General features: G+C 71.1%; 49 protein-coding genes (2 of these 49 only partly in view). 20 read left to right on the forward strand and 29 right to left on the reverse strand.

The genetic code is table 11. From position 1 onward, the window contains the following. A protein-coding gene (locus tag ACIPSJ_RS11795; RefSeq protein ID WP_401345288.1) for a winged helix-turn-helix transcriptional regulator crosses the window boundary here: on the forward strand, nt 1-316 show its 3' portion. The gene continues 119 nt to the left of window position 1, outside the view; only the last 316 of its 435 coding nucleotides appear in the window; its start codon lies off the left edge, out of view; it ends in the stop codon at nt 314-316. A gap of 30 nt (nt 317-346) precedes the next feature. On the opposite strand, the gene ACIPSJ_RS11800 is transcribed toward ACIPSJ_RS11795, so the two are convergent. From ACIPSJ_RS11800 to ACIPSJ_RS11810, 3 genes are all read right to left on the reverse strand, one after another. Then, nucleotides 347-709, reverse strand: a complete 363-nt coding sequence (locus ACIPSJ_RS11800; RefSeq protein ID WP_401345290.1) for a hypothetical protein — start codon at nt 707-709, stop codon at nt 347-349. A gap of 76 nt (nt 710-785) precedes the next feature. Continuing rightward, the gene (locus ACIPSJ_RS11805; RefSeq protein WP_401345292.1) at nt 786-1,379 is read right to left on the reverse strand and encodes a hypothetical protein; all 594 of its coding nucleotides are present in this window, start codon (nt 1,377-1,379) and stop codon (nt 786-788) included. Between the two features lie 105 nt (nt 1,380-1,484). Continuing rightward, entirely contained in the window at nt 1,485-2,078 is a 594-nt protein-coding gene (locus ACIPSJ_RS11810) for a DUF4291 domain-containing protein (RefSeq protein WP_401345294.1), read from the reverse strand. 180 nt (nt 2,079-2,258) lie between these two features. On the opposite strand from ACIPSJ_RS11810, the gene ACIPSJ_RS11815 reads away from it, so the two are divergent. Further along, nucleotides 2,259-2,939 carry a hypothetical protein gene (locus ACIPSJ_RS11815; protein WP_401345296.1) on the forward strand — a complete coding sequence of 227 codons (681 nt, stop codon included), beginning with the start codon at nt 2,259-2,261 and terminating at the stop codon, nt 2,937-2,939. A 374-nt stretch (nt 2,940-3,313) separates the two neighbouring features. On the opposite strand, the gene msrA is transcribed toward ACIPSJ_RS11815, so the two are convergent. The 3 genes from msrA to ACIPSJ_RS11830 form a co-directional block, all read right to left on the reverse strand. Continuing rightward, on the reverse strand, nt 3,314-4,030 hold the full coding sequence (gene msrA / locus ACIPSJ_RS11820) for a peptide-methionine (S)-S-oxide reductase MsrA (protein WP_359222211.1): 717 nt from the start codon (nt 4,028-4,030) through the stop codon (nt 3,314-3,316). Nucleotides 4,031-4,140: 110 nt separating this feature from the next. Further along, nucleotides 4,141-5,775, reverse strand: coding sequence for a M48 family metalloprotease (locus ACIPSJ_RS11825; protein ID WP_401345298.1), 1,635 nt, complete (start codon nt 5,773-5,775; stop codon nt 4,141-4,143). A gap of 122 nt (nt 5,776-5,897) precedes the next feature. Then, nucleotides 5,898-7,016, reverse strand: a complete 1,119-nt coding sequence (locus tag ACIPSJ_RS11830; RefSeq protein WP_359222207.1) for a hypothetical protein — start codon at nt 7,014-7,016, stop codon at nt 5,898-5,900. 143 nt (nt 7,017-7,159) lie between these two features. Here ACIPSJ_RS11830 and ACIPSJ_RS11835 point away from each other — a divergent pair, with 143 nt between their 5' ends. Then, entirely contained in the window at nt 7,160-8,317 is a 1,158-nt protein-coding gene (locus tag ACIPSJ_RS11835; RefSeq protein WP_359222206.1) for a cystathionine gamma-synthase, read from the forward strand. A gap of 42 nt (nt 8,318-8,359) precedes the next feature. Here ACIPSJ_RS11835 and ACIPSJ_RS11840 read toward each other — a convergent pair whose 3' ends face one another. From ACIPSJ_RS11840 to ACIPSJ_RS11850, 3 genes are all read right to left on the reverse strand, one after another. Continuing rightward, nucleotides 8,360-8,608: a hypothetical protein gene (locus ACIPSJ_RS11840; RefSeq protein ID WP_355716826.1), complete on the reverse strand. Its 249-nt coding sequence runs from the start codon at nt 8,606-8,608 to the stop codon at nt 8,360-8,362. Further along, nucleotides 8,605-9,111 (reverse strand): sigma factor-like helix-turn-helix DNA-binding protein, encoded by a 507-nt coding sequence (locus tag ACIPSJ_RS11845; protein WP_359222204.1) that lies wholly within the window; start codon nt 9,109-9,111, stop codon nt 8,605-8,607. Before ACIPSJ_RS11845 ends, ACIPSJ_RS11840 begins: the two co-directional genes overlap by 4 nt. A 422-nt stretch (nt 9,112-9,533) precedes the next feature. Next, nucleotides 9,534-10,034, reverse strand: a complete 501-nt coding sequence (locus tag ACIPSJ_RS11850) for a MarR family transcriptional regulator (protein WP_359222202.1) — start codon at nt 10,032-10,034, stop codon at nt 9,534-9,536. 161 nt (nt 10,035-10,195) lie between these two features. Here ACIPSJ_RS11850 and ilvA point away from each other — a divergent pair, with 161 nt between their 5' ends. From ilvA to ACIPSJ_RS11865, 3 genes are all read left to right on the forward strand, one after another. Beyond that, a complete protein-coding gene (gene ilvA, locus ACIPSJ_RS11855) occupies nt 10,196-11,425 on the forward strand; it encodes a threonine ammonia-lyase (RefSeq protein ID WP_365687133.1) in 1,230 nt (409 codons plus the stop codon). Nucleotides 11,426-11,613: 188 nt separating this feature from the next. Then, nucleotides 11,614-12,630, forward strand: a complete 1,017-nt coding sequence (locus tag ACIPSJ_RS11860) for an ATP-binding cassette domain-containing protein (protein ID WP_359222198.1) — start codon at nt 11,614-11,616, stop codon at nt 12,628-12,630. A 17-nt stretch (nt 12,631-12,647) separates the two neighbouring features. After that, entirely contained in the window at nt 12,648-13,427 is a 780-nt protein-coding gene (locus tag ACIPSJ_RS11865; protein WP_355716950.1) for an ABC transporter permease, read from the forward strand. A gap of 24 nt (nt 13,428-13,451) precedes the next feature. Here ACIPSJ_RS11865 and ACIPSJ_RS11870 read toward each other — a convergent pair whose 3' ends face one another. From ACIPSJ_RS11870 to ACIPSJ_RS11895, 6 genes are all read right to left on the reverse strand, one after another. Next, a complete protein-coding gene (locus ACIPSJ_RS11870; protein ID WP_359222196.1) occupies nt 13,452-14,657 on the reverse strand; it encodes a cytochrome P450 in 1,206 nt (401 codons plus the stop codon). 142 nt (nt 14,658-14,799) lie between these two features. Then, nucleotides 14,800-15,774 carry an antibiotic biosynthesis monooxygenase gene (locus ACIPSJ_RS11875; protein ID WP_359222195.1) on the reverse strand — a complete coding sequence of 325 codons (975 nt, stop codon included), beginning with the start codon at nt 15,772-15,774 and terminating at the stop codon, nt 14,800-14,802. 6 nt (nt 15,775-15,780) lie between these two features. Then, nucleotides 15,781-18,498 carry a molybdopterin-dependent oxidoreductase gene (locus tag ACIPSJ_RS11880; RefSeq protein ID WP_401345302.1) on the reverse strand — a complete coding sequence of 906 codons (2,718 nt, stop codon included), beginning with the start codon at nt 18,496-18,498 and terminating at the stop codon, nt 15,781-15,783. Beyond that, entirely contained in the window at nt 18,495-19,322 is an 828-nt protein-coding gene (locus ACIPSJ_RS11885; RefSeq protein WP_401345304.1) for an FAD binding domain-containing protein, read from the reverse strand. The genes ACIPSJ_RS11880 and ACIPSJ_RS11885 overlap by 4 nt, the downstream gene beginning before the upstream one ends. Before the next feature lie 140 nt (nt 19,323-19,462). After that, a complete protein-coding gene (gene greA / locus ACIPSJ_RS11890) occupies nt 19,463-19,963 on the reverse strand; it encodes a transcription elongation factor GreA (protein ID WP_365687113.1) in 501 nt (166 codons plus the stop codon). 168 nt (nt 19,964-20,131) lie between these two features. After that, nucleotides 20,132-20,530, reverse strand: coding sequence for a DUF4307 domain-containing protein (locus tag ACIPSJ_RS11895; protein ID WP_359222188.1), 399 nt, complete (start codon nt 20,528-20,530; stop codon nt 20,132-20,134). A 138-nt stretch (nt 20,531-20,668) separates the two neighbouring features. Between ACIPSJ_RS11895 and mca the strand changes: the two genes are divergently transcribed. Beyond that, entirely contained in the window at nt 20,669-21,550 is an 882-nt protein-coding gene (gene mca, locus ACIPSJ_RS11900) for a mycothiol conjugate amidase Mca (protein ID WP_359222186.1), read from the forward strand. Nucleotide 21,551: 1 nt separating this feature from the next. Continuing rightward, nucleotides 21,552-21,779: a hypothetical protein gene (locus ACIPSJ_RS11905; RefSeq protein ID WP_359222184.1), complete on the forward strand. Its 228-nt coding sequence runs from the start codon at nt 21,552-21,554 to the stop codon at nt 21,777-21,779. A gap of 6 nt (nt 21,780-21,785) precedes the next feature. Here ACIPSJ_RS11905 and ACIPSJ_RS11910 read toward each other — a convergent pair whose 3' ends face one another. Both ACIPSJ_RS11910 and ACIPSJ_RS11915 read right to left on the reverse strand, forming a co-directional pair. After that, nucleotides 21,786-24,986 carry a tetratricopeptide repeat protein gene (locus tag ACIPSJ_RS11910; protein WP_359222182.1) on the reverse strand — a complete coding sequence of 1,067 codons (3,201 nt, stop codon included), beginning with the start codon at nt 24,984-24,986 and terminating at the stop codon, nt 21,786-21,788. A gap of 77 nt (nt 24,987-25,063) precedes the next feature. Further along, the gene (locus tag ACIPSJ_RS11915; RefSeq protein WP_355716864.1) at nt 25,064-25,459 is read right to left on the reverse strand and encodes a hypothetical protein; all 396 of its coding nucleotides are present in this window, start codon (nt 25,457-25,459) and stop codon (nt 25,064-25,066) included. A gap of 170 nt (nt 25,460-25,629) precedes the next feature. On the opposite strand from ACIPSJ_RS11915, the gene ACIPSJ_RS11920 reads away from it, so the two are divergent. From ACIPSJ_RS11920 to ACIPSJ_RS11945, 6 genes are all read left to right on the forward strand, one after another. Further along, nucleotides 25,630-26,220: an ArsR/SmtB family transcription factor gene (locus ACIPSJ_RS11920; protein WP_401345307.1), complete on the forward strand. Its 591-nt coding sequence runs from the start codon at nt 25,630-25,632 to the stop codon at nt 26,218-26,220. Continuing rightward, nucleotides 26,201-28,234: a thioredoxin domain-containing protein gene (locus ACIPSJ_RS11925; protein WP_401345309.1), complete on the forward strand. Its 2,034-nt coding sequence runs from the start codon at nt 26,201-26,203 to the stop codon at nt 28,232-28,234. Before ACIPSJ_RS11920 ends, ACIPSJ_RS11925 begins: the two co-directional genes overlap by 20 nt. A gap of 213 nt (nt 28,235-28,447) precedes the next feature. Further along, the gene (locus ACIPSJ_RS11930) at nt 28,448-29,716 is read left to right on the forward strand and encodes a glycosyltransferase (RefSeq protein ID WP_359222176.1); all 1,269 of its coding nucleotides are present in this window, start codon (nt 28,448-28,450) and stop codon (nt 29,714-29,716) included. Continuing rightward, a complete protein-coding gene (locus ACIPSJ_RS11935) occupies nt 29,713-31,353 on the forward strand; it encodes an ArnT family glycosyltransferase (RefSeq protein WP_401345311.1) in 1,641 nt (546 codons plus the stop codon). Before ACIPSJ_RS11930 ends, ACIPSJ_RS11935 begins: the two co-directional genes overlap by 4 nt. After that, nucleotides 31,350-32,522, forward strand: coding sequence for a glycosyltransferase (locus tag ACIPSJ_RS11940; protein ID WP_401345313.1), 1,173 nt, complete (start codon nt 31,350-31,352; stop codon nt 32,520-32,522). Before ACIPSJ_RS11935 ends, ACIPSJ_RS11940 begins: the two co-directional genes overlap by 4 nt. After that, a complete protein-coding gene (locus ACIPSJ_RS11945) occupies nt 32,519-34,909 on the forward strand; it encodes a galactose oxidase-like domain-containing protein (RefSeq protein ID WP_401345315.1) in 2,391 nt (796 codons plus the stop codon). The genes ACIPSJ_RS11940 and ACIPSJ_RS11945 overlap by 4 nt, the downstream gene beginning before the upstream one ends. 56 nt (nt 34,910-34,965) lie before the next feature. Here the strand turns inward: ACIPSJ_RS11945 and ACIPSJ_RS11950 are convergent, their stop codons facing one another. The 4 genes from ACIPSJ_RS11950 to ACIPSJ_RS11965 form a co-directional block, all read right to left on the reverse strand. Continuing rightward, complete coding sequence (locus ACIPSJ_RS11950; protein ID WP_401345317.1) at nt 34,966-35,682, reverse strand: Mut7-C RNAse domain-containing protein; 717 nt, start codon at nt 35,680-35,682, stop codon at nt 34,966-34,968. 33 nt (nt 35,683-35,715) lie between these two features. Then, nucleotides 35,716-36,357, reverse strand: a complete 642-nt coding sequence (locus ACIPSJ_RS11955; RefSeq protein ID WP_359222169.1) for a TetR family transcriptional regulator — start codon at nt 36,355-36,357, stop codon at nt 35,716-35,718. Continuing rightward, nucleotides 36,354-37,922, reverse strand: a complete 1,569-nt coding sequence (locus ACIPSJ_RS11960) for an MFS transporter (protein WP_401345319.1) — start codon at nt 37,920-37,922, stop codon at nt 36,354-36,356. The genes ACIPSJ_RS11955 and ACIPSJ_RS11960 overlap by 4 nt, the downstream gene beginning before the upstream one ends. A 113-nt stretch (nt 37,923-38,035) precedes the next feature. Beyond that, nucleotides 38,036-38,722, reverse strand: coding sequence for a hemolysin III family protein (locus tag ACIPSJ_RS11965; protein ID WP_355716890.1), 687 nt, complete (start codon nt 38,720-38,722; stop codon nt 38,036-38,038). Between the two features lie 322 nt (nt 38,723-39,044). On the opposite strand from ACIPSJ_RS11965, the gene ACIPSJ_RS11970 reads away from it, so the two are divergent. After that, nucleotides 39,045-40,871 (forward strand): phosphoenolpyruvate carboxykinase (GTP), encoded by a 1,827-nt coding sequence (locus ACIPSJ_RS11970; RefSeq protein ID WP_359222166.1) that lies wholly within the window; start codon nt 39,045-39,047, stop codon nt 40,869-40,871. Between the two features lie 348 nt (nt 40,872-41,219). Continuing rightward, entirely contained in the window at nt 41,220-43,184 is a 1,965-nt protein-coding gene (locus ACIPSJ_RS11975; RefSeq protein WP_401345321.1) for a calcium-binding protein, read from the forward strand. 157 nt (nt 43,185-43,341) lie between these two features. Here ACIPSJ_RS11975 and ACIPSJ_RS11980 read toward each other — a convergent pair whose 3' ends face one another. From ACIPSJ_RS11980 to ACIPSJ_RS12005, 6 genes are all read right to left on the reverse strand, one after another. Then, entirely contained in the window at nt 43,342-43,953 is a 612-nt protein-coding gene (locus ACIPSJ_RS11980) for a hypothetical protein (RefSeq protein ID WP_401345323.1), read from the reverse strand. Beyond that, nucleotides 43,940-45,481, reverse strand: coding sequence for a substrate-binding domain-containing protein (locus ACIPSJ_RS11985; protein ID WP_401345325.1), 1,542 nt, complete (start codon nt 45,479-45,481; stop codon nt 43,940-43,942). Before ACIPSJ_RS11985 ends, ACIPSJ_RS11980 begins: the two co-directional genes overlap by 14 nt. Then, entirely contained in the window at nt 45,478-46,677 is a 1,200-nt protein-coding gene (locus tag ACIPSJ_RS11990; protein WP_359222279.1) for a toxic anion resistance protein, read from the reverse strand. The genes ACIPSJ_RS11985 and ACIPSJ_RS11990 overlap by 4 nt, the downstream gene beginning before the upstream one ends. Before the next feature lie 30 nt (nt 46,678-46,707). After that, nucleotides 46,708-47,784, reverse strand: a complete 1,077-nt coding sequence (locus ACIPSJ_RS11995; protein ID WP_359222162.1) for a hypothetical protein — start codon at nt 47,782-47,784, stop codon at nt 46,708-46,710. A 188-nt stretch (nt 47,785-47,972) separates the two neighbouring features. Then, on the reverse strand, nt 47,973-48,383 hold the full coding sequence (locus ACIPSJ_RS12000; RefSeq protein WP_359222161.1) for a hypothetical protein: 411 nt from the start codon (nt 48,381-48,383) through the stop codon (nt 47,973-47,975). Nucleotides 48,384-48,476: 93 nt separating this feature from the next. Then, complete coding sequence (locus ACIPSJ_RS12005; protein ID WP_355716906.1) at nt 48,477-49,688, reverse strand: pyridoxal phosphate-dependent aminotransferase; 1,212 nt, start codon at nt 49,686-49,688, stop codon at nt 48,477-48,479. 181 nt (nt 49,689-49,869) lie between these two features. On the opposite strand from ACIPSJ_RS12005, the gene ACIPSJ_RS12010 reads away from it, so the two are divergent. Continuing rightward, nucleotides 49,870-50,511: a hypothetical protein gene (locus tag ACIPSJ_RS12010; protein WP_401345328.1), complete on the forward strand. Its 642-nt coding sequence runs from the start codon at nt 49,870-49,872 to the stop codon at nt 50,509-50,511. Between the two features lie 157 nt (nt 50,512-50,668). After that, nucleotides 50,669-51,502: a trypsin-like serine peptidase gene (locus tag ACIPSJ_RS12015; protein ID WP_401345330.1), complete on the forward strand. Its 834-nt coding sequence runs from the start codon at nt 50,669-50,671 to the stop codon at nt 51,500-51,502. Between the two features lie 59 nt (nt 51,503-51,561). On the opposite strand, the gene ACIPSJ_RS12020 is transcribed toward ACIPSJ_RS12015, so the two are convergent. Further along, nucleotides 51,562-53,178, reverse strand: a complete 1,617-nt coding sequence (locus tag ACIPSJ_RS12020) for an amidohydrolase family protein (protein WP_401345332.1) — start codon at nt 53,176-53,178, stop codon at nt 51,562-51,564. A gap of 10 nt (nt 53,179-53,188) precedes the next feature. Continuing rightward, nucleotides 53,189-54,466: an amino acid deaminase gene (locus ACIPSJ_RS12025; RefSeq protein ID WP_401345334.1), complete on the reverse strand. Its 1,278-nt coding sequence runs from the start codon at nt 54,464-54,466 to the stop codon at nt 53,189-53,191. Nucleotides 54,467-54,680: 214 nt separating this feature from the next. Between ACIPSJ_RS12025 and ACIPSJ_RS12030 the strand changes: the two genes are divergently transcribed. Then, nucleotides 54,681-55,790: a sugar kinase gene (locus ACIPSJ_RS12030; protein ID WP_401346228.1), complete on the forward strand. Its 1,110-nt coding sequence runs from the start codon at nt 54,681-54,683 to the stop codon at nt 55,788-55,790. Continuing rightward, nucleotides 55,787-56,185: the 5' portion of an IclR family transcriptional regulator gene (locus ACIPSJ_RS12035; protein WP_359226419.1), read on the forward strand. The gene runs 363 nt beyond the window's last position; 399 of the gene's 762 nt are visible here — the first part of the coding sequence; it begins with the start codon at nt 55,787-55,789; its stop codon lies off the right edge, out of view. The genes ACIPSJ_RS12030 and ACIPSJ_RS12035 overlap by 4 nt, the downstream gene beginning before the upstream one ends.

Raw genomic sequence — 56,185 nt, forward strand, 5'->3', positions numbered from 1 at the left:
GCGCCATGGCCAGTTGATCGAGCTGATCGGCGGCATCTCCCGCAAGGTGCTCACCCAGACGCTCCGACGGCTCCAGGCGCACGGACTCATCCGCCGCCACGCCCACGCCGAGGTGCCGCCCCGCGTCGAGTACGAACTCACCCCGCTCGGGGCGACGCTGATCGATCCGATCCACATGCTGACCGAGTGGGCGAGAGAGCACGGCGACGCGGTGCTCGACGCACTCGACGCCGATACCGAGCCGCTGTTCGATCAACCCCCCGCAGGGGCAACGCCGATCGGGCAGGACACGCCCGTCCCGCCCAACCCGCAGTAACCCGCCGGGTTCTTGTCGAGGTACTGCTGGTCAGCTGTTATAGGTGACTTGTTGTTCCTCGGTCGAGACGCTGAAGCCCTGCTGTCGGCACACTTCGAGTACCGCCTGGATCTGGCCGGTCCAGAAGTAGAAGCGGCGCCCGTCCTTGGTGCGGAACCCCACGCCTGGCGTGCCGAACACCCCACGGCAGGGGAACACGTCGGCGAGGTCCTGGGCAGAGCACTCCAGCGGGGTGACGCCGAACAGCTTCGCCAAGGGGCGCAAGAAGCGGACCCGAAGGTCGAGGCTGTCGCTCTCTATCGTGAGCACGCCGAACGGTCGCGTTGCGTTGAGCCGCCCTGTCGATGGACCCGGCATGTTGGCGCCACCTACGAATCTCATGGCGTCGATCATGCGGCTCGGTTCGATCCCCTGTCCTCCGGTTGTCCACCTGTCGTGAAATGAGTTGTGCGTCGCTCCGGCTGTTGCTTCAGAGGCCGGCCGGGTTGCGGGGCAGCCAGGCGCGGTGGGTGTCGCGCAGGCGGTCTCGTTCTTCGGGGCTCGTCGCGATGACGTCAGCGCCGCCGTCGTATGGATGGTGGACGCGGCTGAGTCCGCTGTCGGTGATGATCACGCCACTGAGTACGTCGTCTGCCACTTCGCGGAGGATGCCGTCGACCGTCCCTGGTCGCCAGGGGCGGCGGTCGGCGTAGAGGTGCGTGCCGCCGTGGAGTTCGGGGTCGGGATCGTCGTCGTACGCGAGCGTCGTCCACAGGGCCCCTCGGGGGTGCACCTCGTGCCGCTTCGGCGGGCGTTCCGCACCGCCCGGTTCCCAGGACCAGGCCACGGTGATGACGTAGACGTCGGTGCCCTCGAAGAGTTCGTCCAGGACCGTGTTGTACCGGTGGAGGACGACGGCGTACTCGTCCTCGGTCTCCGGGTAGCGCTTCGAGCCCGGCAGGCTGTGGAAACGCACCCAACGGTCGGCGTAGGCAGTGCGCAGTTCATGGGCGATCGGAGGGCCCTTCGGGAACTGGCGCTGCCACAGTGCTGACAGACGGACTCCGTCCAGGTCGCTGTTCATCCCTCGGCCGGCGCCACGCCGATCGGGCCGGACACGCCTGCGCCGTCAAGCCTCTGCTGTCGTGTGACCCATCGGCCGCGGTTTGCCGTTCGGCGGACCGGTCCGTCACCCCAGGAGATGGGCAAGGGATTCGTCGCCGGCGGGATAAGGGCGTTCCTGCGGCAGTAGCCGGGTCGCGGAGTCCAGGTCGCCACTGCGGACGAGGGCGTGGATCTCGTGGGCGAGCGGGGTCATGTCGCGGATGGCGACCGTCCACTCGTCCGCGTAGCGTCGTACGGCCTCACCGGAGAGCCCCAGTTGCAAGGACCGGTACGGCAGCGGCTGGAGGTGCAGGTCCCGCTCGGGGTCCCACTGCACGCGAGCGGGCGCGCGCTTCACCTCACGCTGCCAGGTGGCTCGGTCGGGGTGTGCCCCGCGGGCGTAGCTCGACAGGCACGCGTGGCGCAGCGCCCACTCGAATCCGTCACGGCTGATCTCGACAGCGAGGACGGTCTCCTGCCCTTCCTTGGCACCCCACCCGCACCGGTACATCATCCACAGGAACGACGGCTTGATCCACGTCATCCTGTCGCGCTTCCACACAGCGGGGAAACGGCTCTCCTGGACGGCGGGCAGGCCGATTTCCGGGGCGTATGCCTGGTAAACGGTGATCGTGGATGTCGTGTGCAGCGCGCGGATCCTGTGTTGCGGTTCGTCCATGACGTACAGGGTGGGGTTCCTGGCTCTCCGCCGGCCATTCATTTTCGAACGCGGCTGGTGCCGTGCACGGGGCCGGCAGAGATTGAGAGTTCAGGCGAGGACCACTTCAATGTCACAGTGACCACGGCACCGATGGATCCTACGAGAAGCATTGCCGGACGGGCCTCACTGGACGACGTCATGACGGAGCTGTCTCGGCACAGGCCGGTCTTCCACTCCGAAGCCGACCTTCAGCACAATTTTGCCCGGGTCCTCTGGGAGTTGGCGCCGGACGTGCACGCGCGGCTTGAGGTGCCGCAGCGGGGGTCGGGCAAGACCGAGTATCTGGACCTCCAGTGCCTCGGGCCCGAGGGCCGCACTGCGATCGAATTCAAGTACTTCACACGCAGTTGGAACGGCAAGGCCGGCACTCCGGTCGAGGACTACGCCCTGAAGGCACACGGCGCCACCGACCTTGCCCGCCTGCACTTCGTTCGGGACATAGCGAGGCTGGAGCGCTTCTGCCGTCGGCCCGGTCAGAACGGTCTTGCCCTCATGCTGTCCAACGAGACGTCCCTGTGGGCTCCGCCGGACCCTGGCCGCCGACGTACTCGGGACCATGACTTCCGGATTCACCACGGACGGAGACTCGCGGGGACGCTGCTCTGGGCCGACGGGACCTATGAGCCGAACACCTGCAGTCTGCGAGGTACGTACTCCCTCAAGTGGGAGACGTACTCCGAACAGAGCGGAGCAGGTGGAGAGTTCCGCTACCTGGCGGTGTTCGTCGGTTCATCGGCAGGCGGAGCCGATGACGCCACAAGCGGTCAGGATCAAGGAACGGCGGACGTCCGGGAGGCGCTCAAACGGACGGATCGCTGACACCGTCGACGCGGACCGCGACATGGCCCTTCGGTGGCGTTGTCAGTGGTCCCGAGTACGGTGCGGAGCGTTGGGCCGGACGGAGATCGTGAGGGACTCGCGGCCATGGGGGGTGGGTATAGAAGGTCCCCGGCACCCAGCTCGGGACCGGAACGGGATCCGTGTCCCCCCCCACCTCACCCATGGTGCAGCTGTCGCTTGCGGTGCTGTTCCGTGCCTGAGCCTTCGGCCAGCTCTATGCCGAGAATCCTTGAAATGCGATGCCGGCGCTCCCCGCTCCGTACAGGTAACTTCTCCCCGCTGCTGCTCACTTGTGGCCAAGTATCCATCTGCGGGCACACGCCGGAGTCGATGCCCACCGGTGTACGAGAAGGTCAGTCCTCGTCCGTGCTGGGAACAGGCGCGATACCGGTCGGGCAGGCGGCTCCCCAGTCCGTCCCGGACGGGTCACTTAGCTTGACCCCCGTCCCACCGAGTCCGCAGTAACCCGCCGGGTTCTTGTCGAGGTACTGCTGGTGGTAGGCCTCGGCGGGGTAGAAGGGGCGGTTTTCGGCGGGGAGGATCTCTGTGGTGATGGGGCGGTGGTGGCCGGCGGCGGTGAGGGAGTTCTGGTAAGTGGCGCGGGCGGCCTGGGCTGTGGCTGCCTGTTCGGGTGAGTGGGTGTAGATGGCGGAGCGGTACTGGGTGCCGACGTCGTTGCCCTGGCGGAAGCCCTGGGTGGGGTCGTGGGACTCCCAGAAGGTCTTGAGGAGGCGGTCGTACGAGATGAGCTTCGGGTCGTAGACCACGCGGACCGCCTCCGTGTGGCCGGTGAGGCCCGAGCAGACCTCCTCGTAGACCGGGTGCTCGGTGTAGCCGCCCTGGTAGCCGACGAGCGTCGTCCAGATGCCCGCCGGGAGCTGCCAGAACTTGCGTTCGGCGCCCCAGAAGCAGCCGAGGCCGAAGTCGGCGATCTCCAGGCCCTCCGGGTAGGGGCCCTGGAGCGGGGTGTCCAGGACGGTGTGGCGGTCGGGGACGTCGAACGCGGGCCCGGGGCGGCCCTTGAGCGCCTGTTCAGGGGTGGGGAGCTGGGGCGTGCGGCCGAAGAACATGGGTCTCCCTGTCGGGCTGGGGACGGGGCGGGTGGGGCGGAGCACCTGCCTGCCCTGCTGCGACACCCGCGACACTGGCGTCAACGTGGCGGGTGCCGTCCGTATTTCGTTCAGGCGGGCTGTGGGGCTGGTGGCAGCAGGGCGCGCAGCGGGGCCGTGTCGGGGTGGTCGGCGAGCGCCGCGTCCACGGCGGCGCCCAGCGCGGCCTCCGTGCCCGCCTCGCCGTCGAGGTCCGACGCCGATCCGGGCAGGCGCACCGCCGCCGGCCGCGACCAGGAGAACTCCCAGTGCAGCAGTGACCGCGCGCTGAACTCCGCCAGCACCATGCTCTGCAGGGAGTCGCGCAGCACCGGCCGTACGCGCTCCCGGAACTCCTCGGCCTTCGCGGCCGCCGCCTCCTCCGACAGCGGCAGTCTCTGGGCCAGCTGCCACAGCTGACCCTCGTCGATCACCGTGAGCAGCGCGGGCAGGGTCGGCAGGGCCTGGGTGTGGAAGGCCAGCGCCCGGTGCAGCGGGGTGTCGAGGTTGGCCAGCCCCACCGCCATCGACGAGTCCAGCAGCGGCTCCCACCCCGGCGCGCGCTCGAACTGCCGTACCTCGTCGGTCAGTACCTCGTCCTCCAACGCGGCCAGCGTCCGGGCCGGGTCGGTGAGCAGCGCGAGCGCCGGGCCGCCGTCCTCGGCGCCGCGCCCGTCGGCGGGCAGCTCCTCGACGCGGGCCACCCGGTCGGCGATCGGCGGGTGGGAGTCGTACGGGGAGGCGGGCTCCGTCGGCAGTTTCTCCCGGAGCCTTGCCAGCTCCGCCGCGCGTGCGGTCAGCATGCGGCCGAAGCCGCCGAAGAACTGTCCGCGCGGCGGCAGCCGGCGGGCCGGCAGGCCGAGTGTCGCGTACGACTCCAGGTAGAAGCCGTGCGCCGCGGCCAGCACCGGGATCTCGCGCAGCGCGGAGGCGGTCGCGTCCCGGCCGGCGATCCGCGCGGCGGCCAGGTCGGCGGCGTACTCCTGCGCGCGGGCCGTCGACAGCGTGGCCCGCATGTAGAGCTTCGCGTACGCCGTGTAGACCGCAGCCATCATCCGGTACGTGAACCCGGCGCCGGCGGTGTCGATCTCCTTGGCCTTCCTGCCCTTCGCGGTCCGCCTGGCGGCGGCCTGCTCCTGCCGGGCGCGCTCGGCCGCCTCCCTGGAGTCGGCCCTCGCGTGGAAGTGGCCGACGGTCCGCCCGATCTGCGCCCGGCCGCGCACGACGAGGGCCGACAGCCGGGTGTCACCGCCGGTGAAGTGGCCGTACTCATGGGCGAGTACGGCCCTCAGCCGGGCCTCGGTCAGCCCGGTCAGCAGCGGTACGCCGAGGTAGAGGCGGCGCGGTCCGGGGCGCAGGCCGAGCAGCCGGGGCTCCTCGCTGACCGCCGCGTTGACGTCACCGGTGAGCACGATGGTGTCCGGGGCGGCCGTGCCCGTCGCCGCGGCCAACTCCCGCACCAGGGACCACAGTCGCGGCTCGTCGGCCTCCGTGACCACGATGCCGGCCGGGCCCTCGCCCTTGGGCGTGCGCAGCATGACCATGCCCCGCACGATCGGGACCGCCAGCAGCAGCGAGACGATCGCGATCTTCCCGGCGACGGCGGCGGGCGCCCAGCCGAACGCCGCCGCGTCGAGCGCGGCCAGCGCCGCCAGCAGGACGAGACTCAGCAGATAGAAACCGCAGAGCAGAACGAGGGCGCGCAGCGCCCGCAGAGTTGCGCCCATCGGGCAGATCCCCCCACAGGATCCCGGAAACGGGAAACGACGACGAACGACGACGAACGACAAGGAGAACGGACTCGAAGGAGAAAAAGAGGAACGGAGTCGAAGGAGAAAGGAGAACGGACTCAGCTGTGCAGCGACGCCGGGGTGCCGCCGTTCGCCTCGTATCCCGCCACCGCCAGCGCGCGGTAGAGGGCGAACTCGGCGGCCGGGTCGGCGGACAGCGTCCACGGCAGGGCCCCCACATGCCCGTCCACGCGTATCAGTTCGCCCATGGCCTCCGCCCAGCGCTCGGAGCGCACCAGGAAGAACACCAGCAGATGACGGACGTGGGCGAGCATCGGGTCGTCCTGGCGGGCCGCGTGCACCGCGTGCAGGGCGCCGTGGATCGCCTTGGTGACGACCTCGCTCTGGTAGAAGCTCACCACCAGGTTCACCTCGGGGAGGTGCTCGAAGACCGCGAACAGCGGCATCGCGGCCAGCAGCGAGCCCTGCGGGGCGCGCGCGGCGGCGGCCTCGGCGAAGGAGTACGCCAGCTCGCGCGAGCCGTGCCACTTCTCGCACCAGTAGTGCAGCGCCGCCAGATGCGCCCCCATGTGCGTGGGCGCGCGGTCCAGGATCTTCAGCCACAGCTGCTCGAACTCCGGCTGCGGGTAGTTCAGCCCGCGCGCCACCGACAGCTCGATGATGTACGGCACCGGGTCGCCCGGGGAGAGCAGCGCGGCCTGCCCGCAGGCGTCCCTGGCCTCCTCCATGATGATCCGGAAGTCGTCGGTGCCCGGCGTCGACGTCCGCCACGCCTGCTGGACCAGGAACTCGGCGTGCACGGCGGCGCCGCCCGCGTCCTTGGGCTGCTCGGCGCGCCACACCCGCAGCCACTGGCCGCCCGGTGTCTCGCTGACCCCGCCCGGCCGCTGCTGGAGCTCCAGCGCCGCCGCGCCGGCGAAGGCCTGTACCCGCTGCCAGCGCACCTCGCCCGCGATCTCGGTGCCCGCGAGCAGCTGCGAGGCCGCGTGGTAGTCCTGACTGCGCTGTACGACGTCGAGGACGTCGAGCAGGTCCTGGTCGGGGCCGGGCATGCGGATGTCCAGGTCCTCCTCGCGCACGAAACCGTAGTCCGCCGGGTCGGCCGCGTCCGGGTGGCTCGGGTGGACCCGCTCGATCATGCCGCGCCGCCGCCGCAGGACGGGGAGCAGCGCGAAGCTCAGCAGGAGCAACGCCATCAGGGTCCAGAGAATCGCCATGTCACAAGCGAACCAGACGGCGCCGACAATTGGCCAACCGGTGCCCCCGGCCTGTGGACGACCAGTGTCCCGGCCTGTGGACGACGGGCGCCCCGACCTGTGGACAACGCGTCCGGGCCGCCGGAGCACTAGGCTCGTCCACCATGAGCGACAGGCACCACATCAGTCAGCACTTCGAGACGCTCGCCATCCACGCGGGCAACACGGCGGACCCCCTCACCGGTGCGGTCGTACCGCCGATCTACCAGGTCTCGACCTACAAGCAGGACGGCGTCGGCGGCCTGCGCGGCGGCTACGAGTACAGCCGTAGCGCCAACCCGACCAGGACCGCGCTGGAGGAGAACCTCGCCGCGCTGGAAGGCGGGCGGCGCGGGCTCGCGTTCGCGTCCGGGCTGGCGGCCGAGGACGCCCTGCTGCGCACGCTGCTCAGCCCCGGCGACCACGTCGTCATCCCGAACGACGCGTACGGCGGCACGTTCCGGCTGTTCGCGAAGGTCGTCTCGCGGTGGGGCGTGGAGTGGTCGGTGGCGGACACCAGCGACCCGGCCGCGGTGCGCGCCGCGATCACCCCGAAGACCAAGGCGGTCTGGGTGGAGACCCCCTCCAACCCGCTGCTCGGCATCACCGACATCGCCGCGGTCGCCCAGGTCGCCCATGGCGCGGGCGCGAAGCTCGTCGTCGACAACACCTTCGCCACGCCGTACCTCCAGCAGCCGCTCGCGCTCGGCGCGGACGTCGTCGTGCACTCGCTGACGAAGTACATGGGCGGTCACTCGGACGTGGTCGGCGGTGCGCTGATCGTGTCGGACCAGACGCTCGGCGAGGAGCTGGCGTACCACCAGAACGCGATGGGCGCGGTCGCCGGTCCGTTCGACTCGTGGCTGGTGCTGCGCGGCACCAAGACGCTCGCGGTGCGCATGGACCGGCACAGCGAGAACGCCACGAAGATCGCCGACATGCTGAGCCGGCACGCGCGCGTGACGCGGGTCCTGTACCCGGGCCTGCCCGAGCACCCGGGGCACGAGACCGCCGCCAAGCAGATGAAGGCCTTCGGCGGCATGGTGTCGTTCCAGGTCAGCGGCGGCGAGGAGGCGGCCGTCGAGGTCTGCGACCGTGCCAAGGTGTTCACGCTCGGCGAGTCGCTGGGCGGTGTCGAGTCGCTGATCGAGCACCCGGGCCGGATGACGCACGCCTCCGCGGCCGGTTCCGCCCTGGAGGTGCCCGCCGACCTGGTGCGGCTGTCCGTGGGCATCGAGAACGTCGACGACCTGCTGGAGGACCTGCAGCAGGCGCTCGGCTAGATCACCGGCCCGTCACCGGCCGACCACCTGCTCACCGTCGGTTCACCAGCCGACGACGGGCGGGGTCGTCGTGGACGGCGGCTCCGCCCACGGGTGGACCGTCGCCGCCCAGACGGTGAACGCGACGGCCGCCGCGCACAGCAGCAGCCACAGCAGACGGCGCACCCGGCGCCTGCGCCGCAGCAGGCGGCCGCCTCGGCGCAGCGCCTCGCCGTAGAGGTCGGGCGGCAGCGGGGGCGGTGTCCGTTCCATGATCCGCCGGGCGGCGGCCTCACGTTCGACGCGGTTCACGACGGCGCCACCTCCGCCCCCACCACTCTGGGCGCCGCCTTCCGCGGCGGGTGCAACAGGGTGGCCGTCGCCCGTTCGCAGAGGACGTGCACGCGTTCGGTGGGCAGGCCGAGCAGGGCCGCCGTCTGCTCCTCGGCGACCCCCTCGTACAGGCGGAGCACCAGGATCAGGCGTTCCCGGGGGGTCAGGACGGCGAGGGCGCTGCGGGGGTGCGGCCGGGTGCGGCTCAGCGGGCCGCCGTACTCGTGCCACGCGGAGTTCGCGAAGCGCAGGGCGAGGAACTGCCGGGCCATGTCGTACGGGTCCTCGCCGTGCAGCCGGTCCCAGCACGCGTAGGTGTGCGCGAGCGCGCGGGTCAGCAGGCGGCGCGCGCGGGGGTTGGCGTCCGGGGCCTCGGCGGTGAGCAGGGTGGCGGCATGCAGCAGCCGTCCTGCCGCGCCCGCGACGAACGCCTCGAACTCCCGGGCCCGGCGGGCGTCTCGGAACGCCTGCCGATCGCGCACCGTGCCTCCCCGTCCACGGGCCCCCGGGACACGGGTACGGCGGGGCCCGGTCTCATATGAGGCCAGGGGCAGGCCCAGGGTCAAGAGCCGCGCAGCACGCGCGCGTACCGGATAACGCGGGTTCCCGTGCGCGGCCCCTGCGAGAGGGGCGGCGGGCCCTCGTAGCGCGGCCACAGCAAGAGGCGCGGCGGGCCCTCGTAACGCGGCTGCTGTAAGAGGGGCGGCGGGCCCTCTTAGCGCGGCTGCTGTAAGAGGGGCGGTGGCCCCTCGCACGCGGTGGCGGTACGAGGCTCAGCGGACGCTCGTGAGGCTCGGCGGACGCTCGTACGCGGTGGCGGTGCGAGCCGCGCGGGCGCTCGTACACGGCGGCGGTACGAGCAGCGCGGTTGCTCGTGCGCCGTGGTGGTGCGTGGGGCGGGTGGTCAGCCGGCCGGCGGGGTGTCCGTGCCCGGGGGGACGGCCATGCGCGCGGAGAGGGCGGTGTTGAAGCGCGTGAGCAGCGCGCAGAACGCCTCGCGCTCCTCCGGCTCCCAGTCCTGCGTCAACTCCGCCATCAACTGGCGCCGTGACGAACGCACTTCCTCCAGCCGGGACAGCCCGCGCGGGGACAGCTGCAGCACCACGGCCCGCCCGTCCTCGGGGTGGGAGGTGCGCTTGACGAGCCCGGTGTCGACCAGCGGGGCCACCTGCCGGGTGACCGTCGAGGAGTCGATCCCCATGCTCGCGGCGAGCGCCTTGACCCCCATGGGGCCCTCGTTGTCCAGGCGGTTGAGCAGCAGATACGCGGCGCGGTCCATGGAGTTGCGCACCTGCCCGACGCCGCCGAGCCGGGTCTGTTCGGCACGGCGGGCGAACACCGCCACCTCGTGCTGCAGCGTGTCGAGAAGACCGCTGTCACCGACGGTCGTCATGTCCATCGACATTTCAGGTGTTGTGGGCATGGCCGGGGGCTCACTTCATGAAGAGTGCTGTGGTGGGGGACAGAGTACGCGGACAGGGGGCGAGCCGTACCGGCGCTGCGCAAACCGGTCTCGGAGCTTGGTCACACCCGCGGCGGCGGCCTGTGAACTGCGAGACTTGGGTCATGAGCTACGGCACGGCTGACTCCTTGCGCCCCGTCACCCTCGACGACGTGCGCGGCGCCCAGAAGATGCTCACGGGTGTCGCGCGGGCGACCGCGATGGAGGGCAGCAGGCACCTGTCCCAGCTGGTCGGCTCGCCGGTGCACCTCAAGTGCGAGAACCTCCAGCGGACCGGTTCCTTCAAGCTGCGCGGGGCCTACGTCCGGATCGCCGGGCTGCTGCCCGAGGAGCGGGCCGCCGGGGTCGTCGCCGCCAGTGCCGGCAACCACGCCCAGGGCGTGGCGCTGGCCTCTTCGCTGCTCGGTGTGCACGCCACGGTGTTCATGCCCAACGGCGCCCCGCTGCCCAAGATCAGCGCCACCCGGGAGTACGGCGCGGAGGTGCGGCTGCACGGCCAGGTGGTCGACGAGACGCTGGCCGCCGCCGAGGAGTACGCGGCCGAGACCGGCGCGGTCTTCATCCACCCCTTCGACCACCCCGACATCATCGCCGGTCAGGGCACCGTCGGCCTGGAGATCCTGGACCAGTGCCCGGAGGTCGGCACGATCGTCGTCGGGGTCGGCGGCGGCGGGCTCGCGGCCGGGATCGCGGTCGCGGTGAAGGCGATCAGGCCGGATGTGCGGATCGTCGGCGTCCAGGCGGCGGGCGCGGCCGCGTACCCGCCCTCGCTGGCCGCCGGGCACCCGGTCACGGTGCGGCACCCGGCGACGATGGCCGACGGCATCCGGGTGGGACGTCCCGGTGACGTGCCGTTCGCGATCGTCCGGGATCTCGTCGACGAGGTCCGCACGGTCGGTGAGGACCAGCTCTCCGCCGCGCTGCTGCTGTGCCTGGAGCGGGCCAAGCTGGTCGTGGAACCGGCCGGCGCCAGCCCGGTGGCGGCGCTGCTCGCCGAGCCGGGTGCCTTCCCCGGACCGGTGGTCGCGGTGCTGTCCGGCGGCAACGTCGATCCGGTGCTGATGCAGCGGGTGCTGCGGCACGGCATGGCCGCGCAGGGCCGCTACCTGGCGGTTCGGCTGCGGCTGACCGACCGGCCCGGCGCCCTCGCCACGCTTCTGGGGGTGTTGTCAGTGGTCGACGCTAACGTCCTGGATGTGAGTCACGTCCGGACCGACCCTCGGCTCGGGCTCGCGGAGGCGGAGGTCGAGCTGCACCTTGAGACCAAGGGACCCGCACACTGCGTCGAGGTCGGCCACGCCCTGCGTGAGGCCGGATACACCGTCATCGACTGAATTCCGCCAGAATCCGTTCATTCACTCGTTCGGGGAAATCCGTCGACGGACGCGATACATCGCGTTATGGTGTGCCGCATGGCCGTGGCCGTGCCCGCCTGCCGTCCCGCCGGCGAGAAACCATAGGCGGCCCCAAGAGTGCGAACCAAGCCCTTTTCCGAAGCATCCCCAACGACGTGGAGACTGATATGCCAGGCGCCATCTATGCCGAAGGCCTGGTCAAGACCTTCGGCGACGTAAAGGCACTGGACGGCGTCGACCTCGATGTCCCCGAAGGCACGGTCCTCGGACTGCTCGGGCCGAACGGCGCGGGCAAGACCACGACCGTCCGCTGCCTGACCACCCTGCTCCGCCCCGACAGCGGCAAGGCCGTCGTCGCGGGCATAGACGTGCTGAAGCAACCGGACGCCGTACGCCGCTCCATCGGCCTGTCCGGACAGTTCGCGGCGGTCGACGAGTACCTGACCGGCCGCGAGAACCTGCAGATGGTCGGCCAGCTCTACCAGATGAAGGCCAAGCAGGCGAAGGCCCGGGCGGTCGAGCTGCTGGAGCAGTTCCATCTCACGGACGCCGCCGACCGCCCCACCAAGACCTACTCCGGCGGCATGCGCCGCCGCCTCGACCTCGCCGCCGCCCTGGTCGTCTCACCGCCCGTGATGTTCATGGACGAACCGACGACCGGCCTCGACCCGCGCAACCGCCAGCAGCTGTGGGAGGTCATCAAGGACCTCGTCTCCGGCGGTACCACTCTGCTGCTCACCACTCAGTACCTGGAGGAGGCCGACCACCTCGCCCACGACATCGCGGTCGTCGACCACGGCCGGGTCATCGCCAAGGGCACCTCCGACCAGCTCAAGGCCCGCACCGGCGGCGAGCGCGTCGAGGTCGTGGTGCACGAGCGCGAGCACATCGCCACCGCCGCCGAGGTGCTGGCCGGCTTCGGCAAGGGCGAGACCTCCGTCGAGGAGCACACCCGCAAGCTCACCGTGCCCGTCACCGGCGGCGCCAAGCTGCTCGCCGAGGTCATCCGCGAGCTGGACACCCGGGGCATCGAGATCGACGACATCGGCCTGCGCCGCCCCACCCTCGACGACGTCTTCCTGTCCCTGACCGGACACGCGGCCGAGGAGAGGGCCGCTGTCGACGGCGAAGAGAGCGGTCAGCAGAACACCCGCAAGGACAGCCGCAAGGAGGCCGTGAAGTGAGCGCCGTGAACGACTCCATGGTGGTGGCCCGCAGAAACCTGATCCGCATGGGCCGGATCCCCGAGATGCTCATCTTCGGGCTGATCCAGCCGATCATGTTCGTGGTGCTGTTCACCTATGTGTTCGGCGGCTCGATCACGGTCGGTTCGTCCAGCTCCACGCAGGCCTACCGCGAGTTCCTGATGGCCGGGATCTTCGCGCAGACGGTCACGTTCGCCACGGCGGGCGCCGGCGCGGGTATCGCGGACGACATGCACAAGGGGCTCATCGACCGGTTCCGGTCGCTGCCGATGGCGCGTGGTGCGGTGCTGACGGGGCGGACTCTGGCCGACCTGGTGCAGACGGCGCTGACCCTGGTGGTGCTGGCGGTGGTGGCGTTGATCGTCGGGTGGCGGACGCACGAGAACCTCGGCAAGGTGCTCGCCGGGTTCGGGCTGCTTCTGCTGCTGGGGTACGCGTTCTCGTGGATCGGCGCGCTGATCGGTCTGTCGGTGCGTACCCCGGAGGCGGCGACCTCGGGCGGGCTGATCTGGCTGTTCCCGCTGACCTTCATTTCGAACGCGTTCGTGGACGCGAACCACCTGCCGGCCTTCCTGCGGCACATCGCGGAGTGGAACCCGTTCAGTGCCACGGTGCAGGCGTGCCGGGAGCTGTTCGGGAACCTTCCGCCGGGCTTCAACGCGTCCGACGCCTGGCCCATGCAGCACCCGGTCTGGGCCTCGCTGATCTGGTCGGTCGTGATCATCCTGGCCTTCCGGACGCTCGCGGTCCGCAAGTACCGCCGGGCAGCCGGCTGAGCACGGCGGCCCGGCACGCCCGGCCTACCAGGCCACCGGCAGCTCCAGTGGGAACCGCCTGATCGTCTTCGTGTCCCACCGCAGTTCCTGCGGCTCCACCGCGAGCCGCAGACCGGGGAATCTCTCCACCAGGCGGCCGATGGCCACCTCCAGCTCCGCCATGGCCAGCGGCATCGCGATGCACCGGTGTCCGCCCCAGCCGAAGGTCATGTGCGGAGCGGTGGGGCGGTCCGGGTCGATGACATGCGGGTCCGGGTAGCGCTCCGGGTCACGGTTGGCCGTCAGGTACGACACGTGCACGAAGTCGCCCGCCTTGATCCGCGCACCCTCCAGCTCCACGTCCTCCAGCGCCACCCGGGGAATTCCGACCCCCTTGCGGAACGGGATCCAGCGGAGCAGCTCGTGCAGTACGTCGGTGATGCTCTCGGGCCGGCGCCTCAGGTGCCGCATCAGCTCGGGCCGGGTCAGCAGCAGATAGGTGATGTTGCTGATCTGGCAGGTCGCCGTGTCCTGGCCGCTGAGCGCCAGCGTCAGCGCCATCACCGCCAGCTCCCTGTCGTCGAGCTGCTCCTCGCCCTCCCGCGCCGCGGCCATCGCGCTGATGAGGTCGGGGCCCGGTGAGGTCCGGCGCCGTGCGACGAGTCCGGCGAAGTACTCGGTCACCTCGGCCTTGGCCTTCGCGGCGGCCTCCTTGTTGCCGGCGCCGACGACGAGCAGCTGGAGCACGGAGGCCTGGATCCGGGGCCAGTCCTCCCGTTCGACACCGAGCAGGTCCAGGACGGCGTGCTGGGGCAGCTTCTCGGAGAGGTGCCGCACCAGGTCCGCCGGCGCGCCCTCCTTCTCCATGCCGTCCAGCAGGCGGTCCGTGAGCCAGACGATCCGCTGCCGCATCTCGTCGACATGCTGCTGAATGAAGGCCTGCGAGGCCAGGTGACGGACGCGGCTGCTGTGCGGCGGGTCCACCACGTTGATCGATTCCGGCGAGACGATGGGCTCCGGTGTCATCCGGGGATAGTCGTGACCGATGACGCCCGCTCTGCTGAACCGGGGGTCGATGGTCACCTGCTTGACGGCGTCGAAGCCGGTGACCAGCCAGGCGTCCGCGGCGCCATAGGGGAGCCGGATGCGCGCGGGGGAGCGGCGCCGCATCAGGGCCGCGAGCTCAGGATCGAAGTCGAGTGCTTCGCTGAAGTCGAACGAGCAGGTGATTGTCTCGTTGTCCGCGGCCATCAGCCGGTTCCTCCAGGCATGGGTGCGACGTCGGCGGTGCGGAGGCGATCGGCCTCCTCGCAGGATGCAAGCACGGGATACCGCCCCGACCGCTGACCGGCACAGGTGCACCCGGCCAGGTGGGCTAACACCGGGTCCCGGCTCAGGGCAGGGTCCAGAACCGGACCGTGACGAGGTAGAAGACGACGGCCCACACGGCCATCGCCACCGCGACGATGCCAAGGCCGCGGAGGTTGCTCCGGGCCGCCGGTTCGTCCGGCGGCGGCCGCAGCCAGCGCCCGAGCAGCGGGTTCACGTAGTAGGGCATGGTCAGGAAGCTCATGAGGAAGCTCGACAGCAGATTGCCGATGAGCAGACCGACCCAGAGCCTCAGATGCAGCGGGGACAGCGCGAGCGTCAGCAGGACGACGGTCGGGTACAGGCCGACCCAGATGGCGAGGGAGGTCCTGGTCTCGGAGGGCGGCGGCGGTGCCTCCTTGCCGTTGCCCTCGAAGGCGAACCAGCTGCCGAAGGAGTTGTCGATCGTCCGCAGGGTGAAGTCGCTGAACTTCTCGCCCTCGGCCAGGATCTCCCGCCGCTCGGGCGAGGTCAGCCAGGCCTCCAGGTGCTCCGCGCTGTCGTAGCGGTACAGGGTTGTCCATTCCTCCTGGAGTCCCTCGACGGGGCGGAAGAGCTCGGTGCCGCGGAACCCCTCGAACCTGCTCTCCTCCTGGACCATGCGGCGCTGCCAGTCGAGGAAGTCGTCGACCTGCTTCGGGTGGACATGGTGCGTGACCACCACGGTGACCAGCGGATCCAGTGCCTGGGTGCCGCTGCTGACCACCTGCTGGGTGGCCGGACCGTCGAAGTACTCCCGGCCGGCGTCCAGAAACGTCTGCCTGGTCCCGCTGTTGATCCACGCCTGCAGATGGGCCACCGAGTCGAACCGGTAGACGATGACCCAGTCGGGCTGCAGGGGTGTCGGCGGGGAGACCTCGGCGCCGAGGAAGCCCGGGTAGTAGGAGGCCGCGGTGTTGAGGCGCTCCTGCCAGGACTCGAACTCCCGCTCCCGCCCCGGCAGGACCTTCTGGCCGATGATCGCCGTCGCCGCCGCGGCCACGTTCCTCTCGGCGTTCATGACGGCTCAGCCCGCCGGCACCGACTGCTCCGCGGGGAGCCGGCCGTAGACGCGTTCCGGGGTCAGCGGCAGGGCGCGGTAGCGGACGCCGGTGGCGTCGTGCACCGCGTTCGCCAGCGCGGGGGCGACCGGGTTGATGCAGCACTCGGCCATCCCCTTCGCCCGCAGGGGGCCCACCGAGTCCGCCGAGCCCACCAGCAGGACCTCGGTACGGGGGATGTCGGCGTAGGTGGGGATGCGGTAGTTCCGCAGGTTCGGGTTGACCATGACGCCGTCGTCGTCGACCTGGTGGTTCTCGGTGAGCGCGAAGCCGATGCCCTGGGCGACACCGCCCTCGATCTGGCCCCGGACCTGCGCCGGGTTGATGATCACCCCGGCGTCCGCGGCCTGCACGCTGTGCAGGATCCGGATCTCGCCCGTCACCCGGTGCACGGCGACCCGGAACCCCTGGGTGTTGGAGGTGATGCTGCGGGGCGAGCCGTAGGTCTTGCGGGCGGCCGTGAAACGGATGCCGCGGCCCCGGGCCAGCGCGACGAGTTCGGCCAGCGACACCCGCCGGTCCCCGCAGCGGACACCGTCGTCGTCCATCGTGCAGAGCACGACATGGACGCCCGTGTGGGCCGCGGCGAACTCCAGGATGCGGTCGCGCACGGCGCCTGCCGCCCGCAGTACCGCGTTGCCCGCCACGAAGAGGCCCGCGCTCGCGAAGGCGCCGGTGTCGAAGCCCGTGCGGTCGGTGTCGGACTGCACCAGACGGATCCGTGAGGGCGTGGTGCCCAGCTGGTGGGCGGCGATCTGGACATGGGCCGTGGAGGTGCCCTCGCCGAACTCGACGGTGCCGACGGCCAGTTCGTAGATCAGGTCGTCGCCCAGGGTGACCCAGGCCTCGGAGAGGTGGTCCGTCGGGGGCGCGGTCTCGTGCAGGGAACTCGCCACACCGGTGCCGACGAGCCACTCGGGACCGGGCGGCGGCCGGTCGGCCGCACGGGCCAGCGCGGCGCCCACCAGGTCGAGGCACGTGGCCAGTCCGTCCTCGGTGAAGATCACGTCGTCGGGGCCGTCGTGCAGGGCGACCAGGGGTTCGCCCGGCCGGACGATGTTGCGCCGGCGCAGTTCCAGCGGGTCGAGGTGCAGGGCGCGGGCCAGTTCGTCCATCGCCGACTCCACGGCGAAGGCCGGCTGGGTCATGCCGTAGCCGCGCAGCGCCCCGCTCGGCACGGTGTTGGTGTAGACGGAGTACGCGTCGTACTTCTTGTTGGGGCAGCGGTAGATCATGACGGCGGCGCCGCCCGCGTACGCGGTCTCGCCGCCGTGGTTGCCGTAGGCGCCCGTGTTCGAGACGTTGCGCACCTGGAAGGCGGTGAGTGTTCCGTCGGCCTGCGCGCCGAGCCGGACCGTCAGGGTCATCGGATGCCGCGGCGAGGCCGTGGTGAACTCCTCCTCACGGGTGAACTCCAGACAGGTGGGCCGCCCGGTGTCCAGGGTGGCGAGCGCGACCAGGTCCTCCGTGATCACCTCCTGCTTGCCGCCGAAGCCGCCGCCGACGCGCTTGCAGAACACCCTCAGCTGGTCCGGGCGCAGCGCGAACAGGTACGCCAGCTTGACCTTCGCGATCGACGGGGACTGCGAACTGGTGCGGACGTTCAGCCGCCCGTTCTCCATCCAGGCGATCGAGCCGTGGGTCTCCAGATGCGCGTGCTGCACCCGGGGGGAGAAGTAGGTGCCCTCGTGGATCACGTCGGCGGCGGCGAATCCGGCGTCGACGTCGCCGATGTGCGCGTGGAGTTCGAGCAGGATGTTGTGGACGGGGTCGCGGACGAACGGATCGTCGGAGCCGTGCAGTTGGGGGGCGCCGTCGGCCATCGCCGCCTCGGGGTCGAACACCGCCGGCAGCACCTCGTACGCGACCGCGAGCCGTCGGCAGCCCTCCTCGGCCGCCCCGACGGTGTCGGCCAGGACGGCGGCGACGCGCTGGCCGGCGAAGCGGACCGTGTCGTCGAGGATGTAGGTGTCGTCCGGGTCGACCAGGTGGTCGGTGTGGATCGCCGTGGTGAAGCGTCTGCGCGGGACGTCCTCCCAGGTGTAGACCCGGTGCACGCCGGGCACCGCGAGGGCGGCGCGCTTGTCGATCGAGAGGATCCGGGCGTGCGCGTGGGGCGAGTGCAGCACCTTGAGGTGCAGCATGCCCTCGATCCTCGTGTCCATGGTGAACTCGGCGTGTCCGGTCACCACGTCGTGGCCGGCGGGCGCGCCGACGCTGGTCCCGACGGCCTTGCCCGGTGCCGCCGTCTCCACCGCGGTGACGCCCTTCACGGCGTCCTCGATCGCCCGGTACCCGGTGCAGCGGCAGAGGTTGCCCTTCAGCGCCCGGGGCAGATCCGCCTTCTGCTCCTCGGTGAAGGTCGCCGACGTCATGATCATGCCCGCGGTGCAGAAACCGCACTGGAACCCCGGGGCGTCCTCGAACTGCCGCTGCATGGGATGCGGGGCGCCGGGCCGGCCGAGCCCCTCGATCGTGGTCACCTCCCGGCCGTCCGCGCGGAAGGCGGGGGTGATGCAGCTGTGCACCGGGGCGCCGTCCAGCCACACCGTGCAGGCGCCGCAGTCGCCCGCGTCGCACCCCTTCTTCACTCCGAAGTGGCCGAGTTCGCGCAGGAAGGTGCGCAGACACTGGCCCGGGGCGGGTTCCCGGTCGAAGGTCCGACCGTTCACGACGTACGTCATGGCAGGTCCCCAGCCGTGAGTTCGCGGCGGATCTCCTCGGCGAAGTACCGGGTCAGATGCCGGCGGTGGTCAGGGGTTCCGTTGGGGTCGGCGAACCAGACGCCGGCCGGCAGGGCGTTGATCCGCTGTCGCAGGGTGCGGGCGTCGGGCAGCGAGTCGAAGGCGAGGCGGACCGGCCGCGTGGTGCCGGCGGTGACGGTGAGCAACAGGTCGTTGGCTCCCGGCCGTTGGGTGCCGACGAGGAACACGGTCGAGCGGCCGAGCCGGGTCAGTGTGAAACGGCGGTGTGCGGTGCGCCCCCGCAGCGCGTGCGCCGGGACGGTGATCCGCCGCAGGATCTCCCCGGGGGCGAGGACGTTGCGGTGGTCGCCGGTGACGAAGTCCAGGGCGTCGACGGTCCGCACGGAGCCGTCCGGAGCCCACAGTTCGTACCGCGCCTCCAGCGCGACGGCGAGCGTGATCATCGGGCCGGCCGGCAGGGACATGCAGATGTTGCCGCCGACGGTCGCCGCGTTCCAGACCTTGAACGAGGAGAGGAACGCCTCACAGCTGCGGCGGAAGAGGATCGCGGCCGTCCACTCCAGCGGCCAGGGGAACGCGTACAGGTCGCGCACCGTGCAGGTGGCGCCGATCTCCAGGCCCTCGGCCGTCGGGACCAGGGGCTCCCAGCTCAGCGCCGTCAGGTCGATGAGCCGTCGCAGGTCCGGCTGGTCCGTGGAGTAGAGCCAGGTGCCGCCCGCGAGCCAGGCGTCGCCCTCGTGCCAGTCCGTGCCCGGCCGCTCGGAGGGGCGCCGGACCACTTCGGTGATGGTGTTGAGGTCCATGGGAACCGACCTGGCGGGCGCTGAAACCTTTGTCACATTTTATCGCCGCATGCGCGGGGAGTCCTGGTGGCCCCACGGCACGACAATGCCCCCGGCGTCACGCGGACACCGGGGGCGGGTGGCTGTCGTGCCGGTCGGGATCAGCCCGAGTACGGCTCGGCCTTGAGGATCTTCACCGAGGCCTTCTTGCCGTTCGGCAGCTCGTACTCCGCGTCCTCGCCCACCTTGTGACCGATCACGCCGGTGCCCAGGGGGGACTGCGGGGAGTAGGTCTCGATGTCGGCGCTGGCGTACTCGCGCGAGGCGAGGAGGAACGTCATGGTGTCGTCCTCGTCACCGTCGAAGGCGATGGTCACCACCATGCCGGGCGCGACGGCGCCGTCCGCGGAGGTCGGAGCCTCGCCGACCTTGGCGTTCTCCAGGAGCTGGGTCAGCTGGCGCACACGGAGCTCCTGCTTGCCCTGCTCCTCCTTGGCCGCGTGGTACCCGCCGTTCTCGCGCAGGTCGCCCTCCTCGCGCGCGGCCGCGATCTTGGCGGCGATGTCCGTGCGCGCAGGACCAGACAGGTACTCCAGCTCGGCCCTGAGCTGGTTGTACGCCTCCTGGGTCAGCCAGGTGACGTTCTCGCTGGTCTGGGTCACAGGTGCTCCTCGTCGGTACTGGGAATACAAAGCATCGCCCTACCCAGAAGCATGTTCCTTCACGGAAGGGCGAAACCACGAGCCTAACAATTCAACGGCGGAAGGGGGAGGACATAAGCCATCAGAATCACGTCAACGCAGGTCAGCGTCTACGTATTGTGGCTGACGTCAGTCGGCGTGGCAGCCGAGCAGCTCCGCCGTGGTGCCCCGGGCCGTCGTACGGAGCGTGACCACCCTGTCGATCTGGGTCGCGGAACCGGTGAAGCGGAAGTCCGCCCGGCCCACCTCGGAGCCGTCCGCCGCCTGGGAACGCAGGGTGCAGTAGCCGGTGGTGCCGGAGTCCTTGTGGACCTCGAGATGTACCTTGACCGCGTCGGCGGAGGCGTCGAAGGTGACGACCTGCGCACTGATCTTGCTCTCCACCACGTAGTGGTACGCCCAGTATCCGACGAGGACGAGCAGCAGGGCGCCCAGGATCACGCCGGCGGTCCTGAGCCTGCGGTCGGCGCGCTCGTCCGAGGTGCCGCCGTAGCGCCCCTCGGGCAGCCGCGTACTCGCGGTACTCATGATCGACCTCCCGGCAAGAACCACCCCGGACCCGGCAGGACCCGGACCCCGGAATTATTCGCCCCCCGATTCGGTCACTATAGAAGCCGCCGATCGCACCCCATGACACCGGGGCGCCGACTGACCAAGGATTGAGTCTTGACTGACCAGCTGCGACTGATGGCCGTGCACGCCCACCCCGACGACGAGTCGAGCAAGGGCGCGGCCACCATGGCGAAGTACGTGTCCGAGGGGGTGGACGTGCTGGTCGTGACCTGCACGGGCGGGGAGCGCGGCTCCATCCTCAATCCCAAGCTGCAGGGCGACAAGTACATCGAGGAACACATCCACGAGGTGCGCAAGAAGGAGATGGACGAGGCCCGCGAGATCCTCGGGGTCGAGCAGGAGTGGCTCGGCTTCGTCGACTCCGGTCTGCCCGAGGGCGACCCGCTGCCCCCGCTGCCCGAGGGCTGCTTCGCCCTGGAGGACGTCGACAAGGCGGCCGGTGAGCTGGTCCGCAAGATCCGCGCGTTCCGCCCGCAGGTGATCACCACCTACGACGAGAACGGCGGCTACCCGCACCCCGACCACATCATGACCCACAAGATCTCGATGGTGGCCTTCGAGGGCGCGGCCGACGCCGAGAAGTACCCCGAGGCCGAGTTCGGCCCCGTGTACCAGGCGCGCAAGCTCTACTACAACCAGGGCTTCAACCGCCCCCGCACCGAGGCGCTGCACAACGCCATGCTGGAGCGCGGCCTGGAGTCGCCCTACGGGGACTGGCTGAAGCGGTGGAACGAGATCGAGCGCACCGAGCGGACCCTGACCACGCACATCCCGTGCGCGGAGTTCTACGAGATCCGGGACAAGGCGCTGATCGCCCACGCCACGCAGATCGACCCCGACGGAGGCTGGTTCAAGGTCCCGATGGACCTCCAGAAGGAGGTCTGGCCGACCGAGGAGTACGAGCTCGCGAAGTCGCTCGTCGACACCTCCCTACCCGAGGACGACCTCTTTGCGGGCATCCGCGACAATGCCTGACATGAGCGCAAGCCTGGCACTGACGCACCTCGTCCCCCTCGCCAAGGAGGTCGACGAGAACAAGGTCACCCCCGGCGTCCTCGGCTTCATCGTCTTCGCGGTGATGGCGGTGGCGGTCTGGGGACTGATGAAGTCCATGAACAAGCACATGCAGAAGGTCGACTTCAAGGAGTCGTCCCCGGAGTCCAGGGCGGACTCCGGGACTCCGGCGGCCGATCCCAAGGTCTGACCGGCGTCACCCGCCGCCCGGTACCGGCACCCCCATCACCTCACGGGAGTGCCGGCTGGGCACCATGCCCAGCCGCCAGGCCTGCCAGCCCGCCTCCAGGTTCACCCCGCGCTCCAGGAGCAGTCCGTACGCCGTGACGTACTCGGTCAGCTTCTCGTCGCGCAGCGGGTGGGTGGTCCGGGCGAGCTGGGCCAGGTCCTCCTGGGCGACGGCCGTACCCACCTCCACCCCGCCGGGCGCGGCGTAGGGGAGCAGGGTGCAGCGCAGGAAGCGCGCCCAGTCCTCGCCGCGGCGGTCGCCGTAGGACGTGAACAGGGTGGTCGCCTCGTCGCACAGGGCCAGCGCCTGCTGGGTGCGCGTGTTGCCGGCGTCGACCACCGCCAGCTCCAGACAGGTCCAGGCCTCGCCGTGCACGACACCGATGCGCTGGAAGTCGGCGCGGGCGTCGACGAGCAGCTGCCGGGCGAAGCCGGAGTTGCGCAGCGAACCGGTCTGGGCCGCCCGCTGGTCCCGGGTGACCCGGGCCGAGTGGTGGCGGGCGCAGGCCAGTCCGTAGACGTCCCGCATCCGGGAGAACATCGTCCGCGAGCGCTCCAGTTCGCGGACCGCCCGGTCCAGGGTCCCGGACTCCTCCAGGGCCTGGCCCAGGTAGTAGACCGTCCAGGCCTCACCGCGCGCGTCCTCGTTCTCCCGGTGCCGGGCGGCCGCCTGCCGCAGCCCGTCGACCGCTGGTGACGCGTCGCCGGCGACCAGCCGGGCTCGGGCCAGCTGGGTCAGCGCCCAGGCCTCGCCTCGGGCGTCACGGGTGCGGCCGTAACGCTCCAGCGCGGCCCCCAGCTCCCGCTCGGCACGCGGTACGTCGCCCATCCGCAGCGCCAGCTGGCCGAGCTGGAAGTGCGCCCAGGCCTCGCCGTGCACCGAACCGCCCTCGCGGTGCTGGACGAGCGAGCGGGTGAGCAGGTCCATGGCCTCCGGCAGCCGGGCCCGGTCGCGCTGCACCGCCGCCAGCGCGTGCATGGTCCACGCCCGGTCGGTCGCCAGCTCGGGCGCCGCCTGGAGATCCAGCGCCTCCTGCAGCTTGGCCGCCGCCTCGGTGAGGTTGCCCTGGTGGTGCAGGGTGATCCCGAGCGAGCACAGCGCGCGGGCCACACCGGCGTCGTGGTGCGCCTCCCGGTAGAGGTCGACCACCGAGGTGAGGGTGGTGCGGGCCTTGTCCAGCTCGCCCAGCTGACGGGCCGCGATACCCGTCCGCCACTGCACCGAACGCACAAGGAGGCCCTGGTCGACAGCTTGGGCAAGCTCGCTGATCTCCCCCAGCCGGTAGAGGTCGCCGCGCAGCAGGCAGTAGTCGCACAGGGCGCCCAGCAGGTTCTGCACGGCCGCCTGGTCGACGCCCTCCGCGTGCCGCAGCGCCGCAGTGATGAAGCTCGACTCGTCGTCCAGCCAGCGCAGCGCCTCGTCGAGCGAGGTGAACCCGTGCGGGCTGAACCGGTCCGAGCGGGTCGACATGTTGCCGTCCACCAGCCGCAGCACCGAGTCGGCCAGCTCCGCGTAGTTCACGATCAGCCGCTGCTGCGCGGCCGTCCGGTCGGCCGGCTCCTCCTCGTCCAGCAGGCGGGCCTGCGCGAAGGAGCGGACCAGGTCGTGCAGCCGGTAGCGGCTGCCCCGGACGTGGTCGATCAGCCCGGCCCGGGAGAGCGCCGCCAGCTGGCGGGTCGCCTCCGCCTCGTCCGCGCCCAGCAGGGCGGCCGCGGCCGCCGCGCCCAGCGAGGCCCGCCCGGCCAGCGCCAGCCTTCGCAGCAGCCGGCGCCCGGTGTCCGACTGGTCGGTGTACCGCAGCCACAGCACCCGCTCCACCGGCCCCACCGGGCCGTACGCGCCGAGATCCGTGGCCAGCTGCAGCGGGGAGCGCGAGCCCAGCGACGAGCCCGCGACCCGCAGCGCCAGCGGCAGCCCGCCGCACAGCTCCCGGATCCGGTCCGCGGACTGGGCGTCGTACGGCCCCGACGCGTCCTGCGCCGAGGCGTCCAGCAGCTCCTCCGCGCCCGCCGCGTCCAGCGCGGTGACCGGCAGCTGGTGCACCCAGGCCGGCAGGTCCAGCGGCAGGTCCAGCTGCTCCCGGGCCGTGACCAGGACCAGGCTGTCGGAGCGCTCCGGGATCAGGGTGCGCACCTGGTCGGGGTCCGAGGCGTCGTCCAGCACGATCGTCACCGCGAGCCCCGCGAGGTGCTGGTGGTACAGCTCGCTCAGCCGCTTGACCTGCTGGTCGGGGGAGGAACGCTCACGGAACAGCAGCTGCTCGCGCGGCGCGCCCAGCCGGTTGAGCAGATGCAGCAGGGCGTCCCGGGTGGGCAGCGGCGTCTCGTCCCGGCTGTCCCCGCGCAGGTCCACCACGACCGCGCCCCGGAAGAGGTCCTTCAGCTCGTGGGTGACCCGGACCGCGAGCGCGGTGCGCCCGGAGCCCGGCTCCCCGTACAGGACGACGACCGTCGGCCGGGTCTCGGTGGTCGCCCGGGCCGCCTGCGCCCACTGCCGGATCCGCGCCAGCTCCTGGTGCCGGCCGGCGAACGGGCCGTCCGATTCGGGGAGCTGGCCGAACGACTGCTGCAGCACCGTACGCCTGCGGGCCGCCGCGCTCTTGTCCGCGCCGCGCAGCCCCGGGGCCTGCTTCTTGGGCCCCGTGGACGCGCTGAGTACCCGCTGCTGGTCCAGGAACGGGCGGATGCCCCGCACCTCCAGGGCGGTCAGCCACTGCAGCCGCAGCTGTTCCGGGCCGCCGGGCTGACCGGTCGCGCCGGCGTGGTGATGGGCGGCGGGCAGATGCGAACCGGCGACCTTGACGACCGTGGCGGCCGCGCCGACCACCCCGACGGCCACGCCCGCGCCGAGCGCGGTGGCCGCGCCGGTGCCCAGGGAGAGGTCGGCCACGGTGGCGGCGACCGCCGCGACGGCCGCGACCAGCAGCGGAGTTCCCGCGCCGTCCCTGGCGTACCGCTGGCCGAAGCTCTGCCGGCCCGCCTCCGACGCGTCCAGGGCGTGGGTGTAGGCCTCGTACTCCTCGGCGGCCGTCCGCTCCATCTCCTCCAGTCCGCCGCGCGCGCGTGACAGCAGCACCTGCCCGTCGACGCGCCCGCCCGCACGGCGGACCTCCTCCTCCACGGCCCGTTCCAGCAGCCGATCGGCGTCGGCCCGGTGGGCGTCCCGCATGTCCCGTCCCCCTCCAGCGGCAACTCCGTTGTGTACGAGTGTCCTTGTGAAGGCGCGCGATGGCGAGGGGGCGACGATCAGGTGGCGGGTGAGGAATTGGTGCGCACCCAGCCCTTGGACAGCGCGAGGAACACACAGGCCGCCGCGAGCCCCGCCTCCGCGACCGCGCTCGCCAGGGCTTCCAGCAGCTCGGTGCCCACCGCCGAGGTCGTGATGTCGAACCAGGCGTCCAGGACCGCCACCGAGGCCGTCGCGGAAGCGGTCAGCCGGGCCCTGGGATCACCGCGCAACCCCAGTAAGGCGGTCGCCGCGCAGCCGAGGGCCATCAGCACGTCCAGGCCTATCCAGGCCAGGGACCAGTTGTGCACTTCGGTCTTGGTGGGCAGCGTCAGCGCCAGCACCACCGTCCACGGAACGAGCAGCACGGAGGACGAGCCGAGCAGGATCAGGGCCCACCGCTTCGTCCGCTTCATCAGCCGCGCCTTCGTCGTAGTCGACGTCTGCAACGCGATCAGCCCCCGTCTTGTTCCGTCCCGCCGCGGTCCTTCCGCATGCCCCCACGCTAGACCGCAGAGAAAATTCTGCAAAGAAAATTCGGCAGACATCGGGGATGTCTCAGGGTTCTCAGGGTTACGGTGGAGCCATGACCGACGGCACGTCCGAGATGACCAGCGTCGAACGCACCGCTCTCTACAAGTCACTCGGCAACCCGCTGCGCCGCCGGATCCTCGACTACCTCGGCCGGCACGGCGAGGCCAACTCCACGGTGCTCGCCCGCGAACTCGGCGAGAGCTCCGGCACCACCAGCTACCACCTGCGCAAACTCGCCGAGCAGAAGCTCATCGAGGAAATCCCGGAGAAGTCGGGCGGCCGGGAACGCTGGTGGCGGAGCCTGCCGTTCAGGCACACCACACCCGACCCGGCCACGATGGCCCCGGAGGAGTACGCGGCGGCCGAGCAACTCGCCCTCCTGAAGATCGAGCTGGACACCCGGCTCTTCCGCCGCGCCCACCGCGACTACCGGGGACCGGGCGGCTGGGCCCAGGTCCGGCGCGCCGGCACCTGGATGACCAAGGACGAACTGCACGCCTTCGTCCGCGGCTACCAGGAACTCCTCGACCGGTACGGCCACCCCGGCGAGACCGCACCCGACGGGGCGCGCCGGGTCGACCTGCGCTTCTACGCGGCCCCGGAGCCCGTGGGAGAGTGGGAGGGTGAACCGACTGGCCCATGAGACGTCCCCGTACCTCCTCCAGCACGCCGACAACCCCGTCGACTGGTGGCCCTGGTCGGCCGAAGCCTTCGAGGCCGCGCGGACCGCGAACAAGCCCGTTCTGCTGAGCGTCGGATACAGCTCCTGTCACTGGTGCCATGTGATGGCCCACGAGTCCTTCGAGGACCGCGCCACCGCCGACTACCTCAACGAGCACTTCGTCAGCGTCAAGGTCGACCGCGAGGAGCGGCCCGACGTCGACGCCGTCTACATGGAGGCCGTGCAGGCCGCGACCGGCCAGGGCGGCTGGCCCATGACCGTCTTCCTCACGCCCGACGCCGAACCCTTCTACTTCGGCACCTACTTCCCGCCCGCCCCCCGCCACGGCATGCCCGCCTTCCGGCAGGTCCTGGAGGGCGTCCGGGCCGCCTGGACCGACCGGCGGGACGAGGTCGCCGACGTCGCCGGGAAGATCGTCCGGGACCTCTCCCAGCGGGAGCTCGGCCACCAGGGCGACGGGCCGCCCGGCGAGCAGGAACTCTCCCAGGCACTGCTCGGGCTCACCCGCGAGTACGACGCGCAGCGCGGCGGATTCGGCGGCGCCCCCAAGTTCCCGCCGTCCATGGTCGTCGAGTTCCTGCTGCGCCACCACGCCCGCACGGGCGCCGAGGGCGCGCTGCAGATGGCCGCGGACACCTGCGAGCGGATGGCCCGCGGCGGCCTCTACGACCAGCTCGGCGGCGGCTTCGCCCGCTACTCCGTCGACCGCGACTGGGTCGTGCCGCACTTCGAGAAGATGCTGTACGACAACGCCCTGCTGTGCCGGGTCTACGCCCACCTGTGGCGGGCCACCGGGTCCGAGCTGGCCCGCCGGGTCGCGCTGGAGACCGCCGACTTCATGGTCCGCGAACTCCGCACCGAACAGGGCGGGTTCGCCTCCGCCCTCGACGCCGACAGCGACGACGGGACCGGGACCGGGAAGCATGTCGAGGGCGCGTACTACGTGTGGACGCCCGCCCAGCTCGCCGAGGTCCTGGGCGAGGACGCGGACCTCGCCGCCCAGTACTTCGGGGTCACCGAGGAGGGCACTTTCGAGCACGGCCAGTCCGTCCTCCAACTCCCGCAGCAGGAAGGCGTCTTCGACGCCGAGCGGATCGAGTCCGTCAGGCAGCGGCTGCTGGCCGCTCGGGCGCGGCGCCCCGCCCCCGGCCGGGACGACAAGGTGGTCGCCGCCTGGAACGGGCTCGCCGTCGCCGCGCTCGCCGAGACCGGCGCCTACTTCGACCGGCCCGACCTGGTCGAGGCCGCCGTCGGCGCCGCCGACCTCCTCGTACGCCTGCACCTCGACGACCACGCGCGGATCGCCCGCACCAGCCGCGACGGCCGGGTCGGGGCCAACGCCGGGGTGCTGGAGGACTACGGCGACGTGGCCGAGGGCTTCCTCGCGCTCGCGTCCGTGACCGGCGAGGGGGTCTGGCTGGAGTTCGCCGGGCTGCTGCTCGACCATGTGCTCACCCGCTTCACCGACCCGGACAGCGGTGCCCTGTACGACACCGCGGCCGACGCCGAGCAGCTCATCCGCCGCCCGCAGGACCCGACCGACAACGCCACCCCCTCCGGCTGGACCGCCGCCGCGGGCGCCCTGCTGGGCTACGCGGCCCACACCGGTGCCGAGCCGCACCGCACCGCGGCGGAACGCGCGCTGGGGGTCGTGAAGACACTGGGGCCGCGGGTGCCGCGCTTCGTCGGATGGGGGCTCGCCGTCGCCGAGGCGCTGCTCGACGGACCGCGCGAGGTCGCGATCGTCGGGCCCGGCGCGGACGACCGGAACACCACCGCCCTGCACCGCACGGCACTTCTCGGGACCGCCCCCGGCGCGGTCGTGGCCGTGGGGACTCCGGAGAGTGACGAGTTCCCGCTGCTGGCGGGCCGGCCGCTCGTCGACGGCGCGGCGGCCGCGTACGTCTGCCGCCACTTCACCTGCGACGCCCCGACCACCGACCCGGAGCTGCTGGGGGCGGCACTGCGGAGCTGAAGGCGAAGAAGGACAGACCTGACGGGTGAACAGACGGTCGGTATTGTGCGTCTGTTCGGATAGATACCGCTTACGGCGGCGCCGTTCCGAAACATGCTATTTATCGGAACGGCTCCCGTGCTTCACAGAACCCCCCTAGGCTCTCCACAGATGCGCGACGGGTGTGACTCACCGTTGCGTACAGGGGGTTTTGGGATCTGGGGGGATCTTTCCTTGCTGACGTCTGTCTTCATCGCTGCCGTCTCGCTGGCCTTGTTCTGGATGGCTGCCTTCACTCTCTGGTGGCAGATGCACGCGTGGCGTACGCCCGAAGTGCTGGCCTCCACCCGGTTCGGCAGACCCGACGGCGGCGAACACCTGTCGTTCTCGCTGCTGCTGCCCGCGCGGCATGAACAGGCCGTGCTCGACCACACCATCCAGCGACTGCTGGAGTCCAGCCACACCGACTTCGAGATCATCGTCATCGTCGGCCACGACGACCCCGAGACCACGGCGGTCGCGGAGCGGGCCGCCGAGCGCGACCCGCGCGTGAGGGTCGTCGTCGACACCCATGAGAAGAAGAACAAGCCGAAGGCCATGAACACGGCGCTGCCGCACTGCCGCGGCGACGTCGTCGGGGTCTTCGACGCCGAGGACCAGGTCCACCCGGAGCTGCTGGCCCACGTGGACCACGCCTTCCGCACCACGGAGGCCGACGTCGTCCAGGGCGGCGTCCAGCTCATCAACTTCCACTCCAGCTGGTACAGCCTGCGCAACTGCCTGGAGTACTTCTTCTGGTTCCGCTCCCGGCTCCACCTGCACGCGCAGAAGGGGTTCATCCCGCTCGGCGGCAACACCGTCTTCGTACGGACGGCCGTGCTCAGGGAGGCCGGCGGCTGGGACCCCGACTGCCTGGCCGAGGACTGCGACCTGGGCGTACGCCTCTCGTCCGTCGGCAAGAAGGTCGTCGTCGCCTACGACTCCGACATGGTGACCCGCGAGGAGACCCCGGGCTCCCTCATGTCCCTGCTCAAGCAGCGCACCCGCTGGAACCAGGGCTTCCTGCAGGTCTACCGCAAGCAGGACTGGAAGCAACTCCCGGGCTTCGGCCAGCGGTTGCTCGCCCGCTACACCCTGATGACACCGTTCCTGCAAGCCTTCTCCGGCGTGATCATCCCGCTCAACGCGGCGGTCGCCCTCTTCCTCGACGTCCCCGTCGGGATCGCCTTCCTCACCTTCCTGCCGCTGGTCACCGCCGCCGTCACCTTCGTCTTCGAGGTGGTCGGGCTGCACGACTTCGGCAAGCAGTACGGGCTGCGCGTCCGCTTCGTGCACTACGTGAAGCTCGTCGTCGGCGGCCCCTTCTATCAGGTCCTCCTCGCCGGAGCAGCGATCCGCGCAGTGTGGCGCGAGCAACGCGGCCGGAACGACTGGGAGTTGACCACTCACGTCGGCGCGCACCTCACCGCGGCCGAGACGATCCGAGAGGACGTTCCTGCGTGACCTCCACCCTTCCCGCGGTGACCGCTCCCAAGGTCCCCGCGCAGCGCCGACCTGTGCCCACGGCCGGTTCGACCGGTCGAACGAGTCCACCGCTCCGGCTCCGCTCCTCCCGCCCGGACCTGCTCCTGTGCGGGGTCCTGCTGCTCGTGATCCTCGTCGTCCAGGGCTGGAACATCGCCGACTACCCCACCCTCAGCGACGACGAGGGCACCTACCTCGCCCAGGCCTGGGCCGTCCAGGAGGGCCGGGGCCTGGCCCACTACACCTACTGGTACGACCACCCGCCGCTCGGCTGGATCCAGATAGCCGTGCTCACCTGGATACCCTCCGCCCTCGACCCCTCCCTGATGACCGTCGGCTCGATGCGCGTGGCGATGCTCCTGGTCAGCGGCGTCAGCGCGGTCCTCGTCTACGTCCTCGGCCGCCGCCTCTCGCTGCCCCGCTGGGCGGCCGGACTCGGCATGGCCCTCTTCGGGCTCTCGCCGCTCGCGGTCGTCCTGCAACGCGAGATCTTCCTCGACAACATCGCCGTGATGTGGCTGCTGCTGGCCTTCTGCCTCGCCGCCTCGCCCAGCCGCCACCTCTGGCACCACTTCGGCGCCGGACTCGCCGCCGCCGCGGGGGTGCTGACCAAGGAGACGATGCTCGTCGTCCTCCCGGCGCTGCTGGTCACCATGTGGCGTCACGGCCACGCCGACACCCGCAAGTTCGCCCTCACCGGCGCCATCACCGCCTGCACCCTGGCGGGCCTCTCCTACCCCTTGTTCGCCCTCCTCAAGGGCGAGCTGCTGCCGGGCGCCGGCCACGTCTCCCTCTGGGACGGCGTCAAGTACCAGATGTCCCGGCCCGGTTCGGGCTTCCTCCTGGACACCACCTCCGGCTCGTACGGCGTGCTGCACTCCTGGCTGTACTACGACCGTGTGCTGCCCGTCGGCGGCCTCGCCGGCGCCCTGCTCCTGCTCGTCGCGCACCGCTGGTCGGTCACCGCCCGCGCCCTCGCCGGACCGGCCCTCGCCGTGGCCATCCTGACCGCCGTCGCGATGCGCCCGAACGGCTATCTGCCCGCGATGTACATCATCGGCGCGCTGCCCTTCCTGGCCCTCGTCCTCGCCGGCGCCACCGCGTCCGTCGCCCACGCCACCCTGCGCAGATGGCGCGCCGCGAGCGAGCGGCGGGCCGTGACCTACGGCCGGTACGCGCTGGCCGCCGTACTCGCCCTCGCCGCCGGCGCCTACACCGTACCGAAGTGGTACGACGGCGACCGCACCGCCGTCACCGCCGACGCCAACGCGCCCTACCGGCAGGCCTCGAAGTGGCTCGGCAGCAAGGTCGCCGACCCCGCCGACACCCGCGTCCTCGTCGACGACGCGCTCTGGCTCGACCTCGTCCACCAGGGCTACCGGCCCGGCCTCGGCGTCATCTGGTTCTACAAGGCCGACCTCGACCCGGCCGTCACCAAGACCCTGCCGCACGGCTGGCGCGACCTCGACTACGTGGTCGCCTCACCGACGGTACGGCGGGACGCCCGCGACCTGCCCAACGTCAAGGCCGCGCTCCGGCACTCCACCCCGGTCGCCGTCTTCGGCACCGGCGACGACCGCATCGAGATCCGGCAGATCGCAGGGGGAGTCCGATGAGCGGCCACGAGTACACCGTCCCCGCCCCGGGGCTGAAGGCCACCGAGGTTCCCGAACCGGGCGCCGTCACCATCGTCGTACCGACCTTCAACGAGTCGGGGAACGTACGGCAGTTGCTGCGCCAGATCACCGAGTCGGTGCCCGCCCGGCTGCCCTGCGAGGTGGTCTTCGTCGACGACTCCACCGACGACACCCCCGAGGTCATCCGCGAGGCCGCGCGGGACTGCCCGTTCCCGGTGGCCGTGCTGCACCGGGAGGAACCGGTGGGCGGACTCGGCGGCGCGGTGGTGGAGGGGCTGAAGGCCGCCACCTCCGACTGGGTCGTGGTCATGGACGGCGACTGCCAGCATCCGCCGTCCCTGGTACCGGAGCTGGTGGCCACCGGGGAGCGGAGCAACGCCGGGCTCGTGGTCGCCTCCCGGTACATCAAGGGCGGCAGCCGGGCCGGGCTCGCCGGCAGCTACCGGGTCGCCGTCTCGCGCGGGGCGACCTGGCTGACCAAGTCCCTGTTCCCGCGCCGGCTGCACGGCATCAGCGACCCGATGAGCGGGTTCTTCGCGATCCGGCGGAGCGTGGTCACGGCCGATGTGCTGAAGCCGCTGGGCTACAAGATCCTCCTGGAGCTGGCGGTGCGGAGCCGGCCGCGCGAGGTCGCCGAGGTCCCCTTCGTCTTCCAGGACCGGTTCGCCGGGGAGTCCAAGTCGACCGCGCAGGAGGGCCTGCGCTTCCTGCGCCATCTGGCCGGGCTGCGCACCGCCTCGCCGGCCGCCCGCCTGATCGGCTTCGGGCTGATCGGCCTGAGCGGCTTCGTGCCGAACCTCGTCGGGCTGTGGGCGCTGACCGCCCTCGGCCTGCACTACGTCCCCGCCGAGATCCTCGCCAACCAGCTCGGCGTCGCCTGGAACTTCGTCCTCATCGACCATCTGCTGTTCCGCGACCGGCGGGCCCACCGCCGCCGGTGGGACCGGGTCGGCCGGTTCGCGCTGCTCGCCAACGCCGACCTGGTGCTGCGCATCCCGCTGATCGCCCTGCTCGTCGGCCGGTTCGGGATGGGGGCGCTGCCCGCGACCACGCTGGCGCTGGTGACGACGTTCGTCCTGCGCTTCGTGGGGACCGAGGCGCTGGTGTACCTGCCGCGACGTAAGAAAGACGCAAGGAGAGCCGCGTGAAACCGTACCGAAGAAGGACGGCACTGGTCGGGGTGGGCGCCCTGACCGCCGGACTGCTGCTCACCGCACCGCAGTCCGCCGAGGCCGCCAACCTCGTGAAGAACCCGGGCTTCGAGACGACGGGCACGGACGGCATGCCGTACTGCTGGGAGAAGTCCGGCTGGGGCGACAACGACTTCGACTTCGCGACCGTCGCCGACGCCCACTCCGGCTCCGCCGCGATGAAGGTGACACTGACCCGCCGCGTCGACGGCGACCGTAAAGCCCTGATCACCGAGTCGACCGACTGCGCGCCCGTCGTCACGGCGGGCAAGCAGTACGACCTCTCCCTCTGGTACAAGTCGACGACCCCGGACACCGCCGTCACGCTGTTCCGGCACGACACGACGGCCGGCTGGCAGTACTGGACCGACCTCAAGACCCTCGACATGGCGTCCGCGTACACCCAGGCGACGGTCCGCACCCCCGAGGTGCCCGCCGGTACCGACCGCATCACCTGGGGTGTCTCGGTCTACGGCACCGGCTCGGTGACCACGGACGACTACACCATGGACCAGGTGCCGGACGTCGTGCCGCCGGCCTCCTGCACGGGCACCACCACCCAGTGCGCGGACGGTGGTTGGGAGGTCCTCCCGACCCAGAACCCGGTCCGTTCCATGCACTCCGTCGTCCTCAACAACGGCAAGGTGCTGCTGATCGCGGGCTCCGGCAACAGCGAGGAGAACTTCGCCGCGGGGAGCTTCACCAGCGCGGTGTACGACCCGGCGAACGGCACGTACAAGGTGATCCCGACGCCGAAGGACATGTTCTGCTCCGGGCATGTGCAGCTGCAGGACGGCCGGGTGCTCGTGATGAGCGGCAACAAGGCCTATCCGGTCGCCGGCGGGCACGGCTACGAGGGGTACAAGGACTCGTACGCCTTCGACCCGGTCACCGAGACCTACAGCAGGACCAACGACCTCAACGACGGCCACTGGTACCCGTCGGCGACCGAACTGGGCAACGGTGACGTCATCTCCTTCGGCGGCCTGCGCGAGGACTCCTCCGGCTCGGTGACGGCGGAGTACTGGTCCGACGCCCAGCAGAAGTGGCTGGGCCTCGGGGACGTGCACCAGACCTGGTCGTACTGGGGGCTGTACCCGTCGATGATCCTGATGCAGGACGGGCGGCTCTTCTACTCCGGCAGCCATGTCTTCGGCAACAACATCCCCGGGACCGGCTCCGCGATCTACGACTACGACGCCAACACCATCACCCAGATCCCCGGGCTCCAGAACAAGGACGAGCGCGACCAGTCGGCGAGCGTGCTGCTGCCTCCGGCGCAGGACCAGAAGGTGCTCACCCTGGGCGGCGGCAACATCGACTCCAACCCGGACGCGAACCGGCTCACGGACGTCATCGACCTCAAGGCCGCGAACCCGTCGTACGTCGCCGGGCCGCCGCTGCCGCAGGGCACGGTGGACCTGGGCAACGGCAAGGTGGCCGAGACCGGGAACCAGGGCAAGATGTACGTCTCCGCTGTGCTGCTTCCCGACGGCAAGGTCCTTGAGACGGGCGGCGCGCTGCACAACCGGGCCGATCCGGTGTACGAGTCGTCGCTCTACGACCCGGACACCGGCGCGTTCGACTCCGTGGCCGCGGATCCCGAGGCCCGGGGGTACCACTCCTCGGCGTTCCTGCTGCCCGACGGGCGGGTGATGGCCACCGGCGACAACCCCGGCAACGGCACCTGGAACCACAACGTGTCGATCTACTCGCCGCCCTACCTGTACAAGGGCACCCGGCCGACGATCACCTCCGTCATCAACCAGGAGTGGAAGTACGGCGACACCCAGCGGATCACCGTCGACCGGCCCATCGCCAAGGCGGAGCTGATCCGTCCGGCGGCGGTCACGCACTCGTCCGACCCGAACCAGCGGTTCGTGGACCTGCCGTTGTCCGTCGACGGCAACAACGTCGACCTCAACGTCACCAGCAACCCGAATCTGGCGCCGCCCGGCTGGTACATGCTGTTCGCGGTCGACGCGAACGGGGTGCCGTCGGTGGCGAAGTGGGTGCATCTGCAGGGGCCGGCCGCGCTCGGGGACGCCTCGGCGCACGTCCACTCCTTCGCGGACGCCCTCGCGGGGAAGACCTCGGGGGCGTCGCAGAAGCGGGCCTCGCAGCCGGTGAGCACGACGATCTCCGGGTGCGACCGGCACTACGGGTCGGTGAACGTGTGTGTGCCTACGGCGTTTCCGAAGTCCGTGAAGAAGACGGCGGCGGCGCGGTGCGCGTGGTTGAAGACGAACCAGTACGGGCGGTTGAAGGTGAACGGGAAGGACGATCCGCTGGGCCTTGACCGGAATCGGAACGGGGTGGTGTGTGAGCGGGCTGACGTGCGGTAGTCGGCTGCGGGTGGGTGGGGGCTGGTCGCGCAGTTCCCCGCGCCCCTAAAGGGGCGCTACATCGCCAGGGCGCGTTTCACGATCTCCTCCAGTTGATCGTGGTGCGCGCCCTTCCAGTAGGCGCGGCCGCAGGCCGTGCACTGGGCGAAGACGTCGTACGAGCGCTCGGTGCCGCCCTTGAGCTGGGCAGCCACTTCCTCCTTCGTCGCCTTCTTCAGCAGGCCGTTGCAGGCTGTGCAGCGGGTCCAGGGGCGGAGGTCGGGGGCGAAGCGGTCGAGGACGTCGTGGAGTTGGTCGTCGGGGGCGGTGCTGTAGACGTAGGCGCCGGCCCAGAGTTCGCGGCGGCGGAGCAGGCCCCGGTCGCGGCTGAGCAGCACGCGCCGCTCCGTCGCCGAGCGGGTCGCGAGGGCCGGGTCGCCGATGTCGGTGGACTCGTAGGCCGTGTCGACGCCGAGGAGGCGGAGGCGGCGGGCGAGGGTGCCGAGGTGGACGTCGAGGAGGAAGCGGAGCGGGGCGCCGGGGACGGGCTGGGGGCGGGTGACCGGGCGTACGGTCACCCGCTCGCCGTGTGCCGGGATGTGGGCGACGGGGACTTCGCGGCCGTCCACCAGCAGGGCGCCGACCTCGGTGAGGGGGACGCCGAGGGACTCGATGACGTGGCCGAGCGTCGAGACGCCGTCGACGGCGAGCGGGTGGGCGCCGACGCGCCGGGCGTGCGGGACGAACAGGGCCAGCTCGGGGGCGACTTCGACGTGGATCTCGGGAGCGTTCACCCGGTCAGGATGGCATGGGCGACGGCCGTGACCTCAGTGGTTTTCGGTGGGCAGGCCGTGCTCGATGACGTTCAGGGCGCGGTCGACGAGGGACTCGAAGTCGTCCTCGTGCTCGTTCTCCGCCCAGTACATCGAGGTCTCCATGAGCCCGCCGATGATCGACATCGCGTAGACCCGGACCTCCAGGCTCTGCGGGTCCCGGCCGGTGCGCTCGCCGATGGCCCGGCAGAGCATGCGGCCGGTCTCCGACATGCTCTCCATCATCCGGGACCGGACCGCCGGGACCTCGGTCATCAGCCGGGTGCGGAGCCGGGAGACCCGGAGGGGTTCCTTCATGCCCAGCCGGACCGCCCGGCGCATCACATGGCGGAGGGAGTCCGGCCACGGCTCGTCGCCGGGCCGGGACCGGAGCTCCTCCACCATGAGCGGGTCGTACTCGTCGGTGAGGACGATGTCCTCCTTGGTCGGGAAGTACCGGAAGACGGTCGACGGCGACACCTCGGCCCGCTCGGCGATCTGCTCGATCGTCGTGGCGTCGTACCCCTGCTCCTCGACCAGCGCGTAGGTCGCGGAGCGGATGGCCTCGCGGGTCTTGATCTTCTTCCGTTCGCGCAGGCCGAGCCGGGGGTTGTCGGCGGCGGAGAAGGAGGTGTCTGGTGCCGTCATGCTGGTCATTGTCCGGCATCGGCGGTGGCGGAGGCCACGGCCGGGGACTCGTTCCCCTCGGTACGGCGGTCGGTCGGGGCGTTGGGTAGCAGCGCGGCGGCCAGCAGGGCGGTGGCGAGGGCGGCGATGCCGCAGACCATCAGGACCAGGCCCATGCCGTGGACGTACGAGGCGTTCGCCGAGGCGATCAGCTCGGTCGAGCCCGTTTTTCCGGCGACCAGGTGGGCGGCGACCACCGACTCGCCGGCGGTGTGGCCGAGCGGGGCGGGCAGGCCGGTGGTGTCCAGGCGGTCGCGGAAGGCGCCGGCCAGCAGGCTGCCGAGCAGGGCGATGCCGATGGCGCCGCCGACCTGGCGCAGGGTCATCAGCAGTCCGGAGCCGCTGCCGGCCCGGTCCGCGGGCAGGGCGGCGAGCGCGCCGTCCATCGAGGGGACGACGGAGAAGCCGAAGCCGAGGCCCGCGACGGAGAGCCACAGCGCGGTGAAGCCGTAGCCGTCGTGGACGGTCGTACGGCTGCCGAGGAGGGCGGCGAAGGCGAGGACGACCAGGCCCGCGGCGACCACGGCCCGGGCCCCGAAGCGTTCGACGAGCGGCTGCGCGGCCCGCGCGGCGATGATCAGGCCGCCCATCATGGGCAGCATGCGCAGGCCGGTGCCGAAGGCGTCGTTGCCGAGGACCGCCTGGAGGTAGGGCGGCAGCACGAACATCAGGCCGGAGAGCACGAACATCACCAGGGTCGCCGCGGTCGCGTTCAGCAGGAAACCGCGGTGGGTGAGCAGCCCCATGTCGAGCATGGGGCGCTCCACCTGGCGTTCGCGCAGCACCAGGGCCCCGACGAGGACCACGGCGAGGGCGAACAGGACCAGGACCAGCCGGTCGCCCCAGCCGCGGTCGGGGGCCTCGATGATCGCGTAGATCAGGGTGCCGAGGCCGGTCGCGGTGAGCACGGTGGACAGGACGTCGACCTTCGGGGACGCGGGGTCGCTGGTCTCGGGGAGCAGGAAGACGCAGGCGGCGACGCCGATGGCGACCATCGGCACGTTGATCAGGAAGACCGAGCCCCACCAGAAGTGGTTGAGCAGCCAGCCGCCGATGATCGGGCCGAGCGGCAGACCGAGCGCGGAGGCGGCCGAGACGATGCCGACGGCCCGGGTGCGCTCGGCGGGCCCGAACAGCGAGGGCAGCACGGACATCGCCAGCGGCATGACCAGGGCCGCGCCGACGCCCATCACGGTGCGGGCGGCGATCACCCAGTTCACGTCGCCGGCGAGGGCGCCGATCACCGAGCCGCCCAGGAAGATCACGAGGCCGGTGACGAGCATCCGGCGGCGGCCGAAGCGGTCGCCGAGCAGTCCGGCCGGGAGCATCAGCGAGGCGAAGACGACGACGTAGGCGTCGGCCATCCACTGCTGCTGGCTGGTGGTGGCGCCGAGCTGCTCGGCCATGGTCGGCAGCGCCACGTTGAGGATCGTGGTGTCGAACCCGAGCACCAGCATGCTCGCGACCAGGGCGCCCAGCGCCCACCAGCGGCGGGGGTCGAGACGTGTCTCTTCGGACTGAGTGACAGTAACCATGAAATGAGAGTAGCTCTCAAAATCTAGGGACTGTCAATGGTGAGTCGGTGTCAGGGCATGCAAAAGTGGCCACGGCTGGGAAGCCGTGGCCACTCGGAGAAGGAGCGGGAGAGCTACGCGTGCTGGTACGCCACCAGGGAGATCCCCACGTAGTGGACGACGAACGCGGCCAGCGTGAGGGAGTGGAAGACCTCGTGGAAGCCGAAGTAGCGCGGGGACGGGTTGGGGCGCTTGATGCCGTAGATCACGCCGCCCGCGCTGTAGAGCAGGCCGCCCACGATCACCAGGACCAGCACGGCGATACCGCCGGTGCGCATGAAGTCGGGCAGGAAGAAGACCGCCGCCCAGCCCATCGCTATGTAGCAGGGCGTGTACAGCCAGCGCGGGGCGCCGACCCAGAACACCCGGAAGACGATGCCCGCGGCCGCCGCGCCCCAGATGCCCCACAGCAGCCACTGCCCCTTCGCTCCGGGCAGCAGCAGCATGGTCAGGGGCGTGTACGTGCCGGCGATGATCAGGAAGATGTTGGCGTGGTCGAGTCTGCGCAGGATGCCGTCCATGCGCGGGCTCCAGTCGCCCCGGTGGTACAGCGCGCTCACGCCGAACAGCAGGCAGGCCGTCAGGACGTAGATCCCGCAGGCGATCCGGCCGCGCGGTGAGTCCGCGAGGGCGGTGAGGACGAGTCCCGCGACGAGTACGGCCGGGAACATGCCCAGGTGCAGCCAGCCGCGCAGCTTGGGCTTGACCTGTTGCGACAGGGACGAGAGCGCGGCGGGGGCGGACGCAGTCATGCACCGCATCGTACCTACGGAACCGTAGGTAACGGGTCGGTCTCGCTTTATGACCTTGCCGGAGTGGCCATCGTCTCATCTCTCGCAAAAAGATCTCAAGCTGAACTCCACGTGGACGCAAAGAAGCGCAGGAAAACACGGAAACCGTGGCGTTCCTCACGTCGCTCATCTGTGACTCCCTCTGGACAGATGGGTGATCGAGTCGGAGGATCAAATGAGTGCGGTCGGCACCGGATGAGCGGCTACGAAGCATCCGGGTCGCAGCCCCCACGGGGCGACGAGGTCCTCAGCGGACCAAAAAGATCAAAAAAACCCTCATTTAGGAGCAATCGTGGCGCGCGACATCGCGGCTCCCACCACCGTCATCCCCACCAACCATCAGGAACTGATCTCGTGGGTCAACGAGATCGTCGAACTGACGCAGCCGGACAGCGTGGTCTGGTGTGACGGATCCGAGGCCGAGTACGAGCGACTGTGCGAAGAGCTCGTGGCGAAGGGCACCTTCAAGAAGCTCGACCCGATCAAGCGCCCCCACTCCTACTACGCGGCCTCCGACCCGACCGATGTCGCCCGGGTCGAGGACCGCACCTTCATCTGCTCCGAGCAGGAGAAGGACGCCGGCCCGACCAACCACTGGAAGGACCCCGCGGAGATGCGGGAGATCTTCTCGGGCGAGAAGGGCCTGTTCCGCGGCTCGATGAAGGGCCGGACGATGTACGTCGTCCCGTTCTGCATGGGCCCGCTGGGCTCGCCGCTCTCCGCGCTCGGCGTGGAGATCACCGACTCCGCGTACGTCGCCGTCTCCATGCGCACGATGACGCGCATGGGCCAGGCCGTCCTCGACGAACTCGGTGACGACGGCTTCTTCGTGAAGGCCGTGCACACCCTCGGCGCCCCGCTCGCCGAGGGCGAGGCGGACGTCCCCTGGCCGTGCAACCGGACCAAGTACATCTCGCACTTCCCCGAGTCGCGCGAGATCTGGTCCTACGGCTCCGGCTACGGCGGCAACGCCCTGCTCGGCAAGAAGTGCTACGCCCTGCGCATCGCGTCGGTGATGGCCCGCGACGAGGGCTGGCTCGCCGAGCACATGCTGATCCTCAAACTCACGCCCCCGCAGGGCGAGTCGAAGTACGTCGCCGCCGCCTTCCCGAGCGCCTGCGGCAAGACCAACCTCGCCATGCTGGAGCCCACCGTCTCCGGGTGGACCGTCGAGACCATCGGCGACGACATCGCCTGGATGCGGTTCGGCGAGGACGGCCGCCTCTACGCGATCAACCCCGAGGCCGGCTTCTTCGGCGTCGCGCCCGGCACCGGTGAGCACACCAACGCCAACGCGATGAAGACGCTGTGGGGCAACGCGGTCTTCACCAACGTCGCCCTCACCGACGACGACGACATCTGGTGGGAGGGCATGACGGAGGAGACTCCGGCCCACCTCACGGACTGGAAGGGCAACGACTGGACGCCGGGCTCCGAGACCCCGGCCGCCCACCCCAACGCCCGCTTCACCGTCCCCGCCTCGCAGTGCCCGATCATCGCGCCGGAGTGGGAGGACCCGAAGGGCGTGCCGATCTCGGCGATCCTCTTCGGCGGCCGCCGCGCCACCGCCGTCCCGCTGGTGACCGAGTCCTTCGACTGGAACCACGGTGTCTTCCTCGGCGCCAACGTGGCCTCCGAGAAGACCGCCGCCGCCGAGGGCAAGGTCGGCGAGCTGCGCCGCGACCCGTTCGCGATGCTGCCGTTCTGCGGCTACAACATGGGCGACTACATGGCCCACTGGGTCGACGTCGCCAAGGACAAGGACCAGGCGAAGCTCCCGAAGATCTACTACGTCAACTGGTTCCGCAAGAACGACGCGGGCAAGTTCGTCTGGCCGGGCTTCGGCGAGAACTCCCGCGTCCTGAAGTGGATCGTGGAGCGGCTGGACGGCAAGGCCGAGGGCGTGGAGACGCCGATCGGTGTGCTGCCGACCCGGGAGGCCCTCGACACCAACGGGCTCGACCTCGCCGACAGCGACCTCGACTTCCTGCTGACCGTCGACAAGGAGGTCTGGCGGGAGGAGGCCGCGCTCGTTCCCGACCACCTCAACACCTTCGGCGAGCACACGCCGAAGGAGCTGTGGGACGAGTACCGGTCGCTGGTCGAGCGCCTGGGCTGAGTCCCGTACGAAAGACTCCGCGGCCGGTTGGGGGATGTGCCCTGACCAGCGATCGTCACGGCCGGCCGCGGTGTGAACCGGCGAGGCCGCGCACAACGGCGTGTGCGGCCGACAGGCCTGCCGTCACCTGCCTCCGTCCGCCCCGACGGTCGCGGTGACGGCAGGCCTTCGCCTGTGTGGGTGGGGTACCGGTCGCCCGCCGGGCTGATTTCCTGCGGCCGGTGGGCGCAAGGCGGCTCGTGGCGCGTGGACCCGGGGACCGGCGCCGGGACGCTGGCGTCCATGATCACACCATATGTTCGATCGTTCACACCTGGTGTTCGATCGCTCACGATCCGGGCCGGAACCGTGACGGCCGCCCTCCTGGCGCTCGTCCTGGCCCTGCCCGGCACCGCGGTCGCCGCCCCCGGCGACCTGGACACCGGCTTCGGCAACGGCGGCACGGTCCTCACCGACGTCGGCGGCACCGACGCGGCGAACGACGTGGCGGTACAGCCCGACGGCAAGATCGTCTCCGTCGGCTCCTCCGCCGACGACTCGGTACCGGAGAGCGACTTCGCGCTGACCCGGCACAACCCCGACGGCACCCTGGACCCGGGCTTCGGCGGCGACGGCAAGGTCACCACCCCCATCAACAACCTGATCACGGACGGCGACCTCCAGTGGAGCGAGGCGCACGCCGTGGCGCTGCAGCCCGACGGCAAGATCGTGGTCGCGGGCGGCAGTTGGCGCGGGTACGAGAACTGCTGCTGGTTCACCGTGGCCCGCTACAACACGGACGGCACGCTGGACACGGGCTTCGGCGGCGGTGACGGCCGGGTGTTCACCGACTTCGGCACCCCCGAAGAGGCCATGGACGTCGCGGTGCAGCCCGACGGAAAGATCGTCGCCGCAGGCTATGTCGGCGGCCAGGCCGCGGTCGCCCGCTACAACCCCGACGGCAGCCCGGACACCGGCTTCAGCGGCGACGGCATGGTCACCACCCCCCTGGGCACCTCCCCGCAGGAGGGCGGCGACGTGCGCGCCCTCGCCCTCCAGCCCGACGGCAGGATCGTGGTCGCGGGCCAGGTCGGACAGACCCGCTTCGACTTCGTGCTCGTCCGCTACAACGCCGGCGGCACCCTCGACACCGGCTTCGGCAACGGCGGCATCCAGCGCACCGACTTCGGCAACTACGACACCGCGGAGGCGCTCGCCGTCCAGCCCGACGGCAAGATCGTCGCGGCCGGCGGGGGCGGCGCCGGGGTCGCGCTGGCCCGCTACAACACCAACGGCACCCTGGACCCGAGCTTCGACGGCAACGGCCTGGTCGTCACCCCCGGCGGGTCCGCCCAGGACGTCAAGCTGCAGAGCGACGGACGGATCGTCGTCGCAGGCAGCGGGACCGGCGGGTTCAACGTCTGGCGGTACAACACCGACGGCAGCCTGGACAGCGGCTTCGGCACCGGCGGCCGGGTGGCCACGGGCTTCGGCGGCAGCGACGCCGCCCACGGCGTGGCGATCCAGTCCGACGGCAGGATCGTCGCCGCCGGCCAGGGCGGACCGGGCAGCGACTTCGCGCTCGCCCGCTACCTGGGCGGCGGCGGCACGACCCCGCCCCCGCCCACCGCCGACCTCTCCGTCACCAAGACCGGACCGGCCTCCGTCACCCTCGGCGACCGCGCCACCTACACCGTCCGCGTGACCAACGCGACCGCCTCCACCGCGACCGCCACCGGGGTCACCCTGACCGACGCCCTCTCCGGCGGGGGCGCGACCCTGATCTCGGCCACGCCCTCCCAGGGCAGCTGCACCACCACCGCCACCGGCGCCACCTGCTCCCTGAACACCCTGGCCGCGGGCGCGAGCGCGACGGTCACGGTGGTCGCCGAACCCCGCGCCACCGGCACCCTCCGCAACACCGCCACGGTCACGGCCCCCCAGACCGACCCGGCGACCGGCAACAACACCGCCACGGCCACCGGCACCGCCGCCAACTCCCGGGGCTGCACCATCATCGGCACCAGCGGCACCGACACCCTCACCGGCACCAGCGGCAACGACGTGATCTGCGGCCTGAGCGGCAACGACACCCTCCGCGGCGTCGACGGCAGCGACACCGTCTACGGCGACTACGGCAACGACACCATCGACGGAGGCAACGGCAACGACACCCTCTACGGCGGCCCGGGCAACGACACCGTGAACGGCTCCGCGGGCAACGACCGGGTGACCACCACCGACGGCGTCTCCGGCAACGACACGGCCAACGGCGGCATCGGCTTCGACACCTGCACCACCGACCCCGGCGACAGCCGCATCAGCTGCCCCTGAACACCCGCCGGCTCCGGCCCCTCGCGCTCCGCGGGGGGCCGGCCGTCTGCTGTCTGCCGGCTGCGGCGCCGTCGTGGCTGGTCGCGCAGTTCCTCCCCCAGCCTTCGGCCGGGGGGACCCCCAGCGCCCCTTTGGGGCGCTGCCGAACCGCAGTGGACTAGTTGTTCCGGTCCTCCAGGTACCGCGTGTGGGTCTCCTGGCGCCTCGCCTCGGTGTCCCGCAGTCCGGCCGCCAGCTGCTCTGCCTCCTCCTTCAGGAGGTCCAGCTGGCGCTCCAGGTGCCGCTCCGGCGGCTCCTGCCCGGGGGTCAGGCGCGTCCACCACCGGGTGCGGACGAAGCTGTCGACCGCCTCCGGGATGTCCTGCCGTACCGTCCGCGACAGGACATGGACGCCCTCCGGGTCCTCGGCGAGCAGCTCGGCGGGCCGGCCCGGGTCGAGCAACGCCGTCAGCAGGTCCGTCAGTTCCGCCAGCCGCGCCTCGGTCGAGGCCGGCAGGCCGACCTCCGCCAGATAGGTCTCCAGCTTGCGGAAGTCCGCCCGCACCTCGCCCAGCTGGGCGGACGGGGTGGGGAACTCCGGCAGCGGCGGGCGTTCCGGCGGGGCGATCAGCGCGCCCGCGCCGTACAGGCCGGCCACCACGACCGGCCAGTACGTGCCCGCGACCCCGGTGAAGGTCAGCACCAGGCCGACGAGACCGGCCGCGCCGCCCGTGAGGTTCTTCCGGGACTCCAGGTAGGCGAGGACCCCGTTGGTCTTATTGGTAGCCACGGATCTCCTCGAAGGCGCCGTCCAGGGAGCCCTGCTGCGCGTCGAAGAGACGGCCGCCGGTCAGGGTGGCGATGTGCTGGAGTTCGGCGCGGGAGGAGTCGCCGAAGAGGATGGGGAAGACGGGGATCTGCTGCCGGTCGGCGGAGAGCTTGTCGTAGAAGGCGTCGAAGTCGCCGACCTTGGCGCCCGTGGTGTTCTCGCCGTCGGTCATCAGCACGATCGACGTGAAGGTCTCCTGGGAGGGGTTCAGCTGCGCGTACGCCTTCTCCAGGGAGGTGTAGATCGCCGTGTTGCCGTCGGCGTGCAGGGCGTCGGTGTCCTTGCGGATCGCGGCGAGGTCGGACTTGTCGTCGACCACATGGGTGCTGACGCTCTTCACGTCCGAGCCGAACGGCATCAGGGTGACCTCCTCGCGGTCGCGGAAGTCACCGGTGAGGCCGGTGAGCGCGGCCTTCAGGCGGGAGAGGCGGTCGCCCTCCATCGAGCCCGAGGTGTCCAGGACGTAGACCGTGCGGGAGGGCCGGCGCAGGTCGTTCTCGTAGGCGGAGATCAGCCCGTCGGCCACCGACTGGCTGCCGGGGAAGGGGAGTTCGCGACGGCGGCTGGTGTCCAGGCCGGCGGCCGGCTCGACGGCTGCCACCACCGGGCGGCGGTGCGTGGTGTCCGTGATGAGTTTCTGCACGGCGGTACTGCGCAGGTCCTCGGTCACCCGGCGGACGTCCTCGCGGGTCGCCGAGGAGGTCGAGGCCAGCGAGGAGAGCGGGTAGTCGGCGGTGACCACACCGTCGGTCGGACGGATCACCGTCAGACCGGGGATCTCCTGGAGGACCGACTCGTAGTTGAGCAGGGCGTCGACGTTGCCGCGCCGCTTGTAGGCCGAGGCCAGCCAGCCGGAGGAGCCCGAGGTCAGGGTCTGGCCCTTGAAGAACTTCTTCAGCCGGGGCGTCGCCCTGGTGACGTCGGCGTCCGTGAGCGCGGACTGGGCGCCGGAGAGCGCGGAGGCCACCGAGACCAGCGTGGAGAAGCCGGAGTTGGAGCGCGCCGGGTCGGTCATGCCGTACGTCAGCCTGCCCGCCTCGACGGCCTGCTCGACCTGGGACCAGGTGACGGCGGCCGGCTTCCAGCCCAGCGACCGGACGGTGGCCGTCCTCACGCCGATCGCGACCGGGCTGGACATGATCGACGTCTCGGAGACGACCTTCTTCGCCGCCTCGGGGCGCAGCCGCAGATAGTCGTCGGAGGACAGCCACAGCGCGTCGTACCTGCCGTCCGCCTTCCCCTCGGCCAGCAGGTCGACGGCGTCCAGGGTGCCCATGTAGGTCGGGCGGATCGTCACTCCGGTGTCCTTGCGGACACGGTCGAACACGGCGGTCATGTCGCTGAGTTCGGAGGAGGCGAGGACCCGCAGGGTGCCCGCCTTCGGGGCCGTGGAGTCGTCGTCGCCGTGGTCCTCGGGGGTGCAGCCCGCCAGGACGACGGCCGCCGCCGCGAGGAGGGCGGAAAGGGCGTGGAGCGTGCGTCTGTTCATGCGAGGCCGCCCTCCAGCGCGCCCTTCGCCCGGCTGCGCTCCAGGTAGGCGCTCGCCTGCTGGAGTTCGTCCGTGAGGGACTGCACGGTGTTCGCCATCACCTCGGTCGCCTGCACCTTGTAGGTGTCGATGGCGTCGAGGGTGCGGTAGATCTGCTGGAAGGCGGCGCGCAGGGTCTCGGCGCCGACCGCCGGGTCGGCCGCGATCCGCTGGATCTCGCCGCTCTGCGTGGCGAGCATCTCGGCGTTGCCCCGGATCAGCTCCTCGGTCGTCCCGCGCAACGCGTTGACCTGCTCGATGACCTTCTTCTGGTTGTCGAGCGCGGAGGCCAGCATCACCGAGATGCGCAGGGCGGACACGGTGGTGGTGGCGGCCCGTTCGACGCCCTTGATCAGCTCGTCGTTGTTGCGGCGTACGACGTCCATCGCCAGGTAGCCCTGCGCGGAGACCGCGAGCTGGGTGAGCAGGTCCTGGTGCTTCTGCCGGACCGGGAAGAGCACGTCCGCGCGGACGGCGTCGGCCTCCTGGGGGTCCGTGAGCCGGACGACGTGCTGCTCCACGGCGGTGTCCAGGGCCTGGGTGAGGACCACGTACTCCTGGAGCTTGCCCATGGTCTCCCAGAGCCTGACCCGCTCGGTCTGCAACGCGGCGTTGTCCCGCCGGAGTTCGTCCTGCCCGCCGCGCAGCGAGCCCACGATCTTGTTCAGCGTGCCCTGTGCGGAGGCGTACTTGGCGACGTGGTCGCGGAGCTTGTTGCCGCCGGGCAGCCGGGAGAGGAACTTGCGGCCCTTGCTCGCGGGCAGGTCGCGCGGGTCCAGGTCCTCGACGACCCGGCGGAGTTCGACGAGCGAGCCGGCCACCTTGGCCTGGGCGTCGCCGCCCTTGTCGGGCAGGCTGCGCACCGCGCGTTCCAGCATGCGGTTGGACTGCGAGGCGGCGGTGCGCATCTCGCCGGCGCCGAGGCCGGTGATCTCGCCGACCTTGCTCGCGAACTCCGGTGACCGGGCGTCCAGGGCGGCGAGGTCCCGGACGTAGCCGGCGGCCTTGTGCGCCATGTCCGCACGGACGCCGTCCTCCACGGGCACCAGCCCGCCGGCCTTCTCCCGCGGCACGGGCGCGACGGCCTCGGGCGGGGTCAGGGTGAAGACGTCCTCGCCGCTGAGGGTGGGCGCGTGTTCACCGCCGCTCGGCGTCATCTTGTCGAAGTTGCTCACAGGATCCCCCCGTCAGCCGCGCGCCCGGCGGGCCATCTCGTGCAGCACCGCGGAGGTGGGCACGGGCGCCTGCCGGACGCCGGTCAGTGTCTGGTTGAGGTAGGCGGCGTGGTCGGCCGTGGCCTTGACGAACTCGGCGGAGTCGCCCTGGGGCCGGAAGCCGTGCTTGACGGCGAGCCCCCGCAACGTCGGGTCGGTGCTCAGGAGTTGGCCGAGCTCCCGGCCGGCGTCGTCCAGCGGCACGATCGTGTGGTCGCTGTTGACGGTGGTGTCCGGGTAGAGGACCACGAGGTCGTCGGCGCCGTGCTGTTCGGCGAGCAGCGACACCACCTGCGACTCGTACAGGCACACCAGCGGGTTACCGGCGCCGCTGATGAAGTCCCGGAACACCGAGTCGCTGCTGGGCTGCTGGGCGCCCTGCACGCTGACGAGCTTGTGCAGCAGCGGGGCGGTCCGCGCGACCTCCGCGGTGCTCGACACCACCCGGCCGCCGTTGGCGACATAGGAGGCGGCGGCCAGGTAGAGGGCGCCGGAGTTGGAGGTCTCGGGGTCGGTGCTGGTGATGTACAGCGTCCCGGTCAGCTCTCCGTGTGCCTTGGCCCCCTTGAGCTGCTGCCAGGTGCGGTCGTGCTCGGCCGCGTCCAGGTAGGCGCTCATCTTCAGGGTGCCCTTGCCCGTGCCGTCGAGCACGGCGAGCCCGTTGGCGGCGAGCACCTCGGCCGCGCTGCGGTGGGCCACCACCACGAGCGGCGAGTAGAAGGGCCGGGGGAGGGGCTGACGGGCGTGGTACTTCCCGGCCAGCTGGTCGGCGGGTGCCGAGCTGGACGGGAAGGCGAAGTCGTAGCCCTTCAGGTCCAGGTCCTCCATGGCCCAGGACCCCGACGCCTCCGTCTTCACGGTGTAGCCCTTGGCGGCGAGGGCCTTCACCACATCGGGATCGGCGAAGAAGTCCGACTTCTCCGAACCGATCACACCACGCACGGTCTTCGTTGCCGTGCCCTTGTCATCCCCATGTCGGCCTGCGACGACGGCAGCCACCACGCCACCGATCAGCAGCACCGCGAGGACGATTCCCGCGATACGTCTCACGCGGGGGAGCGTGCTCTCGGAACCCCACGTTCCTGGGCGTCCGGGGTGAACGGGGGGTGAATCGGACGTCCCGGATTACAACGGGGGGACGAGGATCGAGCAGAGGTGCGGCGCGGAAGGCCGGGAGGGTATGGCAACCCGGTCCGCGCGTCGCTGCGGGAGCGCGCGGACCGGGGCCGTTCGAGGGGTCAGCCGGCGGTGATGAGTTCCGTCGCCGCCGCGTGTGCGTCCATGCGCTCCGCGGCGAGGATCGCCGCCGCGGTGTCCGCGCGGGACGCCGCGACCACTAGGGCCCGGCCCGCGAGCGCGTGGGCGCGCTCGTGGAGCGCGGCCGGCTGCCCGGCCGCCGCCTGCGACGCCCGGACCGGGGTCCGTCCGCCCCGCAGCCGGGCCACCTGCTCGGCCAGCCGGGTCGCGGCCGCGTCGAGGTCGGTGGACGGTGTGCGGGAGCGCAGCTCGTCGGTGACGGCGAGCAGTGCCGCGAGATGTCCCGCGAGCTGGATGTCCAGCTCCTCCTCGCGCGTGCGGTGCGGGAAGTCGGAGGGGGCGCCGGCCATCGTGGTGCTGTGCACCGACTTGGTGCGGATCGGTTCGTACATGGGAGATGGCCTCCTGTGCTGTGACAGGAAACCATCCTAGCTTAGATTTCGTCTAAAGTTGATCCGCGTCACGGTCGGTGGCCCGGCGGCTACCTATGGCTGGCCGTACCCGTCCAGGAACCGGCCGATCCGGGTGATCGCGTCCCGCAGGTCCCCCACCGTCGGCAGGGTCACCACCCGGAAGTGATCCGGCTCCGGCCAGTTGAAGCCGGTGCCCTGGACGACCATGATCTTCTCCTGGCGCAGCAGGTCCAGGACCATCTGCCGGTCGTCCTTGACCTTGAAGACCTGGGGGTCGAGCCGCGGGAAGAGATAGAGGGCGCCCTTGGGGCGGACACAGCTCACGCCCGGGATCTGGGTGAGCAGCTCGTAGGCCGTGTCCACCTGCTCCTTCAGCCGCCCGCCCGGCAGGACCAGGTCGTTGATCGTCTGGCGTCCGCTGAGCGCGGCCACGACCCCGTGCTGACCGGGCATGTTCGCGCACAGCCGCATGTTCGCGAGGATCGTCAGGCCCTCGATGTAGGACTCGGCGTGCGCGCGCGGGCCGGAGATGGACATCCAGCCGACCCGGTAGCCGGCCACCCGGTACGCCTTCGACATGCCGTTGAAGGTGAGGGTGAGCAGATCGGGGGCGACCTTGGCGGTCGGGGTGTGCGTGGCACCGTCGTAGAGGATCTTGTCGTAGATCTCGTCCGAGCAGACCAGCAGGTTGTGGCGGCGGGCGATGTCGGTCAGCCCGCGCAGCATCGCCTCGTCGTACACCGCGCCCGTCGGGTTGTTCGGGTTGATGACGACGATCGCCTTGGTGCGGTCGGTGACCTTGCGCTCTATGTCGGCGAGGTCGGGCATCCAGTCCGCCTGCTCGTCGCAGCGGTAGTGCACGGCGGTGCCGCCGGAGAGGGAGACCGCCGCGGTCCACAGCGGGTAGTCCGGCGCCGGTACGAGGACCTCGTCGCCGTCGTCCAGCAGGCCCTGCATCGCCATCACGATCAGCTCGGAGACGCCGTTGCCGATGAAGACGTGCTCGACGTCGGTCTCGATGCCGATGGTCTGGTTGTGCATGACGACCGCGCGCCGGGCGGCCAGCAGGCCCTTCGCGTCGCCGTAGCCGTGTGCCGAGGAGACGTTGCGGAGGATGTCCTCCAGGATCTCCGGAGGGCACTCGAAGCCGAAGGCGGCCGGGTTCCCGGTGTTCAGCTTGAGGATGCGGTGCCCCGCGGCCTCAAGCCGCATCGCCTCCTCGAGAACCGGCCCCCGGATCTCGTAACAGACATTGGCGAGCTTGGTCGACTGGATCACCTGCATGCCGGTGAGCTTACGGGGAGGTAACACGCGCCGTGTCGTGTTTTCCGACACGTGAGACATGGGCGTGGTGCGCGTGGGGCCCCGCGGAAGTGCTGGTGAGGCGCCGGCCCGGCCCGGCGGTTTGGCCTGTTATCGCCGGTAGCTGTCTCAAAGGCCCCTCCTCTCCCTACAATCCGCGTCCATGCCGAGACCTGCCGAGGACGAGACCGGGGCGCCCAGCGTCTACCAATCCCAGGGCGAGCCGGCCCCCGCGTACGGCGAGTACCGGGATCCCGCGTCCGCGCACGGCTGGCTCAACGCATACGACGAGACGCGCGAACTGCCCCGGATCGCCCCCGCCGCTCCGCGACCGGGCCGCGCGGACCGGCGGCGGGCGGCCCGCGGCGCGGCCGGGCGCCGCTCCAGGCGGGTGGCGGTCGCCGTGGGGGCGGTGGGTGCCGCGTCCGCGGCCGCGCTGATCGCCGGCTTCGCCCTCTCCTCGCCGTCCGACGGCACCCAGGGGGAGCGGGACCGTACCCGGCACGCGACGGACGGTGCCTCGGCGCGGGCGCAGGCGCCCGAGGGCGGTCCGGACAGCGCGCCCGCCGCCGCGCCCTCGGTGAAGTCGGCCGCGCCGGTCGCGCGGACGCCCTCGGCCCTGGCCGCCACGCCGACGGCCGCGGCCTCCACGGCCGGGGCGTCCGGGGCGGCGAGCGCCACCCCGACCCGCGGTGCGAGTGCGACGCCGACGCCGAGCGCCACCGCGGTGACGTCGACCCCGACCCCGACCTACCCGGGGCACGGCTGGGGGCACGGGCGGGGCGGCGGTGGCAGGTCCCACTAGCGGACCGTCCCATAAGCGGACCGTACGGAAATCCGCCAACGCCGGGCCTGAAACAACTCCTTGCTCTCGCGGCCTGTTGTGCTGAGAATGCACATGACAAAAACAACGGGTGGCCGGAAGATCTCCGGTCACCTCGTCATATAGAGGGGACCCCCACATGAACAAGCCTCTCGTCGCCGCGCTCGCCTCCCTGGCCATCACCGGGATCGGCACGGCACCGGCGATCGCCGCACCACAGGCCAAGGCGGCCGCGGCGGTGACCGTCAACTTCGCGGGCACCGTCTCGCTCAGCAACTGCTCCGGCTCCGTCATCCGCTTCCCGAACTCCGCGGACACCGACCCGGCCCTGGTGCTGACCAACGGCCACTGCCTGGAGACCGGCTTCCCGGATCCCGGCGAGGTCATCACCGGCCAGTCCTCCAGCCGTACCTTCGGGCTGCTGAACTCCTCCGGCACCCGCGTCGCCACGCTCCGCGCCAACCAGGTCGTCTACTCGACGATGACCGACACGGACGTCACGATCTACCGCACCACCACGACGTACGCGGCGATCAAGAGCTCCTACGGCATCAGCCCGCTGACCGTCAGCGGCACCCACCCGACCGCCGGCACCGCCATCAAGGTCGTCTCCGGCTACTGGAAGACGATCTACAGCTGCAACATCGACGGGTTCGTGTACCGGCTGAAGGAGGGCGACTGGACCTGGAAGGACTCGGTCCGCTACACCTCCGCGTGCAACACGATCGGGGGGACCTCGGGGTCGCCGGTGATCGACACCACCACCGGGCAGGTCGTCGCCGTCAACAACACGGGCAACGAGGACGGGGAGCGGTGCACCGTGGACAACCCGTGCGAGGTGGACGAGAGCGGGAACGTGACGGTGCGGCAGGGGATCAACTACGCCGAGGAGACGTACAACATTCCGGCGTGCTTCACGACGGGGAATGTGCTGAACCTGAGCGCGAGTGCGTGCACGTTGCCGAAGCCGTAGGGGGGTCCGGTTTTCGGGTGCGGGTTCGGTGGGGGCTGGTCGCGCAGTTCCCCGCGCCCCTAGGTGAGTTGGGGTGCTCGTCGGACGGCTCGCCCTGCCAGTTCGTCTGTTCTGCGGCCGTCTTCCATCACGAAACGGCCGTTGATCAGGACGTGGGGGATGCCTGTCGGTAGGCGGCGGGGCTCTTCGAAGGTGGAGCCTGCCGCCACCGTTCGTGGGTCGAAGAGGACGAGGTCGGCCCGGTAGCCCTCGTGGACGAGGCCGCGGTCCGGCAGGCGGAGCCGGGCCGCGGGGCGGGAGGTGAGGTGGGCCACGCACTCCTCCAGGGGGAGGATGCCCAACTCCCTTACGTAGTGGCCGAGGTAGTGCGGGAAGGTGCCGTAGGCCCGGGGGTGGGGCTTGGCGCCGTGGAGGATGCCGTCCGAGCCGCCGGTGTGGACGGGGTGGCGCATGATCGTGCGGACGTTCTCCTCGTGGCCCACGTGCTGGAGGATCGACGGGGCCAGGCGATCCGCCAGCAGGAGGTGGCGGGCCGTCGTCCACGGGGTCTCGCCCCGCTCCCGCGCCGACTCCTCGACCGTACGGCCGACGAAGTGCGCGAGGGCGGGGTCGGCGACGCCCGAGATCTCGATGGTGTCCCATTCGATGGGGACGCCGTGGCAGCCGTCGGAGCCGATGGCCTCCAGGTGGTGGCGGATGCGTTCGGATGTGCCGTCGTCCGACAGGCGGGCCAGGGCCGCCTCCGGGCCGCCCTCGTTCGCCCAGCTCGGCAGCATCGCCGCGAGGGTGGTGCTGCCGGGGGTGTAGGGGTAGGTGTCCAGGGTGATGTCGGCGCCGGCGGCCAGGGCCTCGTCCAGGAGGGACAGCAGCTCGGGGGCGCGGCCCTTGTTCACGCCGAAGTTCATGGTGGCGTGCGCGAGATGGAGGGGGCAGTTCGCCTCTCGGGTGAGGGTCACCATCTCCTCGTAGGCTTCGAGGGCTCCCGCGCCGTACGAGCGGTGGTGCGGGCAGTAGTAGCCGCCGTACTCCGCCACCACCCGGCACAGCTCGGTCAGTTCGGCGTCCTTGGCGTACATGCCGGGGGTGTAGGTCAGGCCGGAGGACAGGCCCACCGCGCCCTGTTCCAGGCCCTCCGCCACCAACTGCCGCATCCGGTCCAGCTCTTGCGGGGTCGCCGCGCGGTCCTCCCAGCCGACGGCCAGCGCGCGGACCGTGCCCTGGGGGATCAGATAGGCCGCGTTGACCGCGATGCCCCGGTCCAGACGGTCCAGGTACTCGCCGACCGAGCGCCAGTCGAAGTCGATGTCGTCGCCGTGGCCGTTCCAGCCGGCGATCGCCCGGCGGACCTCGGCCAGGGTGCGGTCGTCGACCGGGGCGTACGACAGGCCGTCCTGGCCCAGGACTTCGAGGGTCACCCCCTGGGCGGCCTTGGCGCTGTGGTCGGGATCGCGGAGCAGGGCCAGGTCGCTGTGCGCGTGCATGTCGATGAAGCCGGGGGAGAGGACCAGGCCCTCCGCGTCCAGTTCGCGTACCGCGCGCGGGCGCTGGCAGCCCGCCGCCGCGGCCTCCTTGACGATCGACACGATCCGGCCGTCGTCCACCACCACGTCCGCGCGGTAGGAGGGCGCGCCGCTGCCGTCGACGACGTCCGCGTCCCGGATGACCAGATCCTCCACTGAACGCTCCCTAGAAGTAGGTGCGGATGTAGTCGACGACGGTTCCGTCCGCCTCCGCGACCGGGATCAGCTGCCACTTGTCGAACGAGGTGCACGGGTGGGACAGGCCGAGCCCGACCCAGTCCCCGACCTCCAGGTCGGCCCCGGGAGCGGTGCGCAGCCAGGTGTGCTGGTCGGAGAGGCCGGTGACCTCGATGCCGGTCGCCGGGCGCTCGGTGCCGTCCCGGCGGACCACCTGGGCGAAGGGGAGGTGGAGGTCGTAGGCCGCGTCCCGCTTGCCCGCGTTGGCGAAGGCCTGCTCGGGGGAGGGGCGGGAGACGACCTGGGCCCAGAGCCGGAAGGCCGGCTCCAGGGCGCCCTCCCCGGGGACCCGGTTGAAGGGGGTGATCTCGCGGTAGTGGCCGTCGTCGTGCGAGACGTAGGCGCCCGAGCGCAGCAACTTCAGGACCGGGCGGGAGAGTTCGGGCACGGTGGCGAAGACGTCCGCCACCGCGTCGAACCAGGCGCTGCCGCCCGCGCTGACCACGATCTCGTCCGACCCGGCGAACCGTCCGGCCGCGTCGAACTCCACGGCGAGCGCGACGAGACGGCGCAGATAGGCGTGCACCCGGTCCGGGTCCGCCTCAGGTACCTCGCCCTCGTACCCGGCCACCCCCACCAGCCGCAGGGTCTCCGTCCCCGCCACCGCGTCGGCGACCGCCGCGCACTCCGCCTCCGTACGGACGCCGGTGCGGGCGCCCTCCCCGGCGGCCAGCTCGACGACCACGTCCACGGGACGCGAGGTCCCCTTCAGGGCCGCGTCCATCAGTCCGACCCCGCGCACGGAGTCGACGTAGCAGACGAAGCGGAAGTCGGCGTCCCGCTCCAGCTCGGCGGCGATCCAGCGGAGTGCCGGGGCGTCCACCAGCTCGTTGGCGAGGAAGACCCGGCGGGTGCCGAACGCCCGCGCCACCCGCACCTGGTGCGGCACGGCGAGGGTGATGCCCCACGCTCCGTGCTCGACCTGGCGCTGGAACAGCTGCGGGGCCATGGAGGTCTTGCCGTGCGGGGCGAAGGCGAGGCCGTGGCGTTCGGCGTACGTCTCCATCAGGGCGAGATTGTGCTCCAGGCGCTCGGCGGACAGGGCCAGCACCGGGGTGGCGAAGCCGTCGGAGAAGAGGTTGCGGCGCTGGGCGGCCAGCTCGCCGACGGTGAGTCCCCCGGCGTCCGGCGGAAGTCCCTTGAAGCGGTGGTCCACGCGCTCCTCCGCGAGCCGCGCGAGTGCTTCGGTGCCGGGGTCGAGGGTCACGGAGCCTCCCTGATCGGGGTGGTTGCATTGTGTGCAACGTCCATTGCGTATATCGCTTACCGCTGTCTAACATCCACGCCAACGCCGGGTCAATGGAGCCCGCAGCGTCCCTTCCCCGACGACGAGGAGCCCGACCATCGTGAAGGCCACGGACGCGGTCGACGCCGTTGACGCACCGGATGACGCACCGGACGTCGTCGCGCTCGGCGAGTCCATGGTCACCTTCCTGCCCGGCCGGCCGGGCCGCCTCGCGGACGTACCGTCCTTCGACCGTGCGATCGGCGGCGCCGAGTCCAACGTGGCCTGCGGGCTGGCCGCCGCCGGCCACGCGGTGCGGTGGGTCAGCCGGGTCGGGGCGGACGGGTTCGGCGACCACCTGGTCGAGACGGTCGCGTCGTACGGCGTCGACGTCTCGTACGTGGACCGCGATCCGGTCCGTCCGACGGGGGTGTACTTCCGTACGGCGGGGGACCGGGCGACGGACGCGCACGAGGTGGCGTACTACCGGGCGGGGTCGGCGGCGTCGGCCATGTCCGTGGCCGGCGTGGACCTGGCGGCGGTGCGCGCGGGGCGGATCCTGCACCTGTCGGGGATCACGGCGGCCTTGTCGAAGGGCTGCCTGGGGCTGCTGCACGAGCTGACGGCTCCGGCTCCCGCCGAAGGGGGCCGCCCGGTGGTGTCGTTCGACGTCAACCACCGCCCGGGGCTGTGGACCGGATCCGGCGGCGCGGAGGTGCTGCTGGAGCTGGCGCGGCGGGCCGACATCGTCTTCGTGGGGGAGGACGAGGCGGAGCTGGCGTGGGGGGTGGGGGGTGGACCGGCGGCGATTCGGGAGCGGTTGCCCGAGCCGGGGGTGCTGGTGGTGAAGGAGGGTGCGAAGGGGGCGACGGCTTTCGTGTCGAGTGCGGCCCGGTGGGGGCTGGTCGCGCAGTTCCCCGCGCCCCTTACGGGGCGCTGCCCAGCCGCGTCCCATCGGGCCACCCCGCCGGCGCGGGCGAGTGAAACCCCGCCCCCCGCCGACACCCACGGCACCTTCGAACCCGCCCCCACCGTCGACGTCGTGGCGAACGTGGGCGCCGGGGACGCCTTCGCTGCCGGATTCCTCTCCGGGATCCTGCGCGGCCTGCCGGTCGGGCAGACGCTCCGGCTCGGGCATCTCTTCGCGGCCGCGGCCCTCACCACCCCCGCCGACCTCGCCCCGCCCCCCGCCCGCGACACCACCGACCGCCTGACCGGTCTCGACGACGCCGCGTGGGAGAGACTTCGACTCGGCCCCGGCTGGACCCAAGCCGGTGTGGCCGAACAGGAGGTACGCACCCCATGAGCCAGACCGTCGACCGGGCGCTCAGCATCCTGCCCCTGCTCGCGGAGGGCCCCGCCGACCTCGGCCGGGTCGCCGACCGCCTCGGTGTGCACAAGTCGACCGCACTGCGGCTGCTGCGCACCCTCCACGAACACGGCCTGGTCTACCGCCAGTCCGACCAGCGCTACCGCCTCGGCGCCCGGCTCTTCGCCCTCGCCCAGGAGGCGATGGAGAACCTCGACATCCGCGAGATCGCCCACCCCCACCTGGCCCGGCTCAACTCGGCCTGCGGACACACCGTGCACCTCGCCGTGTTCGAGGAGGGCGAGGTGCTGTACATCGACAAGGTGGAGAGCCGCTACCCGGTACGCATGTACTCGCGGATCGGGAAACCGGTCGCCATCACCGTCGCCGCC

The sequence above is a fragment of the Streptomyces sp. NPDC090088 genome, from assembly GCF_044747345.1.
In the GTDB taxonomy this organism is placed as follows: Bacteria; Actinomycetota; Actinomycetes; order Streptomycetales; family Streptomycetaceae; genus Streptomyces.

What these genes read in the sequence shown, in the direction of transcription:
- ACIPSJ_RS11800 (WP_401345290.1), bottom strand. Translation starts at nt 709, where the DNA reads ATGATCGACGCCATGAGATTCGTAGGTGGCGCCAACATGCCGGGTCCA.
- ACIPSJ_RS11805 (WP_401345292.1), bottom strand. Translation starts at nt 1,379, where the DNA reads ATGAACAGCGACCTGGACGGAGTCCGTCTGTCAGCACTGTGGCAGCGC.
- ACIPSJ_RS11810 (WP_401345294.1), bottom strand. Translation starts at nt 2,078, where the DNA reads ATGGACGAACCGCAACACAGGATCCGCGCGCTGCACACGACATCCACG.
- ACIPSJ_RS11815 (WP_401345296.1), top strand. Translation starts at nt 2,259, where the DNA reads ATGACGGAGCTGTCTCGGCACAGGCCGGTCTTCCACTCCGAAGCCGAC.
- msrA (WP_359222211.1), bottom strand. Translation starts at nt 4,030, where the DNA reads ATGTTCTTCGGCCGCACGCCCCAGCTCCCCACCCCTGAACAGGCGCTC.
- ACIPSJ_RS11825 (WP_401345298.1), bottom strand. Translation starts at nt 5,775, where the DNA reads ATGGGCGCAACTCTGCGGGCGCTGCGCGCCCTCGTTCTGCTCTGCGGT.
- ACIPSJ_RS11830 (WP_359222207.1), bottom strand. Translation starts at nt 7,016, where the DNA reads ATGGCGATTCTCTGGACCCTGATGGCGTTGCTCCTGCTGAGCTTCGCG.
- ACIPSJ_RS11835 (WP_359222206.1), top strand. Translation starts at nt 7,160, where the DNA reads ATGAGCGACAGGCACCACATCAGTCAGCACTTCGAGACGCTCGCCATC.
- ACIPSJ_RS11850 (WP_359222202.1), bottom strand. Translation starts at nt 10,034, where the DNA reads ATGTCGATGGACATGACGACCGTCGGTGACAGCGGTCTTCTCGACACG.
- ilvA (WP_365687133.1), top strand. Translation starts at nt 10,196, where the DNA reads ATGAGCTACGGCACGGCTGACTCCTTGCGCCCCGTCACCCTCGACGAC.
- ACIPSJ_RS11860 (WP_359222198.1), top strand. Translation starts at nt 11,614, where the DNA reads ATGCCAGGCGCCATCTATGCCGAAGGCCTGGTCAAGACCTTCGGCGAC.
- ACIPSJ_RS11865 (WP_355716950.1), top strand. Translation starts at nt 12,648, where the DNA reads ATGGTGGTGGCCCGCAGAAACCTGATCCGCATGGGCCGGATCCCCGAG.
- ACIPSJ_RS11870 (WP_359222196.1), bottom strand. Translation starts at nt 14,657, where the DNA reads ATGGCCGCGGACAACGAGACAATCACCTGCTCGTTCGACTTCAGCGAA.
- ACIPSJ_RS11875 (WP_359222195.1), bottom strand. Translation starts at nt 15,774, where the DNA reads ATGAACGCCGAGAGGAACGTGGCCGCGGCGGCGACGGCGATCATCGGC.
- ACIPSJ_RS11880 (WP_401345302.1), bottom strand. Translation starts at nt 18,498, where the DNA reads ATGACGTACGTCGTGAACGGTCGGACCTTCGACCGGGAACCCGCCCCG.
- ACIPSJ_RS11885 (WP_401345304.1), bottom strand. Translation starts at nt 19,322, where the DNA reads ATGGACCTCAACACCATCACCGAAGTGGTCCGGCGCCCCTCCGAGCGG.
- ACIPSJ_RS11895 (WP_359222188.1), bottom strand. Translation starts at nt 20,530, where the DNA reads ATGAGTACCGCGAGTACGCGGCTGCCCGAGGGGCGCTACGGCGGCACC.
- ACIPSJ_RS11905 (WP_359222184.1), top strand. Translation starts at nt 21,552, where the DNA reads ATGAGCGCAAGCCTGGCACTGACGCACCTCGTCCCCCTCGCCAAGGAG.
- ACIPSJ_RS11910 (WP_359222182.1), bottom strand. Translation starts at nt 24,986, where the DNA reads ATGCGGGACGCCCACCGGGCCGACGCCGATCGGCTGCTGGAACGGGCC.
- ACIPSJ_RS11915 (WP_355716864.1), bottom strand. Translation starts at nt 25,459, where the DNA reads ATGAAGCGGACGAAGCGGTGGGCCCTGATCCTGCTCGGCTCGTCCTCC.
- ACIPSJ_RS11920 (WP_401345307.1), top strand. Translation starts at nt 25,630, where the DNA reads ATGACCGACGGCACGTCCGAGATGACCAGCGTCGAACGCACCGCTCTC.
- ACIPSJ_RS11940 (WP_401345313.1), top strand. Translation starts at nt 31,350, where the DNA reads ATGAGCGGCCACGAGTACACCGTCCCCGCCCCGGGGCTGAAGGCCACC.
- ACIPSJ_RS11955 (WP_359222169.1), bottom strand. Translation starts at nt 36,357, where the DNA reads ATGACCAGCATGACGGCACCAGACACCTCCTTCTCCGCCGCCGACAAC.
- ACIPSJ_RS11960 (WP_401345319.1), bottom strand. Translation starts at nt 37,922, where the DNA reads ATGGTTACTGTCACTCAGTCCGAAGAGACACGTCTCGACCCCCGCCGC.
- ACIPSJ_RS11965 (WP_355716890.1), bottom strand. Translation starts at nt 38,722, where the DNA reads ATGCGGTGCATGACTGCGTCCGCCCCCGCCGCGCTCTCGTCCCTGTCG.
- ACIPSJ_RS11985 (WP_401345325.1), bottom strand. Translation starts at nt 45,481, where the DNA reads ATGAACAGACGCACGCTCCACGCCCTTTCCGCCCTCCTCGCGGCGGCG.
- ACIPSJ_RS11990 (WP_359222279.1), bottom strand. Translation starts at nt 46,677, where the DNA reads ATGACGCCGAGCGGCGGTGAACACGCGCCCACCCTCAGCGGCGAGGAC.
- ACIPSJ_RS12000 (WP_359222161.1), bottom strand. Translation starts at nt 48,383, where the DNA reads ATGTACGAACCGATCCGCACCAAGTCGGTGCACAGCACCACGATGGCC.
- ACIPSJ_RS12005 (WP_355716906.1), bottom strand. Translation starts at nt 49,688, where the DNA reads ATGCAGGTGATCCAGTCGACCAAGCTCGCCAATGTCTGTTACGAGATC.
- ACIPSJ_RS12010 (WP_401345328.1), top strand. Translation starts at nt 49,870, where the DNA reads ATGCCGAGACCTGCCGAGGACGAGACCGGGGCGCCCAGCGTCTACCAA.
- ACIPSJ_RS12015 (WP_401345330.1), top strand. Translation starts at nt 50,669, where the DNA reads ATGAACAAGCCTCTCGTCGCCGCGCTCGCCTCCCTGGCCATCACCGGG.
- ACIPSJ_RS12030 (WP_401346228.1), top strand. Translation starts at nt 54,681, where the DNA reads ATGGTCACCTTCCTGCCCGGCCGGCCGGGCCGCCTCGCGGACGTACCG.